Raw genomic sequence first — 57,671 nt, forward strand, 5'->3', positions numbered from 1 at the left:
CCTCGTATACCTCAGGATCGTCACTATTTAAATTATTAGAGCAGTTTCCCTTACCCGTTATGTTGCAAACAAAACAGGGAAATATGATAAAACAAAATCGTACTTGGCGCGAGCAAATAGGAGAATTGATTCCCCCCAATGATGTTAGTGATTGTCCTTTGTCAGAGCAGGAACTACAATGTTTTTCGAAGCAAGTCTTTTCCGTTGCCCAAACTCTTGCTTTCAACTGTCCCTCCCCTTGCTGTTTAGCAGATCATTCTTCTCCAACGACTTATCTTTCTTGTTCTCAACGGTTCCAATCTGTTCCTGAGAAACAAAAGTCTCAGAATTCCCTAACCGGTACCAATTCTTTATTGTCCTCTTCTAGATCATTAGTCAACCATAATCTAGGAAAAAAAAGAGTTTGGAAATTTATTAGTTGTCCTTTAACTATAAAAGATAGAGAAATTTCTTTAGTTTTAGCCACTGATGTCACAGAACAGCAAAGACTGTATCAAGAATTAGCGGCAAAAAATGCTGACCTAGTTCAGCTTAATCGCCTCAAAGATGAATTCCTTGCTTGTATTAGCCACGAGTTAAAGTCTCCCCTTACAGCAGTGGTGGGGCTGTCAAGTCTTTTAAGAGAACAAAAAGTCGGTAAACTCAATTCTCGTCAAGTTCACTATGCTCAGTCAATTTACCGCAGTGGGCGTCAATTAATGACCATAGTGAACGATTTACTAGATCTAACTCACTTAGAGACGGGACAGCTAAAGCTAACGTTTATTCCACTTAATATTCAAAGTGTATGTGAACGAGCTTACCATTTCATTGCTGAGAAATATCGGGAAAGAACCAATAATTCTATATCTTTTTCCCTGGAGATAGAACCAGGATTAAAATTTTTATTAGCTGATGAACTGCGTTTACATCAGATGTTGGTACATCTGTTGGATAATGCTATGAAATTCAGCAAATCTGGCGGAGCAGTTGGGATAAAAGTCGGTCATTGGGAAGATTGGGTTACGTTCAACGTTTGGGATACAGGTATTGGTATTCCTGAAGAGTCCCAACACTTGATCTTCCAAAAATTCCAACAATTAGAAAATCCGTTAACTCGTAAAATTGAGGGAACTGGATTAGGATTGGTACTAACTCAACGTTTAGCAAGAGCTCATGGAGGTGAGATTTCTTTTATTTCCAAGGCAGGACAGGGTAGTCAGTTTACATTGTTGTTACCCCTCAATGCTAAATCTCAAAATAATGAACATCATCAATCTTCTCCGACCCTTTATCCCTTAGTATTAATCGTAGAAGCTATTCCTCAATGCATCGAAAATTTAATGTATAAACTGAGTGAATTAGGCTATCGGACAGTAATCGCTCGAACTGGAACAGAAGCAGTGGAAAAAGCTAGACGGTTACGTCCCTATGCTGTTTTGCTAAATCCTATATTACCTTTACTATCGGGATGGGATGTATTGACGTTACTTAAATCTGATCCCCAAACTCGGAAGATTCGCGTCTTTATGACAACCACTGAGAATTGTCAGTCTTTAAAAGAACCACACCAAGCAGACGGCTTTTTATCGGTTCCCCTTGATTCATCAGTTTTAAAAAAAATTTTTAAGAAAGTTAATACTCTCAAAAATACTTCTGATCGTGTTTTAACCCTATTAACCCTTTGTCCTAACTGTCCCGATAGTAAGACTTACTCTGTTTTATGCGCCCCTCTGGATCGAGGTCTAACAGATTCATCCTCTCAATCCAATCATCGTATTCTCGAAGGCGATGATCTCGAACAAGCACAAATATTAACCAATGTTTGGCAAATAGATGTGGTGGTCATAGATGGCCGTTACCTTGATGATCCAACCGATTACGTGCAATCTCTTTCTGAACAACCCAGATTAGCTAAGTTACCCTTAGTAACCTTAGATTTGAAAACAACTGAGGCAGCCAATCGAATTAACAATTTATCTGTCTTCCCTTGTTTGATTCCTCATAATCAGCAAAATAGCAAACAATTATGGGAAGTTATTTACATTGCTGCCTCGAGTATGCTTTGATTCTAAACATTAAAATTTGATCACTGATAATATACGATAATAAGTTAAATTCTCTGATGTATTCTACTCCTAAGGACTCAATCAAATCTTTAGCTTTCGCATAGGGAACTACACACCGTAAATAGAGACGAACAGTTAAGTCTTAAAGGGATTCTGCAATGTCTTGGGGTGAGAGAAATGCGCTGAAGACTTAATAACCAAAATTGTGGTGAATTGGAGTACTTTCTCTTGTAGTAAATATACATCAAGCGCCAAGGTATTGTTATAACTTAATAAAAAGTCTGCACTTATTATTATTGCCAATAATCTAGCGCCCTAAATCATGCATTTCATTAATAGCAATAGCACATTTTTGGGTAACAGCCTCTAGTTCAGGGCGTTTGGTAGAGGTAGGGGGATCGATTATAGTTCCAATCCGGAGAGTAACAGGAACGGAAATGGGGATGCGCGCCCCTTTGGGTAGAATTTCATGAGTCCCCCATAAACAGACCGGAAGTAAAGGAAGTTGAGCTTTAGCAGCAATCATAGCCGCTCCCAATTTCGGTTTATGAATACGACCATCTATTGTACGAGTTCCTTCAAGGAAAATACCTGCAATCCATCCTTCTTTGAGGGCATTCAAGGCCGCTCGAATTGCTCCGCGATCACCTAAACTTCGTTTGACGGGATAGGCCCCATATAACTGAATTCCTTTTCTAAGGAAGGGAATATCAAATAACTCTTGTTTAGCCATAAACGCCACAGGACGACCAACTCCGCCGCCCAAAATAGGAGGATCAAAGTAACTAGCGTGGTTACTGACAATGATCAAAGGATTTTTTCGCGGAACATTTTCGATTCCATAGATTTTTCCTCGGAAATAAGTATAAAAAATCGGAGTAATAATAATTTCCTTAAATAAATAATAAAGAATTAGATTTGTAATAGTTTCTCGTTCACGAAATTCACTGTTAAGCATGGTGATTACTTATTTTCTCTTAATTTCTTTACTCTAATAAAACCACTCTATATTCTCATCAGTAAGTTCCTCATTAGATAAAGAGAGTGTAACATAACATCCAAATAATAGCTTAAATTCTTTATTTAGTAGAACTATTACTGCTTGAAGCTTGAGAGAGTATTTAAGAAAATTTGCTCGGTAAGCTACTTCGGTTTTTAGTTTAGTAATCACTTGTTATTATTTAGTTTACTGAATAGCAACTCCTTCGTTTTTTGAGCTGCACATAAGGATATTCAACTAAATACTTTTGCCATTTTAATTATGTCTTTTGAATGTCTGATTTAATATTTATAATCAATATTTATTGTTTTAAACTAATTTATACATTACTGATTTTTTGATAAGCTAATAATTGTAATGGCTTTGCAAAAGCATCTTTTTCTATTGAGCATGGCGAGAATAATAGTTTTTGAGAAAGAAAGTAACAAAGAATATTTTTTCTAGTTCATACTTATTTCCTTTATATTAACAACTTACTTTGCAATATCATAGATGGTAATTTTTTTATTATTAATTGTGAGCAAACTTAACTAAAACATAGTTTATAGCTAAGTACTTTATATAAAGTACTTAGCACTTCATTTTAAATAAAATTAAAAAGACAAAATTAACTATAGTAACTAATTTATACATATCTATTTTTCTAAAAATCAATATAATACAATCAAGTGAAGTATACACTTTTATAAAAAGCACTTGTAAAACTGTACTAATTTATGAATTTACTATCATTTGTCAAGTTCATTAACCGTACTTGTATTTCCTATTATTTGAGTGAAAATATTTATAAAGTACAGATTTATTAATAAAAAATATACAGTACAAGCTAGTACCTTTAAATTTTGTGCTAACGATAAATCTTTTGGATAGTAATTACATTAAAAATACTATCATGATGTTCCCAATCACTGTTGGTGTTCCTAATGACTGGAAAGTCTTGAATTAAAGAACTAATTATTAAGATTGTATTCTGAATTTTGAGAAAATGACTTAAGAAATTAATGAGTTATGATGGTATTAGTCTCTGTAAAAAAAATAATCTTGTTTGTATTTATATTAACTGTTATTTTTTGAGGTTGAGAATAATAGTCTAAATTTTTTATCATGGACCTACTGCGATCACTTCCAATTGGACTCTATCTCGAAAAACCGATTACTTGGTTACACCAACTCGATCCTAGAGTTAAGTTGGCTTGGTTAATGACGTTTCTGGCCTCTCCCATTTTAGCTAATCCTTTCTGGCAACTTGGAATCGTTGGAATTCTAATCTTATTGACCATAACCGTCGGGATTCCGTTAAGAGTGTGGCGACAACAGATGGGCTGGTTAATCATTCTTTCAATTCTTATACTTATAATCACAGCAATCGCCCCTGATGGTTTAGCAGTTAATGCCCAACCTCGACTCTTAGATAGCGATTTATCTCTGCCACAACCTACTAGTTATAACTATATTTTATTTGACAAAGGACGATTGATTACTCGTCGGTCTGTTGAGTTAGGAATTCGCATTAGTACTTTGATTTTCATTCTTATTTATAGCACTAACCTTTATCTTTTAACTACTGCTCCAGAAGAAATTACTGCTGGGTTAGAGGATTTATTAGAGCCTTTGCGTCGTTTTAAACTACCTATTACAGAAATCATGCTCACTTTAACTCTTTCGTTACGCTTTATTCCCCTCGTGTTGGAAGAGTTACAAAATTTAGCTAGATCAATCAGAACTAGGGCAATTAATTGGAAGAAATTAGGTATTAAGCGTAGTTTACAAGTCTGGCTAGTTGTAGTTGAGAAATTACTAGAAAACTTGCTACTACGAGCTGAAGAAATTGCTGTAGCAATGGAAATTAGGGGATTTACAAATCCTAATGAATATCGATCTCAATGGCATCAATTGCGTCTAATTCAATGGGATTGGGTTGCTTTAGCTATTTTGATTCCTTTTTGGTGGGCACGATTTGTTTTGGGAAAAATGTTTTGATATAAATAGAAGTTATAATACTCTAATTGAAGTATAGTTAATAGCTTGTATAAGCATAGCTAATTTACTATGCTATAAGTCCATAAAATTTAAAAAACTAAAGGACAAAGTTTTATATTTTTTTCTTTAGAATCTTAAATCATAACCTCATCAATAACCATTTATCCAAAAAGAATAAAAGTTGTTAACCTTTAAATTTATTAATACTTAAACTATCGATAAAATAATTGATTGAACAGCGAATAAATAAATATCCAACTAACCTTATTGCTTTTAAAATAATAATTCACCTAAATAAATTGGTTATAACAACAGACAAAATACATATTAGAACAGTAATAATAGATTTTTTTTGATACCTAAATATAACGCAGCAGTTTATTGAATAGAACAATTTTAGTATAGATAAAAATAATAAAATAACTAAAATATATTTAAATAAACTTCAGGCTAAAAATTTTACAATAAAATACATTTATCTAAGTAATAAGTAATATAAATACAAAGCAATTAATATTGTTATTATTTATTTGAGTTTAAAGTTAATTAACAGCATTATTTTTCTGCGATTTTCAACATTATAATTTATCTTACTCTCCTTATTAATCTAAATCGGTGTTAATTATTATGTTTACAGATATAGTGAAATATATACATAAATTCACCCCATTGTTAGTTCATACTTTTTAGGTAAATTTCAATAAAGAAAGTTAATGAAAAGGATCTCTCTTTTCTCATAGTTAATATTTCTTGTCCAGCAGGGTAAATTTATACTTGATTGATTTTAGTAAACCAGAAAGAAACACGTTTTCTCTTAAAGTAGATATTGCTTGCATTCAATATAATTGATTATGTAAAAAGTTACATACCTTAACTAATTAAGACTGAATATCTCCATACTGTATTTATTTAGGTAAATAAAATATAATTTAGATTAGAAACCTTGTACTAAAAAATGGAATACTTGATTTACTTTCAATAATATTCAGACAATCGAGTCTAATCTTACAGCTAAAGCTTTTCTAGCTTGTTCGCGATCATCGAAGTAAATTTTTTCTGTTCCCAAAATTTGATAATCTTCATGGCCTTTTCCTGCAATTAAAACCCCATCTCCCGATTTTGCTCGTTGAATAGCTTGATCAATGGCCTCAGCACGATCACTAATAACAATTAGATTTACTGGTTCAGAAATCCCTTCTAAAATATCAGCTAGAATTTTCTGAGGGTTCTCAGTTCGTGGGTTATCGGAAGTGATAATGCACACGTCTGCTAATTGGTTGGCAATTTGACCCATAAGGGGACGTTTAGTACGATCACGATCTCCACCACACCCGAAAACACAAATCATCTTACCTCGAATAAAAGGACGAGCAGCATTGAGTAAATTCTCTAAACTATCAGGGGTATGAGCATAATCTACAATAACGTTGATATCTTGTTTGTTACTAATTTTAACCCGTTCCATCCGCCCTGGAACTCCTGTAAATTCAGGTAACTTAGCAACGATTGTATATAAATCTAGCCTGAAATGTAAAACTGTTGCAATTGCTGCTAAAAGGTTAGACAGATTAAATTGTCCGACTAAAGGAGAGGTGAAGGGAACAGTTCCCTGCGGTGTATGTAAAACGCCTGACACTCCCACTTCTTCATAAGTGAGGTCACTTGTATAGAAGTCTGCTGTCTCATCACTAACGCTGTAACTCCATACCCGCCTAGAATCTAACTCCTCAATTAACCGTCTTCCATAAAGATCATCTAGGTTAATAATGGCCCGTTCTGTAAGGTATTCTGGGCTAAATAAAAGGCTTTTAGCTAGAAAATAGTGTTCCATATCTTTATGGAAATCCAGATGATCCTGGGTTAAATTTGTAAAAACTCCTACCTTAAATTGGCATGCTTTAACTCTTCCCTGAGCTAAAGCATGGGAACTCACTTCCATAACACAGTATTGATTTTGAGCTGCCACTGCTTCGGCTAGTCGTTCTTGCAATTCTGCGGCAAAAGGCGTGGTATGAACAGCAGTTTGTTCAACCCCTTGCCAACGAGTATATAGAGTTCCAAATAAGGCTGTAGGCTGCTGTTCTTGAGTCAGAAAAAATTCAATTAAGTGAGTGCTGGTAGTCTTTCCGTTAGTTCCGGTGATCCCAATCATATTTAATTGTTGACTAGGATAATTGTAAAATATATTTGCTACTTGGGCACAAACTGTCACCATATCCTCTGCTATAAGAATGCAAGTATCAGGGGTCGGGGGGAATTGGGCAGCTGCTTTAGGGCTAATAATAGCTGCGATCGCTCCTGCTTCTATGGCACTTTTCCAAAATTGTCCACCATCGACACGGGTTCCTGGCATTCCTATGAATAGATCCCCTGGTTGACAAGCATGAGAATTAGTACAAATACCTTTAATTTGGAGATCAAGGGACTTATTGGAAGAACTTTTTTCTATGATAGGAACTTTTGTCAATAAATCTCGTATTTTTACCATAAGAATTATTTAGAATAATGAATTGTCGTCATATTTAATGATATGTTATGAGTGATATTAGCAGAATTTTCTAAAAACTTTCCAGAGAAATATAAAGTTAATTACATTAATAGTGTATATCTTCTAAAGTAGCTAATGAATATATAAACAATTATTTCTTATACGTAAAATATTCTCGTGAAATCGAGGAATATTTTACGTATAAGAAACTAATAAGCTTGCCTCTACAGTACATTTTTTAATTACTGAATTATAGAAGTTGGTTTTAATTTTTATAACTTCTATTTAATTAAAAGTTGCATAGTTGTTCTTGTTTATCTATTATTTATAGACTTCATATTTTTGAATTGTACATTATGCTAATCATCTAATTTCCTATATTGTTTTGATTTTATTAAGACAATAACAGCTTCTATATTTTAAAACTAGTAAATCAATTAAATTGTTTATATACTCTTATGATCAAACCGACACAGAGACGTTGAACACAACGCCTCTAGATTTATTTTCCCTAAATTATTAAAATTGAAAGTTAACATCCTTTACTAGTTCAGGGAAAAAATATTAATTTTTTATTTGTCATGGTAATAGTCTTTAAAAGATTGATAATTAGATTCTGGATGATAAAGATGACACTGAGTTGTAATCTTTCGCATTAAAGACCAAGAAAAACGGTATTCAGAAAGATAAATTCCCCAATTTTCCTTTAAACTTTGATGGGCTTTGCGTAAATTATAACTAGGAATTCCGGTAGAAATATGATGAGGAATATGAACATTGATATCATGGCAGAGAACCTCTACCCAACGAGGGTAGTCACAATGAACTGTACCAGTTAACTGGGCTTGGGCTTCATTCCATTGGTCAGCTTTCTTAAAAGCAACATTCGGTACCGTATGATGTACTAGGGTAAAAGTACTCATCCAAAAGTGAAAAATCAACCAAGGTAATAACCAAAATTTAACAAATCCCCAAACGCCAAGGGTCATTAACAACAGAGGACCCCCAATAATTGCACTAAAAATTACAACTAGTACAGAAAACCGAACCTGTTTTCGTTCTTTTCCAGTAAAAGTTGTCCAATCAAAATGAATTTTAGCCCAATGAACAACAGATGCAAACCACCAAAATCGTCCTCTGAGTTGACGATATCCCCATTTAGCAAACGGGGAAAAACTTTCATAAAATTCTACAGTAATGGGATTCCAAGCATTGTCGACATTAAGTTTGTTGGTATGTTTATGATGATAATCATGGAGAATACGCCAACTATGGAAGGGGTAGATAATCGGCATAAAAGCTAAATGTCCTACCCAATCATTAACCCAAATACGATTAGAAAAGGAACGATGACCACAGTCGTGGCCAATAACAAATAGTCCAGTTAGAGCAGTTCCTGTGAATACCCATGGAATAGGCAGTAAATACCAAGGAGTGACTGTTAAAGCTCCCATTCCTAAGGCTACTATAAAAATATTTAGAATTACCTTAACCCATGCCTTACGAGGGTCTTTGATGAATACTTCCAAAGGAAGGGTATTGATAACATCCCGTAAACGCACTCCTGGGTCAAGTTGTGGTGGGGTTTTGTATTGAGTAGGACTAGTCAGTATTGTCATGAACGATGAATAATGTTGAAATAATGAATCCGGAGTAATTAAAAAGCTGAATTAACATAAAGAAACTAATTCATCCCAAATGGGGAAATAACATATGCCCCTCATGAATAAAAATCTTTTAGGTTGAGCCTTAATAGTTATATCACAATCCATGAGCCACCCTATCTTAGTTGACAAACAGTATAGTGTAATGGAATGGTAGATCTCTTGTGATTTCCTAACCCGTTATTTCAGTAAAAAACTGACACACTTTGCATGGAGACTCAATCAATTAGCGAACTGTTTCCTTTGTTCCATACAGCTAATCCAGAGACATTGGAGTGGTTTTTATCAGTTGTAGACCAAGAAGACTATCCCCCTGATATTAGAATTGTGGGGGAGGATGATTGGGGAAAAGCAGTTTACTTTATCGTTTCTGGTTGGGTTAAAGTCCGTTCCCATTACCAGGGTTCCGAAACAACTTTAGAGATTTTTAGTCGAGGAGATTTTTTTGGAGAAATGGAGGTTCTTGAGGAATCCCTTAAGTCAATTGAAATTATATCTTTATCTGAGTTGCAATTATTGAGTATTTCAGCTCAACGCTTTCTACAGATGTTGTTTAAAGACCCTCAATTACATCATCGAATGTTACAGCTAAAAATCCGGCGGGTTCGTCAGCTTTATCGCCGTCTTCAATTGCGTCAACAGTCTCCTAAAGTTAGGTTGGCTAAAACTTTAATTAAATTAGCAGAAACCTATGGTAAATCAACTGAGAAAGGTACAGAAATTTGTTATTTTCCTGAGCAAGATTTAGCAGATATTGCTGATGTTTCTCTAGAAGAATTACAGTCAGCAATAACCCAGTTACAAAGTCAAGGTTGTCTAGAAATTGACTTGATTGGTCATAATTTATATTTAAGTAATCTTAAACAAATTCATCATTTTTCTCAACAACTCTAAGCATGACTAAAATAACACTCGATAACTCAGATATTTCTGAAATCTCTCCAATCATTGCTTACACTGTAGCCATGCCTCAACCAAATTCTCATATTTTTGAGGTAAATCTACAGGTTAGTGAATGGCGAAAGCCTACTCTAGAACTAGTCATGCCAGTGTGGACTCCTGGCTCGTATTTAATACGAGAATATACTAGACATATTCAGTATTTTAATGCATATTCTAGTCAAGATAAAACAAGATTATTCAATCAAAAAGTTAGTAAAAATCATTGGATAATTGAAACAGGAAATACTAATGATATTACGATAGACTATCATGTTTATGCTAATGAGCTAACCGTTAGAACAAATCATTTAGATAAGACTCATGGTTATTTTAATGGAGCCGCCTTATTTTATTTTATTCCGGGGCTAGATAAACAATCTATTACTATACAAATAATCCCCCCAACTGCTCGGTGGAAAGTTAGCACAGCTTTACCTGGAATTGAGAGAAAAATTAATTTGTTTCAAGCAGGTGATTATGATACATTGGTGGACAGTCCATTTGAAATTGGAACTCAGGATGTTTATACTTTTGAAGTATTAGGAAAATCTCATCAATTAGTGATTTGGGGAACAGGCAATATTCAACCAGTTACTCTTATTGAAGATATAAAAAAGATTATCGAAGTAGAAGCAAAATTATATGAGGAACTTCCCTATGATCAATATTTATTTATCCTACATTTATCGGAAAGTAATTTGGGTGGATTAGAACACAAAAGTTCTTGCTCTCTAATTTATCCCCGTTTTGGTTTTCGAGATAAAGACAAATATAATCGTTTTATTCAGTTGGTAGCTCATGAATTTTTTCATCTATGGAATGTTAAACGTATCCGACCAAAAGCTCTAGAAACTTTTGATTATGATCAAGAAAATTACACTAAATCTCTCTGGTTTTTAGAAGGAACTACTAGCTATTATGACACGATAATGCCCTTAAGAGCAGGAATTTATAATATTGCTAATTTTCTTGACATTTTAAGTAAAGATATTACTCGATATTTGAATACACCAGGACGCAAGATTCATCCTTTAAGTGAATCAAGTTTCGATGCTTGGATTAAATTATATCGTAGTGATGCCCATAGTGATAATTTTCAGATTTCCTATTATTTAAAAGGTAAGTTAGTCTCATTACTTCTAGATTTGTTAATTCGAATACATCATGATAATCAGCGATCATTGGATAATGTCATGAGTCAGATGTGGCAAAAATTTGGGAAACAGGAAATTGGGTTTACCCCTCAACAACTACAAGAGACAATTGAATCAGTAGCTGAAATTCAGTTACAAGAATTCTTCACAGATTATCTTGATGCTACCGAAGATTTACCTTTTGATGATTATTTAAAACCATTTGGATTAAAGCTACAACCAATCTTAGATTCTGATATCATCCCTTTTATAGGGATACGAATTAAATCAGAAAATAGTAAAGAAATTATTAAGTTTGTTGAGGCTGGATCGCCAGCTGAGATAGGAGGAATTGATATAAATGATGAGTTATTGGCGATAAATGGGATCCGCGTTAATCCAGGCCAACTTAATGATCGTCTAAAAGACTACCACAGCAATGATACTATCTCAGTTACGGTCTTTCATCAAGATCAACTTAGAACTCTTCCCGTTACTCTAGCAGATCCTCAACCCAGTCGATATGAGGTGATTTATATCGATTATCCATCTAGTGAACAAAAGCAAAAACTGATGGATTGGCTGGGACAAGAATAAGAAGGTTATTTTTAATTTTAGAGGCTATACTTTGTATTTAAAATCTTCAATCAGCAAACTATAACTTAATCTCTAGAAAAAGGATTAGTTTGTGCCTATAATTAGGACATATCTTAAATAATAAAAATACATAGGGCATGAGACCCAATAACTCATAGAACCAGTGATGCATCAATTTCTTCCTATTGCTTACTTTCAAAATCAATTTATTCCCTTCAAAAGTGCGAATATCTCTATTGCTACCCATGGGCTACATTATGGGACAGCAGCTTTTGGAGGTATGCGGGGAATTCCTGATCCTGAAAATTCTTCACAAATTTTGTTATTTCGTTTAGATCGTCACTGTCAGCGTTTGAGTCGAAGTGCAGGATTCTTAAATTATGAATTACCAGCGCAAAAAATTGAACAGATTATTATTGACTTTGTAAGAAAAAATAAGCCATCAACTTCTTTTTATATTAGACCTTTAGTCTATACCTCAGGATTGGGAATTGCACCTAGACTTCATAATATTGAAAAAGATTTTTTTGTTTATGGCTTAGAAATGGGCGATTATTTATCCTCAGAAGGAATCAGTTGCCGTATTAGTTCTTGGTGTCGTCAGGAAGATCGTAGTTTTCCCTTACGGGGTAAAATTAGTGCGGCCTATATCACCTCAGCTTTAGCAAAGACAGAAGCAGTAGAATCAGGTTTTGATGAAGCTATTCTAATGAATTCTCAAGGTAAAGTTTGTGAAGCGACAGGAATGAATATTTTTTGCGTGAGAAATAGCAAATTAATTACTCCTGGGCTAGACCAAGATATATTAGAGGGAATCACCAGAGATAGTGTTTTACACATAGCCAAAATCTTAGGCATTGAGACTATTGAAAGGCCTGTTGATAAATCAGAATTGTTTATTGCTGATGAAGTATTTTTATGTGGAACTGCTGCGAAAATTATTCCTGTTAATCGAATTGAAACCTTTAATATGCCTGAAGAACGTCCAATTATGGAAAAACTACGAAATAAATTATTTGCTATTACAGAAAATAAAGATCCAGAATATAAACACTGGGTATATCCTGTTGCCATTTAAAGTTTCTTAAGTTATAGAATGAAATAATTTTACTTGAAATTCTCATTTGAAAATAAGTAAGGTTATGCTTAATAATTTCAGCTTTTTAAAACCTATATTAATGGGGAGTTCAGATAGTCATTTACGATTTATGGATATAAATAATTGCTAAAAATTGCTGAAACTGACTAGCAACATTTTACTTGATAAGTATCCTTTTATTACTACGGTTAACGGTCTACAGAAATTATTTTAGGTTCAACATTCTGCTCTGTGCAGTATTAATTAGCAACAGTTACTATCCAGGAAAATCCTTAATCTTGTAGCATTTGACTGAATATGTTGCTAATAACCATGACGTTTTTCAATATTGTTTAATTCATATATTTTTACTTAATCTCTTTATTTAACCGTCTTTTCCTATTTTTTGCTAAAAAAAGAATTTAAACTCTGGTTGCTAGAATCTTGACTCAAAGGAAGAAAAACAGTGAATACTTGTCCGTATTGTGATCTCTGACGCACAATCAATTTACCGCCTAAGATATTAAACATATTTTTCGTTACATCTAAATTAAGACTTAATCCTCCGGTATTGGGATGAAACATTAACAGCCCGCCTAAAGCTTTTAAAGGATTATGGGGGCAAGAAGATTCTGTACAAAATTGTAATTTCAGTTGGTGACCTGCGGTGGTAACTTTAACGCGAATATTTCCACCGTTAGAGAAGCTACGGGTAAACTTTTCTATCAATCCCATTAACACCTGATTAAGCATCTCCGGATCACTAACGACTTGAGGTAGTTTGCGAGGAATCAGTATATCGAGAATAACGTTACGTCGTTGAGCTTGTTTTTTCCAACGAGGAATACTCTCATTTAGGACATTTTCCAATGAAGTATAAACCAATTTAACTGGTCGCTGCTTTTTGGAAGTAATTTGAAGTTCAGCAGCCCTAAAAATTAGTTCCATCCGATTAATTTGTTCCGTACATTCTTGATCAATCCCTTCGAGCAATTTAGTCATTCGGGCAGTTAATCCTTCATTACGCAACAACAACCGTGTTATAGTGTGAATGGTAGCTAAAGGCGTGCGTATTTCATGGGTTAATGCCTGAAGTAAGGCTACATCTGGGGCATTATTGATAAGTTCTAATGAGGATTTTTCTTTGCTTCGAGGCTCCCAATGGATGGGGCGATGCTTTTCTGAATGTGCAGTAGATACTTCAGGCAAATGAAATAGTAATAATCGACTAAATAGTGTAACTAAGCGATAGTCAGGAGCAGAAGGGGAAAAATGTCTAACTAGAGCATCAAACTGAGGTAATAGGGGATGACCAGTAACAACTAACCGTGATCGTAAAGCCAACCACCCTTGATTGATAACCTCTGGGTCAAAAGAGAACTGAAAAGCAGGAAGTCCTTGAATATCTTCTCCCAACACTGCAAGTAATCCAAAACCGGAGGTCAATACTAAGCAAAATTGTTCAGTAATAAGAGGATCTTCCGGAAGCAGAGGAAGTTCTATCGCTGTTGTCACGGTGTGCGATTCACTTTTGCAAGCAGCCGGAAGCTGAGACCGTATTAAGGTCAACTTCCGCTCCGTTTGGGGGATAAATACCCCTGTTTCAAATTGACAATTGAGTGACTGATTACAAAGGACTGTAGTAGGAGCAGATAAAATTAACCCTTGACAAGTAACATCGTCTGCCATCGGTTTTTTTTCAACCTGGGACAGCAAAATTTCTTCTAAAGTAGCAATAGCTCCAAACCATTGCCCTTGGGCTTTCGACTTAGCTCGGTTTATTTTATCTGGGGTCTGATTGATACTTCTAGTAATTGCTGATGCAGCCGACGACAGACAAGTATCAACCGCCATGGTTTCGTAATGATTGATAATGTCACTTAATTTCATTGATAACCCATTAGACGAAACCATCAATCTCCCCACAGTACTAATATTAGTCTATCCTTATGCACCCATAATGGTAATTTTATTTGGGGTATAAATACAGTAGTAAAACCGAACTAATCAATCGTGATCTCCGACATATAAATAGAAAGCATTAATTTTTCTATAGTTTTAGTCTCTAATAAATAATTAGAGACTAAAACTATAAACTTATTAGTCCTAATTTTTAAAGTTAAAAAATAAAAAATCCATATTCAGAAGCTTAATTATATTAAGCTCTTGAGCAATTTTTTTATCAACTAAATACAAAATTTAGACATAATCTCGTAACATTTTTTTTAGTTCAATATTATGGAGCTCTTCTTGTCCAATCATCCCGCGAGCAAATTCTTCGATATAGACACTTCCATTCTCTACAACTGCCAACAATTCCTTGTACAGATCCAAAGCTTTTTTCTCATGGTTGAGACTTTCTGTCAGAATTGCATGCAAGTCATGCTCATTAGTTTCCTCTATGGAGGCAATTGATAAACTAGGATGGCCTTCTAGCCCAGTTAAAATCTCTCCTACTTGTTGAGCATGAAGAAGGGACTCAGTAGCCTGTTGTTGAAAAAACTGCACTATAGGAATGCGATGAGGTCCTGTGACCATTAAACTGTAGTGAGTGTAGCGGACAACTCCGGCTAGTTCGTACTCCATAATTGAGTTTAGAAGTTTATTGGTTTTTTCGCGATCAAGTTCTCGCATTTCAGTACCTATTACAAAGTAGAGTTCTATGCCAATAGAAACACCTTTAATAGTAGTCTGTCAAGATAAATTGAATTAGTTGTCAGGAGACGATCATTATTTACAAACTATCTTTTATTTATTAAGTAGATATTTAAAATTATTAAAGTTTAAATATCTACTTAATAAATATTTTTTATATTTGTTTTATCTCAAAATTTGTCTTTAGCTAGACTAGCAAGTCTGTTTCTAATTAATAAATATTCATCTGTACTAAAACAATAAAAGATTTCTATAATAATCTTTAATAATATTTAAAACTAAATATTATTAAAGATTGTACCAGTAGACTTATACCATTAAAATCAGTATTTAGTCAATTACCTTTTTGTTGTTTGCAAGTGTTAACAATATTTTTTTGTCTTTAGACAAATTTACTGATTTTACAATTATCATTATCATCGATAATTTTTATTCAAAATATTTACTACTCCATTTTTCAACAAAAATGCTGTGTATTATGCCTTGTGCCTTAAATCATATTATAAGTTTTATTGAATTTTAAAAATAATGCAATTGCCAAAATACATATATCTTACTTATTTTGCTTTTAAACTATATATGTGTCAAAGTAACATGAGTATATAATTTGTTTTAACCATTATCATTGTTTAATAACAATTATTATTTTTATATTTAAATATGTTAGCAGTTCATTAATTTGGTACAAATATTTTGTCTAATATAGTTCAAAAGAACTATATTAGTAATTCTATGTATTTTTTGACATATATTAGAGATACTTATTCTACTTTTTAATCTAATTAAAGATTACATACTACTGAGGATAATAATTTAATTGGTTACATATATGAATTAATTATTTTAATTTTTTATAAAACAAACTATAACTGAATTTACTATGGTTAACTATGCTTATGAAATAATATTTCATTTGTTGACAAAAAAGTTCAAACAGTTTTGTAAATTATTACAATTAAACTTATCATATGTTATTTCAGACTTTTTCAATGATTATTTTTAAAATCACATCATATTTTTATATTTAGTCAAGTAAAAATTATTTATATAAAATTACTTGTTAATCAATTTTACAATTCAACTACTTAAGTTAAATTTTTATCATAAGAAAGTGAACTAAATAAGTTCTGCTAATCAAGAATATAGAAACATAAAAATTACTTGTTTTGATTTATAATAAATTACGGCAACTGCAATCAATCTAAAAAACAATTAAAAATATGCAAAGATAATTCAACTACCTACTCATTGTGTTCAGTAAAACTTAAGTATTTAATTATTTAACCTATGACAATTTATCCCCAAGAAATTATCGACTTAGCCTTAAAATCCAACGTGTCAGAGGCAGAAGTTTATCAGTTAAGTTCCTCATCTTGTCCAGTCTTTTTTGAAGCCAACCGTCTTAAACAACTGCAGAGTGAACAGTCTAAAGGAACTGCGTTACGTTTATGGAAACAAGGACGTCCAGGATTAGCAGTAGCCTATGGTTCTATTGACCCTCACGAGTTGGTAGAAAAAGCAATCGCTCTGTCTCAACTAAATTCATCCGAAACTATGGAGTTGAGTAAGCCCCGTATCGCTATTTATCCCGACATTGGGCATTATATCTCGGTTGAAACCTTAATTTCAATAGGGAAAAACATGATTGCCCAACTTCAAGATACTTATCCTGACGTTATTTGTAACGGTGAATTTAGTTGTGAAAAACATACAACCTTATTAGTGAACTCCCAAGGACTCCATTGTCAATATCAAGAAACATCTATTAACTATGATTTGGGATTAGAATTAGTTAGGGGAGAAAATTTTTTAGGTATTTATGATGGGGAATTAACTCGAAATAAGCCTAGCCCAAATACAGTTATCAAATGGATTTTACAAAGGTTACAATGGGCTGATAAAAATGTAAGTCCCCCTACAGGAAAAATTCCCATTCTATTTACTCCTAATGCAGTTACTATGTTGTGGGAAACAGTGGCTGACGCAATCAATGGAAAGCGAGTTTTAGAAAACTCTTCTCCTTGGGGTGATAAATTAGGTGAAGTAATTATATCACCAAAAATTACTTTATTCCAAGATCTTCAGCGTGATCCTTATGCTTGTCCATTTGACGATGAAGGAACTCCTACTCAACCCTTATCCTTAATTGTCCAAGGACAATTAAAACAGTTTTACAGTGATCGTACTGTTGCCAGGGAATTAGATCAAAATAGTACAGGAAATGGGTTCCGACCGGGCTTGGAACATTATCCAACTCCTAGTTTAGGGAATATGATTATTAAGTCAGGCACTCATTCACTTGATGAACTAATTAGTCAGTTAGATAGTGCCCTAATTGTAGATCAAATGTTGGGAGATAGAGCAGATATCTCGGGAGAATTTTCTATTAATGTTGACCTAGGATATCGAATTGAAAAAGGGGAAATTACAGGTAGGGTGAAAGATACTATGGTAGCTGGAAATATCTATACTGCCCTCAAACGTGTGATAGGACTAGGAAATGATTCCCGATGGAATAGTTGTTATTATACTCCATCATTAGTGGTAGAAGGTTTATCAGTTATTGGTGAATAAATATAAATTTATAACTATATCAAAAATATAATATATACAAATTATCATCGTAAATAATTGTATATTAATAGTAGTAAGTGATTTCAAGTTTAAAACTTTGTCAATTAGACTAAATAAAATATGTAATGCTGTAGATATAAATAGAGTTGGTAAATTTTACATAAAAGTAAATACTGTGGATATACTATTGTTAATCAAACTTTGTATTTTTAATTTTTTACTTATATAATTTTTATCTTTTATTAGATTACTTTAAATCAGGAAAAACGTCTAGAATAGCTGGATGTACTACACGACTTCCTTTAATATTTAAGCCTTTTCCTAAAGCAACATCTTTGTCTAATATATATAAACCATGATCAGCTATTCTCATCACATATGGTAATGTGCTATGGTTGAGAGCCTGAGTAGCTGTCCAAGGAACTGCTCCAGGCATATTAGGAACCCCACAATGGATGACTCCTTCTTCTACATATGTTGGAGCAGTATGGGATGTAGTTCGTAAAGTCTCGATACAGCCACCCTGATCTACCGCCACATCAATAATGACTGAGCCTGGGTTCATTTTGTTGACTAATTCTCGTGAAACTAATATAGGAGCACGTTTTCCTGAAATTAACACTGCTCCAATTAATAAATCAGCTTGTGGGACAATTGACTCAATATTAGATGCATTGCTATGAAGTAATTCAACTCGTGATCCAAACAAACTTTCTAGGTAGAATAATCGGTCAACATTAATATCAATAATTTGTACTTGTGCGCCCATTCCTACAGCAATTTTAGCTGCTTCAGTTCCGACAACACCACCGCCCAGGATGGTTACACGACCTGAACGTACTCCAGGAATTCCCCCTAGCAGAACTCCTTGTCCTCCTTGTTGTTTTTCTAGATATCTTGCGCCAAATTGCACCGCTAACCGCCCCGCAATAATACTCATAGGTGTTAATAAAGGAAGCTTTCCATCGGGTAATTCTACAGTCTCATAGGCAATTGCGGTGATTCCTGAATCTATCAATGCCTCAGTTAAATAGCGATCAGCTGCCAAGTGAAGATAAGTAAACAATAATTGGGGTTTGTTTAGATAAGGATATTCTTCAATTAGAGGTTCTTTAACTTTGACAACTAACTCTCTGTCCCAAGCATTGATTGCAGTAGGGACAATACTTGCTCCTGCTTTTTGATAGTCTATATCAGAGAATCCTGCACCCATCCCCGCATTAGTCTCGACAAAGATAAGATGACCACGATCACGTAGGACCCTAACACTGCTAGGACTCAACCCCACACGAAATTCTTGGTCTTTAATTTCTTTAGGAACGCCTATCTCCATTATCGTCCTCACTTTAATGAATGTTACTTATCATAATGTAACGAGGATTTAAGTTGATGGGGTTATCCATAAAAGTAATTATCACTAATGTTAAATGCTTTAAAAATAGCAAATAGATAAATATCATTACAAACAATCTTTAAAATAGTTAAAAGATTGACAATTAGTTAATAATTTAATATATACAAATAGCCATCTTGTTTATTTAAATTTGTAGCTTTAATAAAAAATAAGCAAATATTAAATACTCTTTTGTTGATTTATATATTTTTATCGAAAGTATGTATATTTTTGTACTTTTTAAGTAGATTACTTATTTTTTGTTGACAATATAATTTTTATATATTTACTATTTTCAAAATTGTTTAGCTCATGATATATATTTAAAAATAAGTATTTTTTTTATTTAATTTATATGGTTTGTGTTACGATTATTGATGTTATTTTTATCTAAATTTTTCTCTGTATGAAGTTCAATTACAAAAAAATAGCAGTTTTATTAGCCATATTTACAATAAATAGTCCTCGTCAAATATTAGCCCAAAATCCACCTGCTGAAACATATCAGCCTGGTTATTGGCAACCTGTAGGTAGATTTGATATTAGGCGTTCGGTGGAAGTTGTCTTAATCAACACAACGGAGATTCCTATGGAATATGATATCACTGATCTGAAATCAACTAATCCTCAGTCCCTTAAGCCTAAAGAAACGGGGAGTTTAAAAAACTTTGGTGATTCTGCTTATATTGTTATTTATCCGATCATTTCTGTTGATCCCGATAGCCCCTTAACTCTTCGATTTAATGTACAAGTAGAAGAAGATAATAAAATTATCGTTTTTATTGAGACAGATATAATAAATAAAAAAAATCCAAATTTTTTAGGGCATAGAGCTATCAATTTACAAAGTAATGGAGGAATATATTTATATTAAATTTTATTATTATATTTTTGAATAAAAAATCTAAAATATAATAATAAAATTTTCAGATATTTTTACAATAATGTTCTCATGTTAAGGTCTAAAATAGATAATTTAATCCGGTTATATAAATCTATTTATAATATTCTGCAAACAGATAACTAATTTTATCTATATATAAGTAGTTGAGTAGTTTTCAATTAGATGTTAATCACATTACAAATATTATTTAGTCTATAAAATGGAAATCAATCAAATAGTACTTATATATAAAAATTATTCTTTGTAAAAAATACTATGTTTTTATTAAAAATTAAGTGTTTTTTCTATTGATGTATTACGACTTCAACTAAAAGTATCTTATCAAAAGATAAGTAACTAATTTTTATGGTATAGTCAATGTCAATTTACATAATCATTTATTAATTTTACAGCCTATAATTTTACGCAAAGTTATTAATAAATGGCAACTAATATAATCGTGTTGGTTACTATTTTTCTTGCCATCTATCTAGAATGTCTACGAGCAATATTTCTTTCAGACAAACTTCACTAACTACGGCTAGAGGTAGAGCAAGAAAAAATCCTATAATACCAAAAATAATTGTAAAAAATAGTTGTGACAATAAAATAAATGCCGGCGGTAAAGATGTTTTTTTTCGTTTGATTAATGGATTTAAAATATAAATTTGTATTTCTTTTATTAAAAAATATAAAATAATAACGACAATCGATTTATATGAACTTTCTATAAGAGCAATTGCCATAGGAGGAATAATGCTTAAAACAAGACCTATATTGGGAATAAAAGCAAGAATCCCTGCTAACATTGCCTGAGAGAGTGCTAAAGGAACTCTTAATGCTAATAACCCAATAAAACTAAATAAAGCCATCACTAGCATATCAAATAAAACACAAATCAACCACTCTTGTAGTGCGGCATCACACTTACATAAAATCTTATCAATTTTTTGCCTATAAAATAATGGAAATAATCGAATAAACCCTTGACGATAAGGTAGAGGATTAGCCAACAACATCAAAGTCAATGCTAACAATAAAAGTAAACTCAAAGGAATAGTAAGAGTATTGTAAAATACGGATAAACCCTGTCCAGCAATTTGATTAACTAAGGGTTGTAATTGTTGAGTTAGTTCTTGTATATTAGGGAACTCAGGAATCCATTCTGAGTCTAATGTAGAAACAAGTTTTTTAAAACTTAAAATTAACTGTTTAATGCCTTGAGTAACTAACTGAATTAATTCTGGGAATTGGTTAGTGAAAGGAGGAATAATAATGCAAAAAAAACCCACCATTGCAGTTAATAATATTCCCGTAGAAATTAAGACTCCATAACTACGTTTAATACCTCTTTTTTGAAACCATTTAACTAAATGATTTAACCCGTTAGCAATTACAACAGCTGCAAAAAACAACGATACTAGTTGTCTAATATGCCATAAAATATAGAGAGTAATAGCTATAATTGTAAACCCCAGCCATTGGGAAAAATTCATCTGATTAAATCCTTTTTAATATAAAAACTAATAGATGGGAGATTTCTCAGTCTCCAGGTTAGGAAAAAAACTGTTAATAGAAAAAGAATGATGATTTCTATAATTACGTTAAATGTGGTGAGGGTAAGCGTCACCAGTTCTCTTTCATACTTGATTATAATTAAAAAGACAGTTGAAAATTCTAATACTTTTATTATAAAATAAATTTTATGGTTAACCATGTCTATAGTTTTGTCTATACTTAGTTAAATTCTACTAGAACAAAATATTAATTACTTTCTACCTAAATTAGATAAAACTTTTTCCAAGATATAAAAAACGTGATATTTTTTATTGCAACATCTAAGTTTAAGTTTAATAACTCACTATAAATATAGTCAAGCTCTAAATAGACAATATCATTAAAAAACTTGATATTTAAAATATAAAATGTTAACAAAATATCTTAGTTCTTTAAATAAAATTATACTAATTCTAAAAATTATTAATAGCTTTAAACTGACAATACAATATAGAATTAAATAATGTCTTTGTAAAAAAATAATTAAAATAAACTTATATTTTCTAAATGAATACAACTAAAGTATCATGATATATGGTGGGAGAATCAAATTGTTTTTAACAATAAAATATTGCTTAAGGAATAGTATAAATTTTAATCAACTATTGATGTATATGAAACTTAAAGTTTACCACCATCACTAATAAGAATACCTAGTTTGAGGGTACTAAATATCATCTTTAGTATCACACAATACAAAAATAGTTTTTTAAGAAATTGAAAATAAAAAGGTCAGAAATCTAGTCTAGATTCTACAATGGGATGTTAAATCTTGTCACAAGTTAGCTCCAATCACTTCTGACTGCTGTCTAGGAATGGAGAATAGGGGAGTCGAACCCCTGGCCTCTGCGGTGCGATCGCAGCACTCTACCAACTGAGCTAATTCCCCATAAGGTTTTATAACCAGTTATCATAACATTGAATGCTTGTATTTGTTATATTTTGTAATTTAATGCTAACAATTCTTAATTTTTATGTTGCTTTTCAGCTTTGGAAAGTCTATCGTATTCTTATTAAGACTACTAGAATTTCAACAAAGATTAAACAACAGATCAACTATATTTTTAAGCAGGTACCTGTAATGATTATGGATAGACAACTCCAAATCTATCAAGTCAGAAAACAATACCAAGAACTTACTTGGAAATTCAAAAAAGTACAACAAAGTTTACAGTTAATTAATCTAGGATTTTATATTTGGAAACGTTATCTTCGAACATTAAATCTTTGAATACTAAAAAACAAGATGTCTCTATTTCTATCTTATTTAGTCAGGCTTTTTTATTTTGGATCTTAGCATTTATTTGAAGATATAAATATGGCAATAAATATATTTACTACAAAAAAATAAACCTAACATCTATTATTGTGGCTGATAACTATTTTTAACATAATGTGTAAATTATACGCACTAAAAACTTATGTTTTAATATTTTAAATGCTTATAAATAATATTGTTTTTGCTGAATCAATTTACACTAAATAAGTATAAATGGTGGGTAATAATTACCCACCATTTATACTTATTTAGAAATCACAAAATTAACTAATTTTCCTGGAACAATAATGACTTTTTTTACTTCTTTTTCTCCTAAATGATATTGAGCTATTTCTGACTTATAAGCCAGTTTTTCTAACTCATCTTTAGTTGCAGTTGCCGATACTTGAATAGTTCCCTTTGTTTTACCCATGACTTGGATAACGAGAGTAATTTCATCCACAATTAAAGCATTAGTATCAAGCTTCGGCCAATTTGTTGAATGAATAGAGTTCTTGTAACCTAAATTGTGCCATAATTCCTCAGCAATATGGGGAGCAAACGGTGCGAGTAAAATCAACAAAGTTTCTATACCTTCTTGATACACTTCAGAATCTAAACATTTGATTTCATTAAGTGTATTACTTAATTTCATTAGTTCTGATACGGCAGTATTAAATTGATAGTCTCCTTTTAAATCTTCAGATATCTCTTTAATTGCCGTATGAATTGCTCGTCGTAATTTTTTTTCAACCTTGGTTAGGTTATTAGTTTTTTTGATAGTTTTAGATTTATTATTTACATAATTACTAACTAACCGCCAAACTCGATTTAAAAATCGAAATTGTCCTTCGACATCCGCATCATCCCATTCTAGATCTTTTTCTGGAGGTGCTTTAAATAGAATAAACATTCTTGCTGTATCTATTCCATATTTTGCAATTACTTTTTCTGGATCGACTCCATTATATTTAGACTTTGACATCTTCTCATAAAAGACTTCTAGTTTATCTCCCGTATTAGGGTCTTTCGGATCTTCAGAATTTACTTGATCTGAAGGAATATATTTACCTGTGTTTGGGTTTTTGTAAGTTATGGCTTGTACCATTCCTTGTGTTAAAAGACAGTTAAAAGGTTCATCTACATTAATCAACCCTCTATCCCGTAAGAACTTAGTAAAAAAACGAGAGTATAAGAGATGTAAAATAGCGTGTTCAATACCTCCTACATATTGATCAATAGCCATCCAATCATTAGCTTTTTTAACGTTAAAAACTTCCTCTTTATTGTTTGCATCAGTGTAGCGTAAATAATACCAAGAAGAGTCAATAAAAGTATCCATGGTGTCGGTTTCCCGTTTCGCCGGTTTCCCACAACTGGGACAGGTAACATTCATCCAATCTTCTGATTTTGTCAACGGAGATGCACCTCGCCCCGTAAATTTAATATTTTCCGGTAATTTTACTGGTAGATCTTGCTCAGGAACTGCAACTATGCCACAACTTGGACAATGAATAATAGGAATAGGACACCCCCAATAACGCTGACGAGAAATCAACCAATCCCTTAGGCGATACTGTATTCTTGCTTTACCATAGCCTTCTTTTTCTGCATATTTGACAATTGCTGTTTTGGCTTCTATAGATTGCATTTTATCAAATTTACCTGAATTAACCATAATGCCAGATCCGGTATATGCTTCTGTTAGGGTGAGATCCATATTTTCTGAATTATCAGGAACAATAACAATTTTGATAGGTAACTTTTTCTGAGTTGCAAATTCAAAGTCACGAGTATCATGTGCGGGAACTCCCATTACAGCACCTGTACCATACCCATAGAGGACATAATCTGCAATTAAAATAGGTATTTCTTGACCATTAAAAGGGTTTATAGCAATTCCTCCTGTTAAAACCCCTCGTTTTGGTTTATCCTCTGCAGTTCGTTCTATTTCGGTTTCATTAGCGACTGTCTTGATAAACAAATCTACTGCTATTTTCTGTTCTTTTGTGGTTACCTTAAGCGTTAAGGGATGTTCCGGGGCCAAGACCACATAACTTGTCCCATATACGGTATCGGGACGAGTGGTAAAAACAGCTATCTTTTCTTGACTTCCTTTAACAGGAAATTCTAAATATGCACCTACAGACTTGCCAATCCAGTTTTCTTGCATTGATTTAACGCGATCAGGCCACCCAGGAAGTTTATCAAGATCGTTTAATAATTGTTCCGCATAATTAGTGATTTTAAAGAACCACTGACGCAATTGTCTCCGTTCTACCTTAGCACCTGATCGCCAGGAATAACCGTCACTATCCACCTGTTCATTTGCCAATACAGTTTGATCAATTGGGTCCCAATTAACTGCCGCTTCTTTCTGATAAGCTAATCCTGCCTGATAAAATTCTAAAAATAGCCATTGTGTCCATTTATAATACTCAGGAGAACAAGTAATAAGCTCTAGATCCCAGTCAATAGATATTCCTAAAGTTTGTAGTTGTTGCTTCATTTGGGCAATGTTCTTATATGTCCATTCTGCAGGGGGAATACCACGATCAATAGCCGCATTTTCGGCTGGAAGCCCAAACGCATCCCACCCCATTGGGTGTAATACACGATATCCTTGCAATCGTTTTAGGCGAGCGATCACATCAGTTATGACATAGTTGCGAACATGTCCCATATGTAAGTTGCCTGAAGGATATGGAAACATAGATAAAGCATAAAATTTGGGTTTATCGCTGTTATCTGGAGTTTTATTTAACTTCTGTTTAACCCATTCCTGTTGCCATTTTTGTTCAATTGCTGTTGCTTTGTATTGAGACTCCACAAATATTTCTCCACCGTTAACATTTGTTCATGATCAATTATCCATGATTGTTGGAGAAAGTTAGAAGTACTTAATCTAGAAGTTTTCATTAATTATTGTCGGGATAGAATAAGCAATCAAAAATCCATATCATTCTGGATTATTATTTATCCATCTAATAAAATTACTTTTATAAAACAAGATATAATTTTATTTTATAAAAGTAAACTATTGAATAAATTGATATTCATGATAGCTGACTTTTCACCATTTTTTTCTATCTTTACACCTACTTGTTTAAACTCATGATCGTACAGAGAGAAGTCTCTAACTTTAATATGGAAATTCAAAAATAATCTCATAATTATTTTAGTTTAGAATTAAAAGACTTTTATTTAAACAGTGAATAAATGCTATCTAATTCAAGCCTTAAAACTAAAAATAAATCGATAGTATATTGAATGTATGTAATTTGAAAGCAAATTATTGATCAACATTATTAGTTATAACAAATTAATAGGCATCATAAAGAATAACTCTACAACCATTATAAGTTAATATTCCTATTCTTTATATTTTTATATATATTCGTAAAAATAAGGATGTTTGGCTTTAGTTATCTATACTAATTTTAAACTTATTAAATAAAACTTATACTCATAAACACTAAGTGTCTCTAAACATATCTTTTTGTAATTGTGTTTTTGTAAGCATCAACAGTTGATAATCTTTGACTTTACTTGTTAAACTCAGCTATGTTTTTATAACTTCTTATTATTATTGGCAATATCATTGTTTACTGAAATATACAGTATCATATCTTAGATTATCCTTGTACAATTATATTAGAATGTGGTACAGTGAGGAATTGTTTCAAATTTACCTTAAGCTCATGCCTAAACTAAAAACCCGCAAAGCTGCTGCTAAGCGCTTTCGCCTGACTGGAAGTGGTAAAAAGATTTTTCGTCGAAAAGCTTTTAAAAATCACCTTTTACAACATAAAAGCTCAGAGCGTAAGTACCGTCGCTTATCCCAACTTTCTTTAGTTAGCGAACAGGATGAAGCAAATGTACGTCTAATGCTCCCTTATTTTTAAAGAGGGTAGAGAAAGACCTGATTACTAAAATCTAACTCAAACGACAACTGTTTAGAAAACATTAAGTAGAGAGTCATTCATGACAAGGGTAAAACGGGGCAATGTTGCTCGTAAACGTCGTAAGAAAATTCTTAAATTAGCTAAAGGGTTTAGGGGATCTCACTCTAAACTATTCCGCAGTGCGAATCAACAGGTAATGAAGGCATTACGGAATGCTTATCGTGATCGCCGGAAACGGAAACGTGATTTTCGTCGTCTGTGGATCACTCGGATTAATGCTGCAGCGCGGATGCATGGAGTAAGTTATAGTAAACTCACTGGACAACTCAAAAAAGCTAATATTGAACTTAATCGTAAAATGTTAGCGCAGTTGGCTGTTACAGATCCCCAAGCTTTTGAAAAAGTAGTCGAAACGGCCAACACAGCCAAATGATTAAACTAGAGTCAACAGCGAAGAATTCAGTTAATTGAAGAAACTTCGCTGCAGCTCATCGATAAATTTAGTCTGGTTAGGGATTAAAAGTAAAATTTTAGAGGTTAATAATAAAGGCAGTATGTAAGATAACGATGAGTTTATCCCCAAAGATTATTGTTCTTGATGATGACCCCACAGGTTCTCAGACTGTACACAGTTGTTTGTTACTGATGCATTGGGATATCGATACTCTACGCTTGGGTTTAACTGACAAGATACCTATTTTTTTTGTTCTCACAAATACGAGAGCATTAATGCCAGAGGATGCCACTGCTCTTACACAAGAAGTTTGTCGTAATCTAAGGTCGGCTATTAGAACAGAAGGGATTAAAGATTTCCTAGTAGTTAGTCGGTCTGATTCTACATTACGGGGACATTACCCCATTGAGACTGATGTCATTGCCCAAGAATTGGGGGGATTTGATGCTCATTTTCTTATCCCTGCCTTTTTTGAAGAAGGAAGAGTGACTCGTGATAGCACTCATTATTTGTATGCACATGGCATTGCTACTCCTGTACATGAAACGGAATTTGCGAAAGATTCTGTTTTTAGCTATTGTCACAGTTATCTTCCTGATTATGTGGAAGAAAAAACTCATGGACGTATTAAAGCAACAGAAGTAAAACAATTTTTACTCCCAAATATTCGGCAAGGAAGTGTAGAGCAATTGATGAAATTAAAGGGAAATCAATGTGCAGTTGTTGATGGAGAAAATCAACAAGATTTAGATAAGTTTACACAAGATTTATTGACTGCAGTAGCATCAGGTAAACGATTTTTACTTCGTGGTGCAGCCAGTATCATAACATCTTTGGCACAATTAGAATCCCAACCGAATATCCCTGAAGAAATGGCTAAGTATAAACCTACAATCAACCCTGGGGTTGTTTTGGTAGGCTCTCATGTTGAAAAAACTACTCGGCAGCTCAAGCAATTACTCAAAGAAGAAGATGTAGCAGGCATTGAAATAGATATTGAACAGTTGCGAGATAAACCTAATCAACGGGAGAGTTTGTTGACTCAAACCTTAGATAAGGTCAAGGCAATTTACCAAGAAAACAAAACCCCAGTGATATATACCAGTCGAGAAGAATTAACTTTTGAAAGAGCACAAAGACGTCTAGCTTTTGGGGTCGAGGTATCTAACCTATTAGCGGAAGTGGTGCAAGGGTTGCCCCACGATATAGGATTTTTAATTAGTAAAGGGGGAATTACTTCTGACAATATACTTCGTAATGGACTAAACTTACGCTCAGTCCGCTTGTTAGGTCAAATTTTAGTAGGATGTTCAATAGTAAGAACATCAGTAGATCACCCGACCTTTCCAAATTTACCAGTAGTTTTATTTCCTGGTAATGTAGGAGATGATCAAGGGTTGGTCAAGGTATATCGTCGTCTAAATTAAGCTTCAGAATTGTCTGAGTATATCAACAGTTTGAAGGCTTAAAAGGACTTAAGTTCAAGCTTTAGATTTTAATTTTTAGTTTAAGAATCACAACAAACTATTTAGATAAATCTGAGTGTTCTAAGACTACTATCACTCTAATTTAAGTTCGTTGTCTGTGAGAATCAAATGCTGACGATGAATCTGCACTAATTGTAACTCCTGCTGAGAAATCTGCTCCAACATATAAATTACTTGTTCAGGTTTTAATATTGTCCCATCATTACGACAACTACCTAAATGTCTCAATATAACATAATTATCAATATCATAAGATTCTAGGGATAAATCAAATAAATATTCTCCTAAATTTACTGTGTTTTTCTTTCCAGATTTTGTAGTCTTTTCCCAACTAATATTTGGACAATTCTTAACTTCATCTATCCAATATTTCCATTGTTCTAATGGAAACAATTTAAGAGTTTTCACTGTTATTAAATAAGCAGCTTGATCTAATAACTGAGTAGCTGATAATGATTTAACTGGAATTTCTTCAACTTTATAAATGGGGATATTTGACGGAAGTTGTTTTGATAAAACTTGGACAATTTCTTCAAGTCTCATACTTTTAGTCAATTCAAAATCAACAATTTCTCCACCGCTTGTAATTCCTAAACTCAAAGCATTTGCAATTGAAATTCTGGGTCCAGGATGATACCCTCCTGTATAAGAAATTGGTAATGCCCCACGACGGACTACCCTATCAAATAGTCTTACTAAATCTAAATGACTGACTAAAGCCATTTCACCAACTTTGCCAAACTGAACTCGTATGCGTTGTGCCCTATTTTTGTTAGGTTCAAACTTTCCCTGAAACTCAGGAATTAGTGGAGGCTCTATTACTATATTATGACCAAAGTCTGGCCCACATACGCCACAATTAGAACAACTATTAAAGGCACAATCAGAAACGGTTGCTGCGTCTAAAGCCCGTTTTAAGTCTTCTTTGAGCCAAGTTTTATTAATTCCCATGTCAAGATGATCCCAAGGTAAAACTACGTCATAATTATCTACTGTTTCAAAAATATTCCATTCTCCATTCTTAACCTGACGGTATTTCCAGGTTAACTTCGCTTCGTCGATGGCTTGTTCCCAAGCAGCATGGGCTTTATCTGCATTTTCCCACCAAGAATCCATTCCTGCTCCTAATTCCCAAGCGCGACGCACTACAGAAGCTAAACGACGATCACCACGTCCAATAAAGTCCTCCATAGCCGATATCCGAATATCAGTGTAATTGACTTTAACCCCCCGAACTTTGCGAAATGCTTCTCTTAACAATTCCTGTTTACGACGAAATTCACTAGTAGATACCGAATGCCATTGAAAAGGAGTATGTGGCTTGGGAATAAAGTTGGAAATTGTTAAGGTGAATTGAAGTGATCGCTTGCCCTTGGGATTACATTCTCGTTTTAACCAATGCACAGTTTCTACAATACCAAGTACGTCAAGGTCTGTTTCTCCTGGTAAGCCAATCATAAAATAGAGTTTTATTTTGTCCCATCCTTGCTCAACGGCGGTTTTGATGCCTTTGAGTAATTCTTTGTCGGTTAATCCTTTGTTAATTACATTCCGTAGCCTTTGAGTTCCTGCTTCGGGGGCAAAAGTTAACCCTGATTGACGAGTTCCTCCAATAATGTTGGCAATATTTTCGTCAAAGCGATCAACCCGTTGACTTGGCAGGGACAAGGAAATATTTTCCTCTTTGAGGCGATTTTTGATTTCTAACCCTACTGACGGAAGAGAAAGATAGTCAGAACAACTTAACGAAAGTAAGGAAAATTCATTGTGTCCCGTCTGACGAATCCCTTTTTCAAGGATATTAACGATTTGTTCAGGTTCTACATCTCGTGCTGGACGGGTTAACATTCCTGGTTGACAGAAACGACAGCCACGGGTACACCCTCGACGTACTTCTAATACTAGGCGGTCATGTATAGTTTCTACAAAGGGAACTAACCCAATTGAATAAGCAGGAATAGGGGCTGCCACTCTTCGTAAGATTCGTTTTGGCACATCAGGGCAGTTGGGGTAAACTAAACTGTCTTCTGCAACATTATAAAAACGGGGGACGTAGACCCCTGGAACTTGAGCTAAATCTAAAAGTAAGTCTTTTCTACTTAAGTTATTGGCTTTCCCTTCTTCGATCACTAAGCCAATTTCCGGGAGTAACTCTTCTCCATCTCCTAAAGCAATAAAATCGAAGAAGTCGGCAAATGGTTCAGGATTAGAGGTTGCAGTTTGCCCTCCTGCAAAAACTAAAGGATAATTCTCCTGGTTGCGTTCTTGCCAAGTTAAAGGAATTTGGGCTAGATTAAGCATTTCTAGAACATTAGTTATTCCCAGTTCATAGCTAAGGCTAAAGCCTAAAATATCAAATTCAGTAAGAGAACGACGAGACTCTAGGGCAAATAAGGGAATGTTGCTATCCCGAAGTTTATTGGCTAAATCTGGGGCAGGAAGATAAGCTCGGTCACATAGTTGTCTTGGTTGAGCGTTTAGGATGTTATAAAGAATAATATGTCCTAAATTAGAAGCTCCAAGTTCGTAAACTTCTGGGTAAGTGAGAACCCAATACACATTAGCCTTATCCCAGGGTTTATGTTTAGCTCCCAACTCATTGCCTAGGTAACGGGCAGGTCTGTTGATATCAGGGGTGATTAGTGTTTCTATCGCAACTGTCATAATAAAACCTCCGGTACTCAGACTTCAGAATAAAATCCTGTCGTTTTTCTAATATATACCGGAAGTTTTGGGAAGTGATATGTAAGTTTAGGCTGCTGTAAGTTTAGGCTGCTATAACTTTGGGCATTAATAATTCAAACTGATGACGATTCTCAAAAATTTCTAATGCCTTATCTAATTGGGTTAGTTCAAAAATTATACGTACTGAGGGGTCTAAAGAGCACATACTGAATCGCTTGCCTAAACTTTCAGCTAAAGAATAGACATACACTAATGCCATTAATCCTGCACTGTCAAGAAACCCCACACTGTGCATATCGATCAAAAAGGTAGAATGTTTGGAAGAAGTTATCGTTTGAGTTAGTTCCTGTTGAAAATTAGCTGCATTGGCAGCTGTGATGTAGCCAATAGGCTCAATGATGGCTAGTTCGTGACCAATAAAATTACTCCTCATCATTGCCATGTATCCTCTGTTTAAAGCAGTTTACGTGATTAATGTGTACTCAAATTATAACCAGTTATTTTGACAAAAAAGTTGATCGAAATTAGTTTTATGGCTACGACTTAACCTTAGACAGTTAGCTGGAAGTGATATATGATGTCATGATTCAGTTATTCTCTCTCAACAAGAAAATTCATTTCCTGAACATTATAAATTTTTACCGGATCCTCATTATCTTCAGTTATTTTCTAGCCAACAGAGACTTTTCCATTTATTTTAAGTTAAATATATAATCAGAGATTATTAACCAGTACATAGTTGATATTTTATAAATAAAAAATTAAAAATTCTATTAATTCTTAATCAAATGCAGAATAGTGAAACTGATCGACAATCTCAGTACAAACTTGAAATAATACACTATTTTTAGTATTACTATTTTGTAATTTTATATCTTATTTGTCGTTATTAAGAGATAATGATTTTCAAAATATTCGATATCTAAACCTAAAAAATAATAATATTAAATTATTTATTAGAAGTCTAAACTTAGTTAAATGAATGTTATATAAAGTTTTTTCGCCAGCTATTATGGGCAAAAAATAATACATTTTATTTGATTTATTAGTACTTATTTCTTTTGATAGTTAATCTATTATTTTAATTGATTTTATTGGGAGTCAAACTACAATGCATATCAGTTGTGACAGAATATTCATCTGAATAGTAATTTTCAATAGGTGGGGTTAACCTACCAAGTAAATAACAAGATCCTGGTTGTTGTTATTTACTTGATGATGTTTTACTAATTCACTAACTGCGGATTTAGTATATTGTTGCAATTCAGAGTAATGGGAAAAAGAGTTTTCTTAATTATAGTCATAGTCTAACTTAGTTAAATTGAAAGTTACATTGGCAATCGTGTCAGTTCCGTTATCGAAACTAAGTCTAATATCTTATTTGGTAAAATTCAAGACAGTTCTTAGTGATCATCATATAAAAAAAGGTCTTGATAGTTTGACCAGATTTGTAAGATAAGACCTACACCTCAAGAAGATATAACGCATAATAGACTTTAATTTTTCGGTTGTTTTAGATAAGAATTTAAATAAATGTATTTTCTCGCATTTCAAAACAACAATCATTTACAATTTCTTTCCTAAGCATGATATTATCTTTTAAATAAAGTCCGATAAGTAATAAGTTCTGTTATTTGAGCCAAAATTTAAAGCATAATAGCCAATTATTCAAAGTAAGTTAAGTAGAATTTTTTTTTAAGAAACGAAAATAATAATCAATCATCGATTAATTATTATTCTGATAAAATTCTTGATACCATTTGACAAATTGTCGAATACCTTGGGTAATTGTAGTTGTTGGTTTGAACCCAATCTCGTTAACTAATTCATCTACGTCAGCATAGGTAGATAAGACATCTCCAGGTTGCATAGGTAAGAAATTCTTGATTGCTTTCATCTTTAAAGCTATTTCAATTTCTTTAATAAATTCTTTTAATTCTACTGGGTTATTATTTCCAAGATTATGAATTTTATAAGGCGGTTGATTAAGACTATTTAATGGAGACTTAGGAATAATTCTTACTATGGCTTCAACAACATCATCTATATAAGTAAAATCACGCCTCATCATACCATAATTATAAACATCAATAGGTTTTTTTTCTGTGATAGCTTGAACAAATTTAAAATATGCCATATCCGGTCTTCCCCAAGGACCATACACCGTAAAAAAGCGTAATCCAGTAATAGGAATCTGATATAAATGGCTATAGGCATGAGCCATTAACTCATTTGCTTTTTTAGTAGCTGCATATAGAGAAACTGGCCTGTCTACATTATCTTTAACAGAAAAAGGAACCTTTTTATTAGAACCATAAACTGAACTAGAGGAAGCAAAAACTAAGTGATTAATATAAGTGTGACGACAGCCTTCTAAAATATTAGCAAATCCAACCAAGTTACTATCAATATAGATTTCGGGATTTTCTAGAGAATAACGAACTCCAGCCTGAGCAGCTAGATGAATAACGTGGTCAAAGACACATTCTTTAAAAAGTTCCATGACTGAAGATCGATGGCCAATATCTAAAAGATTAAACTTAAAGTTTTTTTGAGGTAATAATTGGTCTAGGCGAGCTTGTTTAAGAGAAATATCATAATAATCATTTAGATTATCTACTCCATATATTTCGTATCCTTCTATCAACAATCTTTTTGCTAAATGGTATCCAATAAAGCCAGCTACACCTGTAATTAAAATTTGCATTTTTATTTATTAAAAATCTTAATTAAAAATTAATGAGTCAATAAATTAGAAAACTAATGAATTTTTATCTAAGGAGTGGAACATAGATTTTTATCAGTCGACTATAGTTTGTATTTTTCATATATTTGATATTAAACTCTGTTTTGGGCGCAAAACACAATGGAATGTGTTTTGCTAGATGTTCAAATAACTCTTCCATTTTAGCTGCTAAATCAAGTGAATTGTTAAAAATAAAAGAGTTTATTTGTACTATACTCAACTAATTTAGTAGTTGCCTCAGCATGAGAGGCAACAAGAAAAGCCTTTTCGAGAAAGATCACCATATTGCTACTTAACTAAAGGTTTTATAGCATTTAGAAAACAACATTAAGGAAACAGCTTTGTGTCGACAACTAAGCCATTGTTTTATAGGAAATTTTTTAAACAGACTCTATTGCTCGGCTAAACTAAAAAACATATCTAATAAATTTTAGGATAATATTATAATTAGAACACTCTAAGATTCCTAAAAAATATCGAACCTTTTTTACAAAAAGCAGACTCTACTAAAGAATAGATGCTCTTCAGTTATTTAACAGGCTAATTTGTGAAATACAGATACAATTAGGTAAATTGATTCAAACGATTATATTTATATATGTTTCGATTTTTTAAAATAGTTAAAATAAATAAATTTACTTGTTTAATACAGAGATATATCTACTAGAATTACAAAAACTAAGATAACAACGTAAGATTATTAATTTATAACTAAGACAGGTATTTTTTGACAAAAATAATAATGTTCTTCTAGTATAACTATTGAAGCCATTAGGCTAGGCGTAAATAGAAAAGTTGATTTAGTTAAGGTTAAGACTCATAGTTGCGGATATATTCCCCAAAATAATCGTAGTTATAGTCATCTAAGCAAAGGATTTCCGAGAAATGGCGATTTTGACTAGTTTAATAATCTCAGTAGGATGTTGAGCTATTTTAACTTTGGCTTTTTTGAAACGATCTATTATGGACTCTCCGGGAGAAATTTGTATTATTGATGGAGAGAGTTGAGCGGACACAATTGTCTCGGCATCCAATAAAGTACGTTCTATTGGTGTATGAAGCCCAGTAATATAAGCAATCACAGGTTTTTCAACAGCTGACGCAATATATTCAACTGCACATAGTTCAGCATGGCTATTTCCTTGCCCTAAGAGGACAATTACTTGAGTCGAGCTGTCTGCTTCAAGCATCTGTAACCAATATTCAAACTTTGAGCCAATAATACAATCTTGACCTAAACTGACAACAAGAGATTGACCTAACTTAGCTCGGGTTAATTCTCCGGCTACCTCATCAACTAGGCGATCGCAACGACTAACAATTCCCACAGATCCCGGAGTATAAAAAGAATGTTCACAGATTCCTAGCCAAAACTGATCAGGGATAACTAATCCCTGACTTCCTGAACCCAATATAAAAGTTTGGTTAACTTGTGCTTTATGGAGAAGATCAATCATATCTAGGGGAGGCACTCCCCCAGACACAATCACCAATTGTCTAATTCCTGAGTCCATTGCTTCTAGAGCTGCATCTAGGACTTTATAAGGAGGTGTAAAAATAATACTAATATCGATGTTTTTAAACTCACCGACCGCTTTTTCTACTAAGTTAAAGATTGGAATTTCATCTATTTTTTGACTGTCATTATTTGTACTAATTCCAGCTACAATATTCATCCCAAAAGCTTTCATTTGTTTTCCGTAGATACTTCCCAAAGGGGTTGTAATTCCTTGAATAAGGATTTTACTATCAGCTTGCCATTTCATAATTCAATATAGTTGCTATGTAATTGGATTGGATTGCAATCTTAGTTAAGTTAAATCAGAAGATAATCTGAAATCTTATTAACTTTGACCTGTACTAGAGAACAGGTTTTTATTTTTGGGTAATCTTAGCTAAAGAAGCCGTTGTAGTGATCGCTTTTTCTAAATTCTCAGTCAAATTAATGTCTAATTCAGAAAGACTTTCCTTAATTGATTCACAATCGCCCCCGAGTAAACGAAGTACTAAAGATGGTGGTTGCGTAATTTGGGACAGACGGTTCTGGGATAAACTATCCCGTCGATGCTCAAAGGAGTTAGTTCTCGTAGATTTTGAGAAAAGTTCTTCACGGAAGTTTGTCTCACGTTTCAGGTAAGATTGAAAATAATCAGTGATTCCTTCTGCAATTATTTTAGAAGTCTCAAGACTACCTAAAATGATGATTAACAGAATCTTGATATGGGTTAATTCAATAGCTTGTTCTAAGGCAATAGTCAGCTGTTCAACAAGAGAGTTCAATTCTTCCTGTTCGTTGAGCGTCCAAGCACAGGCTGGATTACCTCCTTCATCGGCCAACATCTCCCAGCTAGTTATAGTCAGTCCCCAGCTATTGCTAATGATGCCAATATTACCTTTTTGCGAGATAGATTTAATTGTACAAAGTTGGGGAAGAGTTAAAGGTTTGGAGATAACAGGTTCGAATACTATTCGTGAAGTATCTGGCTTAGATAATGTGAGTAATTCTACTAGATCTTGATGGCGAGACAAAGCTGCATCATTAACTGTGATTTTTCCATCAAGGGCCATAACTTCTCCAGTTGGACCTACTGCCAAAGGATTAATTTCAATTGAATCTAAATCTTTTTCCCAAAAAATCTGGTACATTTTTTCACAAATTGAACTCACTGTCTGAATTAGTTTTCCTTGAAGTCCCATTTTTACAGCTAAACGACGAGCATAAAAGGGTGAAAAGTCGCTATCAATCACCACTTTTTCCATATGTTTGAGGAGATTTTCCACATCAATCCCTCCTTTGGGTGAACCAAGTAAAACTGGACGTTGAAGTTTATAATCAAGTAGAACCGAAAGAAAAAATTCAAATTTTGTCTCATAGCGAGCTTCTGCCAAAATAACCTCTGGATATTCTCCTGAAATCGCAAGACTGAAAATAGCTTGGGCAGCTACTATCGCATCAATTGTATTTTCCACAAAACGAATACCCCCGGCTTTGCCACGTCCTCCAGAATGAACTTGTGATTTTAATACGACAGGATAAGGGATATGAAGGTGTTTAATCTCACCAAGATTAACAATAGGTTGAGATGGCAAAATGGGAATGCCCACTTGATGAAAAAGTTTTTTAGCTTGATATTCGAGTAAATTCATAACACTCCTAAATCTTGGAAGTCTAGTTTGGGAAAAATAGGGAAATATGTCACTTAGTATCCTACATTCTCCAATCCATGATTTGTAATCAAATACTAAAGAAAAGAATAAAAAGTAAAATCATATAAATGATTTATAAATATTTTCTAGTTTCAAGTTTTTTATTAGAAACAAAATAAAAAACTTGAATATTTTATGAGTAAATACTTGTTTTAGATTATCTATCTTTTTTAAATAATTAGTCTAATAGCTTAATTATTGTGTATTTTTATCGTACCTTAACATTAATAGTTACTGATATTCTTGGTTTCAAAGAAATTTTACAATCATTGGTTATTAGAAATTGTTGCTCTAGTTTAGTTAAAGTAGTAGAATAAAAAAAGCAATAAATTTCATTATATTCTAGAATATTTGAAATAACAGAAACTACCTGGCACTGAATGTTGCTTGATATTTTAGTCAAAGACAGATTAATTAAAATGTCTGCTTTTTATAAAAAACAATCTCAATAACCTCGTTAAGTAATATTAACTTTACATAATAGAAAATAGTTCTTGAATTGAAATTTATATTTTATAGAGTATCGAAGAACACAACATTTTAATTTGGAATAAACTTCTGCCATGTTATCTGCAATTAGTTGGAGTAGTTTGCATTATGGCTAATGAACATAACTAACCTGCTTGAATCATGGTATACCGTTATAATTTAATAAGTTTTTTTGACAAACTATGTATCTTGTACTTAAGTCAAGACAGATTAAACGACTTATTGGAACATACTCAAAGTGCTAGGTTTAGAGATGATGTAAAAGTCTTCTACTGTAAACTTGCGCGACTTGTCGGAACGGTTAACAAAGCTCATTTAACTAATATAGTCGATTCAACCTGTTCGAGGTTTTGCAAAAATTATGAAGTTTACAAAATTGCTACACCAATTGGGTAGTTACCTGATATCATTCTTGCTCGGTACACTTCTGTGCTTTAGTGGTTTCCACTGTCTCCCTTCTTATGCTGAATCTTTTGCAGAAACATCCCTGAATAACCAGGAAAATGCTCCTAATTCCTTCAACTTAGCTAAAGTCCTCGTTGCTGAAGATCGCGATAGCTTTGTCTCTACGGCTGTAGCCCGTACCGGTCCGGCAGTAGTTCGCATTGATACGGAGACAGTTATCAGTCGAAATATTGATCCTTTTTTTCGTGATTTTTTTGGGGAACAATTCCGCCCTCCTATTCCTCAGGAACGAAAAATTGCAGGACAAGGTTCAGGATTTATTATTGACAGAAATGGGATTATTTTAACTAATGCTCATGTGGTCGATAAGGCTGATAAAGTAACTGTTACTCTTAAAGATGGACGTACTTTTAACGGACAAGTACGGGGAACTGATGAAGTTACTGATTTAGCCGTGGTGAAAATATCTCCCCAAGAGGCTAAATTACCAGTTGCTTCCTTAGGAGACTCATCTAATCTCAAAGTAGGAGATTGGGCTATTGCTGTAGGAAACCCAGTCGGATTAGATAATACTGTCACATTGGGAATTATTAGTACAATTGGACGTCCAGCCGCTAAGGCAGGAATTCCCGATAAACGTCTCGATTTTATTCAAACTGATGCGGCAATTAATCCTGGTAATTCTGGAGGACCACTTTTAAATTCCCGAGGGGAAGTGATTGGTATCAACACTGCTATTCGCGCCGACGCAATGGGAATCGGTTTTGCTATTCCCATCAATAAGGCCAAAGCTTTGCAAAATACTTTAGTCAGTGGAAAAAAAGTTCCTCACCCTTATATCGGGGTACAAATGGTTAATATCACTCCCGAATTAGCTAAAGAAAATAACAGTAATTTTAACTCACCTATTTACATTCCTGAAGTTGAAGGGGTTTTAGTAATACATGTAGTCCCTGATACTCCTGCGGCTAAAGCTGGACTGCGTCGAGGGGATGTTATTGTAGGAGTTGACGACAAACCAGTAACCGACGGTAGTGAACTACAATCCATTGTAGATAGTTCAGGTCTCAATGCTTATTTAAAGTTTCGACTTTATCGTAGTAATCGTATTATTAATATAACGGTAAAAACTGCCCAATTACGAGGAACACCATAAATAACCTGGTGTGGTAGTTGATATACCACACCTCAACAATTAATTTAGGCAGTTATGAATTATCTGCGGTTTAACAACTATCGCTGGCTTTGGTAAAGAAAAACTACATTTTTCAACTCCGATAGTATATAACCTAAAAAATTATGCTTTAAAAGTAGAAATTATAATTTTCAGGGCAATGATTTAAGTGAGTACCAATTGATGATAAATATAAACCAATGATCTTATTGCTAAGATTTCAAAGAATTATTTGTATTTAAAAATTTAGATGTAGTGTCTATAGAAACTCGATATTTCTTACTGTTTATTGTTTATAACAAAGCTTAACTATAGTTGCAAAAAGGATTAAATAACAACCATGACTTCCACTCTTTTTATTAAAGAATTTATGTCCATTAGAGTATTTAACTCTAGTAGTTTAGCCATGATAATATCAGTTGGGATTCATGTGTTATCTTTAGGTCTACTCTTGCCTAATTTAACTAACTTAAATTCTTTACAAAAGTCAGCTTCTGATCGACGGGACGTCGAAATACTCGAATTAACAACCGCTGAAATGGCACGTTTGCCAGAGCAATTATCGTTGTTAAGCACCCCTGATTTTTCTAAGAGTTCTCTCAATGATATACCCGTCTCAGACTCCTCTTCTTTAACTCCTTCTCTACCTTCCTTGCCTAATACTTTGCAAGCTCCCCCTACTTTACCCTCGTTACCAGCTCTTCCATCTCTAAGTCCTACACACTCTTCTTTTCCTAGACCACTTACTAGACCACAACAAGCATTACCAGTTGCACCTCCTCTAGATCTGCGCCCAAGACCACCGGTCCCCTCCCAGTCTAATTCTGAGCTAGACAACTCTAAATATTCAACCTCGCAATTTCCACCTATTTCCAAAAGACCTGATTTCGGTCCATCGAAAGCTCCAGTTCCCATTGATCAACTAATAAATCAAGGTAGGGACAACACATCTACCAACACACCTACCAACACACCTACCAACACAACTACCAACACACCTACCAACACACCTACCAACACACCTACCAACACACCTACCAACACACCTACCAACACAACTACCAACACAACTACCAACACACCTACCAACACACCTACCAACACACCTACTTCACAAAATGCTATTATTGATAATTCTACTACTTCCCAAACAGTCATCAGCGCAGAGCAAGCTCGAAAAGATAGACTGATTAGCAATTTAGTACGAGAAACAATCGAAGGGTCTAATAATCTTCGTTACGATAAAAACAATACAACGAATGAAGATGCAAGACGCAATGATGCTCAGTGGATGGCTAAAATAGGAAATCCTGTTACTAAAAAAGAGAATTGGCAAACTTTAAAGGGAGAATACCCCAAAGCAGCTTGTTCAAGACATTTAGAAGGTACAGCAATTTATGGTATTACTGTCAACCCCGAGGGAGATGTTGACAAAACTCCCTATTTAATTAAAAGTTCAGGTTATGGAGTCTTGAATCAACAAGCTTTTAATCAAATTGAGTCTACTAAATTTAGCACAGACGGGCAACTTCAACATTACCGAGTCAAGATATCTTTTAATTTTGATCCTAAAATTTGCCCTGCCATTACTCAAAACTCAGAGAACCAAGAGGAATTACTCAAAAATCCGGATATTTCGGATGAATCATCAAAATCTACTTCTAGCCAAAAAACTAAACCGACTACTGGTAGAACTTTTCACAGGGATATTCCTCCTCTCCCCCCAAGTACTAAAAAATAGAAAAACTTAATTAATTTGAATAACTTTTAGCAGAATCTGTTCAACGATATTTTGATAAACCATTGAGAATTTTAAAGATTATTTAGCAAGTTTTACGTAAAATTTCTAGTCGAGAAAGACTTGACAAGAATATTAAATTCGGAGTAACATAGTGAGCGGTGTATGAGGGGCTATAACTCAGTTGGTAGAGTGTCACAATGGCATTGTGAAAGTCAGCGGTTCGAGTCCGCTTAGCTCCATTACAAAGTATAAAAGTAATAAAAATAGATGTGGACCTTGTCGTCTATCTTTGCAGTCTGTTCTTATTGATGACCGAAAGTTTCTCAATTTAAAAAGTTATGTGACTTAAGTTTGTTTTTGAATAAACTTAATGATTGATGCTTTTTCTAATAAGCCTAGTACGATACCATTTTCTTGAATAACAGTTAGTATTTGATGTGGATTATTTTCTAAAATTTTTACCACCTCTAGCAAAGACTTATTGGACTCAATTATGATTATACTATCATTTATCGGTTGCATGATTTCTGAGACTTTCAACTTAGTCCATTGGGAAGTAGAAACCTTATTTAAAGTGTTAATCTCAATAATTCCTGAGAGATTTCCTCTTTCATTAGTCGTTAAATAACAATTCCATTTTCTCTTGCCAATTATATAGTTATTAACAAATTCTCTTAAATTTAAACTATCAGGAACTATAGGGCTATTAGTAATTACTGCATCTTGAGCTGTATAACTACCTAAAATTTCCTGAAACTTAGCAGATTGACCAGAAAATACTGCATTTTGTAAGAGAAAAAAACCAATTAATAATGTCCATAAATTTCCAATAGGACTAATTCCTAAAATTGCTAATACCCCGATAGTAACAGCTGACCAACCGACAATTTGTCCAACGAGGCTAGCAAAAATGATTCCTTTATTTGGATTTCCAGTAATTTTCCACACCAATGCCTTGAGAATATTGCCACCATCTAAAGGTAAACCAGGGATTAAGTTAAATAATCCTAAAATTAAGTTGATTGAGGTGAGTAGGGAAAGAATTGCTGTAATTGGTGTGTTAAAGGAGAAGTTAACCAGAATTATGCTTAATAAAGCAAAAATTGCTAAACTGACAGCGGGACCAGCAACTGCTACTAGAAATGCTTTTAAAGGGGTATCAGATTCTTTTTCTAAACTAGCTAATCCCCCAAATAAAAATAAAGTAATAGACTTGACATTAATTCCCTGGGAAAGAGCAACCAAACTGTGCCCCAGTTCATGAACGACTACAGAAAAAAATAACAGCAAGGCAGCAAGAAAACCTAAAATCCAAGGAACAATTCCCACTAATTGGGGAAATAATGCCAACTGTCTTCCATAATTGACGGCAACTAACCCCAGAACTAGGAACCAAGAAGGATTAACATAAAAAGGTATCCCGAACAAATTGCCAACCCTTATATTATTATTCATGGGTCGAACCTCCTATTTTATTTGTGAAATCTCTTTCAACGACTTCACTGTTGCCTAATCCTATTGTAACGAGACGTAAAATTACTGAGACTTAACAATAACAGTAAAATCCACCTCTTTAAGTTCGGTTATCTACCGCAATTATGAATTATGCCTTATGAATCAACAGTAAAGTATGGTTTATCGATACAATAACGGTCTGTTCTCTACAGAAATAAAGAACAACATCTACAATATAAACTCGGACTAATTTATGACAACTCTAGCTCAGCGAGATATTCTAGGGATTGCTGATCTCAGTGCTACAGAACTTAAGAATATTCTAGAATTGGCAGTACATCTTAAGCAGGGGAAAAGGTTATCTGTCTCTCAAAAAGTATTAGGACTTTTATTTTATAAAGCCTCTACCCGTACTCGTGTTTCTTTTAGCGTGGCGATGTATCAGTTGGGAGGACAAGTGATAGATCTTAATCCCAGTCTTACCCAAGTGGGTAGAGGAGAATCTCTTGTAGATACCGCTAGGGTTTTAGGTCGCTATTTAGATATTTTAGCAGTTCGTACATATAAACAAGAAGACTTAGAGACTTTTGCTAATCATGCAGAGATTCCTATTATTAATGCCTTGACTGATTTAGAACATCCCTGTCAAATTTTAGCTGACTTATTAACAATTAAAGAAAATTTAAACTCCCTATCTGATATTACAGTTACTTATCTTGGAGATGGAAATAACGTTGCCCATTCCTTAATTTTGGGAGGAGCATTAATGGGAATGAAAATTCGTATTGCTACTCCTAATGGCTATCAACCAAATATTCAGATTGTCGAAAAGGCTAAAGAATTAGCAGTAGACGGATTTGAGATTATGATAACCAATGATCCCATTAAAGCGGCTAAAGACGCTCAAGTACTTTACACTGATGTTTGGACGAGCATGGGACAGGAAAATTTAGCAACTTCAAGAATTCCTTTATTTGAACCCTATCAAGTCAATGAAACTCTACTGAATTATGCTGATAAAGAGGTTATTGTTTTACACTGTTTACCTGCTCATCGAGGAGAAGAAATTACCGATACAGTTATTGAAGGAAAACATTCACGAGTATGGGAACAGGCAGAAAACAGAATGCATGCCCAAAAAGCATTAATAGTAAGTTTATTAGGAGTTAACAATTGATGGAGAGAACTTTGCGTTTATACATAAATGAGCTAATTATAGACAAAACTTAAGAAGTTATTGGAAAATTTATAAACGGATTGTATGGTATAATTCCACCTAGAATGACTATAGAGTTTAAAAGATAAATTTAGTTAACAAATATCAATAAGTTTCTAAAATTAGCTCTTATAAGATTATGTAAAAGTTAAAAAGTTCACTTGAAGTTGTTATTCTTATTGTAATTGCCTATAAAATTCTTAGCGAAATAGTAATTGGTAAACAGCAAAAATAAAAAGTATGAGGTAGTTTGAATGAATATCTCTAATTGATTTAAACTTAAACTAAACTTTATAAATAGTAAAATACAGATAGATATTTTGCAAAAAGTTGCTATATAAAAAAATTATTTAAGTACAACTAGGATGTATCTGATAAAAAATTTTGCCACAAGTAGCCTTTGACATTAATTTTTTATTTTTATTTAAGTTCCATATAATTCTACAACCCTCAGTTACTTTATCGATAAAGTAACCTGGTTACTGAATACTATTATTACCATCTGAATATCATAGATTCTAGTTCCACTATTTACTTTGCTGTTTTTTAGGAAAACAAGATGATACTGTGTACTTGCTTAAGTTATTCTAAAAATGTACTCAAGAGAATAGGGATGCAAAAATGTGTGTAATAGGATGTAAAACCCACTGTCACACTTTCTGCTAAGAAGGGTTAGCTTAAACTTATTGCTTGAAAAAATAAACACAATCTTGATTTTTACCATTGCCTATTGCCAGATCCTAAATTTACTCTCATGAGGGAGAGTAAAAGAATAAATAGATAAATTTAAATAAATATTAAAAAACAAATTATTTTATACTTATATATTTAGTTAGTTTAGATGATAATCTACGTTACAATTTTTCATGAAAATATTGTTCATTTATTTTAGATTAACAATATTATTCCCAAATATTATCTCAGCAATTATATTAGCTTTTACTTAATGCTATTTTTCTTATGTTATAAGTTAACAATTTACTATAAATTAAGCAAGATATAAATATTTTTTTCAAAAGTGCTATGCTTGTTTATTTAAAATTTTTATTTTTGTATACTTTTCGAGTGTAAATATTTTTACTATTTTAAGTTATTATTGCTTAGGATTAAATAAAATCTGACTCTTACTTTTTTTATTAGCTGTTAGCCACTATTAACTTTTAAAATTCTATCAAAACATTTTTTTAAACATTCTATATGTATATTTACAAACTTTTTATTTCTCTGTCACCTCTCTGGCAATTCTGGCAATCATAAAACAATCATTTGTCTTAAGTAATTAATCTAAAAATAGTTTTTATTATTTCACTGACTACTATATTTACTACTTTACAAATATTTTTAGTTTTTCATTATCTCGCAAACATTTTTCCCATTCGATCTTAATTGATAAACAGGTTGTCAGTCAAATATAATTCTCTATCTAAGTATTTTTTATCCTAAATTTGTTATAAGTTATGGCATTTATTGTTTTGTGTTAGCCAAACTGGCTATCACACAACAATAATAAAAAAAGAGGGCAAAAGCCCCCGCTCTCAAAATATCAGTAGGCCAAAGTCTCTAAAGTTTCTCGAAGATAGCAGCGTACTTGTTGGTCGAGAGGAGAGGAATTCTGCTCTGTACTTTGGCGAGACTGCCATTGCTTAAAACCAGAACAATCAGCAATCGCCTGTTTCAAATGCTCCCAAATTTCGTGATCTTGATTAAACTTATGATTGGGGGAGAGAGTTGAGCTCAACATAAGAAATTCATCAAATGACTAACATTATTTTTCTTTAAGCATAACTCAGGCAATTCAGAAGATTCTGATAACTTGGAAACAAATTTTAAAAAATCATGAATTTTTTAAAAAAGTTTATTTAGAAGAGGAAGAACATTCAACTTTGATCGGGAGAATTTTTTGCACACAAAAGCCAAAAACAGTAAAATCTTGAATGATTTTTTCAGTTGTATAAGGTTCAATAATTAACCATTGTTGTTGAGGAGTTAGGAGAATATCAATGACTGCGATGGGGATTTGAACAAACAAATTACTTAATAAAAAACCTATCGCCGAAATAAATAACCCTAGTATTCGCCATTGAGGTAGTGTAGCAACTGTTATTACTCCTAAGGGGGCGAGTAAATACAATTCCCATAGAATACCCAACATGGCAAATGCTACAATCACTGTCAAAATTCGGACGTTTCGAGTTTTTAACAACTTCAAAATCTTACGTTGTTCAACAGTCAAACTATCAGAAGAAAGAAAGATCAGCAAGATACTGAAAATATTAAAAGGTTTAGTCCACTGCATCAAAAAAATGGGGGCTATTCCAAATAATCCAACGATGAATAGTTCTAGCCAAAATATAGGTAATGGCTCTCCTATTGCTAGTCCTAACCAAACTAATTGTAAACTTAAAGGAACAACAGCAATTCCGGCTAAATGAATCCATAAAAAAGGTTCTGAACGAAAATTATTCATCACACAAAAAATATAATCAGGACAAATCAAGCCCATAATTACTGATAGAACAGCCATTATGGGCTCTTTACTATTTTACTTTCCCGCTAATGTGCGACGTCTCATTACCATTTCATAAGCTTCAATGATATCCCCCACTTGCCAGTCACTGAACTTGTCGATTCCGATGCCACATTCATAACCGGCATTAACTTCACGAGCAAGTTCTTTAACCCGTTTTAGGGAATCGAGATTTCCTTGATAGACTACATTGTCGCCGCGCCGTACTCTGACAAAGCGGTTTCGTACTACCTTGCCAGACTGAACATAACAACCAGCTACTGCTCCTCGTCCCAGAGGAAAAACAGCCCGAACTTGAGCTTGTCCGAGGGTAGATTCCACTTCTTCAGGTTCAAGTAACCCTTCCATGGCCCCTTGAATATCATCAAGTAGTTTGTAGATAATATCGTACTCTCGAATATCTACCCCTTCATGATCGGCTGCTGCTCTAGAGCCACTAGCTAGGGTAGTATTAAACCCAATCACAACTGCACCACTTGCGGCCGCCAAATCTACATCGGTTTCGGTAATTTCCCCGGGGGCAGCCAGAAGAATTCGAATTTGAACTTCATCTTGAGGTAACTGTTCTAAAGAGCCAAGAATTGCCTCAACAGACCCTTGGACATCAGCTTTAATAATAAGATTGAGTTCTTTCAATTCTCCTTCTTGAGCTTGAGCAGAAAGGGTACTGAGAGTAACACGACGAGAAGATGCGGCTTGTTGTAGACGGGTTTGACGTTGGTTAGCTGCTCCTTGTTCAGCTACGGTGCGAGCTTCTTTTTCACTGGCATAGACATCAAATTCATCTCCCGCTGAGGGAACATTATTAAGCCCGAGAACCTCAACTGCAAATGAGGGAGAAGCGGCCTCTACTTTGGCTCCACGATCATCAATCATGGCACGAATTTTACCGAAGACTGAGCCAGCAACAATAGCATCTCCTACCCGTAAAGTTCCATTTTGAATAAGGAGAGTGGCCACTGGACCCCTAGCACGGTCAAGGTTGGCCTCGATGACCGTCCCCTTAGCGAGGCGATTGGGGTTAGCTACCAATTCTTCTACTTCTGAAACCAGAATAATCATCTCTAAAAGATCATCAAGATTTTCCCCTTTGAGGGCACTGACAGGAACCATAATAGTCTCCCCTCCCCATTCTTCAGAGAGTAAACCTAATTCTGCTAATTCTTGTTTGATACGATCTGGATTAGCTTCAGGTTTATCAACTTTATTTATAGCCACTAATAAGGGAACTTTGGCTGCTTGAGCGTGACTAATAGCTTCTCTTGTTTGAGGTTGAACCCCATCATCGGCAGCTACTACTAAGATTGCAATATCTGTCACCTTAGCTCCGCGCGCCCGCATGGCGGTAAAGGCTTCGTGACCAGGGGTATCTAAAAAAACAATCTGTTCTGACTTTCCATTATGTTTAATATCTACATGGTATGCCCCGATGTGTTGGGTAATTCCTCCAGCTTCTCCTTGAGCGACTTTGGTTTGGCGGATGGAGTCAAGTAAAGTAGTTTTTCCGTGATCAACATGTCCCATAATAGTTACCACTGGGGGACGACGCTGAAGGTTTTCTAAGTCGTACTCATCAAGTATCTCCTTATCCTTAGTTGCTGCAGCTTTTACCTCAGGGATTTCCACTGCCACCCCTAATTCTTTTGTGACCAATTGGGCCGTTTCAATATCTAGCATTTGGGTAATATTGACTGCAATTCCCTTAGAAAAAAGATTTTTAATAATTTCAGTTTCAGGAATTTGTAGCCTATTAGCGAGTTCTCTGACCGTCAAATTACTATCGAGAATGATAATTTCAGGACGTTGAATAACTTCCTGACGTTCACGGCGTTCTGTTTTCTGACGAGTTGTTGATCCCCCTCCCGTGTCGGGTTTGGGCATCGGTTTTTTAGGCTTACTAACAGCAGTGGGTTTTGTCTGAGATTGAGGTTTAGGAGGACGAGCTGTGGAGAGACTTACAGTTAAAGGAATAGGGTTGAGCTCAGTTGTTGACTCGAAGTCCTCATCTTCTTCGTCCAGACGTTTATTCCGACGTTTAGCTTTGGCCGCTCCTTTGTTCTTTACCTTAGCTTCGCGTTCTTCCTCCTCTTCTTCCCATTTCTTCTGTTTTGAAAGACGCACTGACGTGGGGCGTTTTAAAGTGGGTTTTGGTTTTGAATCCGTTTCAATAGCATCATCATCAACCACATCTGAATTATCAATTTCTTCAGACGGGGATTTTATCGATGGAGCAATCAATTCAAGAGCTTTCTCTTTTAGTGTCCTCGTAACTTGCGGTCGCTGGAGATCCGGTTTAGCTTTAATTTTAGCTATTTTTTTATTAGGAATCAGAGTTTCAGAGGATTCTGTTTGCTGAGTTGGGACGGTAATTAATGAGAGTTTTTTCTGTGGCTCAACTCTGCCTGTTAGTTCAGGTTTAGAAGTGGGTTTCAAATCCGGCTTTTCAGAAGGAGATTTCTTGGATAATTGAACTGGAGGTTTAGATAATTGAGGGGGGTTGAGAAGAGTAGGGGCAGGTTCAGATTTTTGGTTCTCTTGAACTAGAGAAGTTATAAGTTCTTCGGATAGTTTAGGTTTCTCAGTAGATTTTAGCTTTTCGCCAAGTGTAATAACTGTTTCCTCCTTATTTAATGCTTTTTGAGGTGATTCTTTGGAGAGTACTGAGGGGTGAGAAAGTTGTGGCTTAGCAGGTGGCCGAGGGGGAGCCACTAAAGTGGGAGAAGAATCCTGAGATTGTTTTGGGGCTTTGGTAGAGGAACTCTTACGGATTTGCCTATGATGAACAGCTAAAATTTGTTGTTTATTTTTTCCTTTGGGAGATTCTTTTTCTATTAGGTCAGTTGTCTGGCTAGCAACGTACTTACTCGCCATGGCTTTGATCCGTTCAGCTTGGGATTCACTAATCGTGCTACTGTGGCTCTTAACAGGAATGTTAAGCTGGGTGCAAATTTCTAAGATATCTTTATTTTCTAGGTTTAACTCTTTCGATAGATCGTAAATTCTAACTTTTTGTGCGTTGTTCATCCACTATTCCCTTGACTAGGTTTGTGTTGGTTTAAAGACTTGGACCCTTGACTTTTAAGCAACGGGCAAGTTCTGCTTTTGATCAGTTCCATCTGACTGCAATCATGATGACTTGAAAAATGATCCTACTCCTATGCTAACGACCAAAGACATCGAGACGCATCCCTAATAACTTAAAATATTAGGAATTGGGAGGTTTAGTTGATATAGACTCGGCGTTATTTAGTCTATGCCAACGATTCCACAGGGTTCGGTAAATGTTATCAGGTATATTAGTCCTAAGCACTTTGCCCAAACGGTTCTTTTTACTGGCGTTGTACAAGCAACTTTCATGAGGACAGATATAAGCAGATCTTCCCATTCCCTTATCTAATTGTACCTGTCGAGATGAATGAACTCGAACAATGCGCCAAAATGTCTGTTTCGGTGCTATCTTTCGACAACTAATACAACGTCGATAATTGGGCTGCATAACTAATACAATAATTATTTACTTTTCTAAGATTCAATATTTAAATACAAGATCAGTTCCGCCATCGTCATTTTCGTTATTTAAAAGCTCTAACTTATCAGAAGATGGCTGTTCTTTGTTAATTTCCATCTGATAGGTGGCTGTATCTTTGATGTCTATTTTCCACCCAGTTAAACGGGCAGCTAAACGGACATTTTGACCCTCTTTACCAATAGCCAAACTTAATTGGTCTTCAGCAACTAAGACTAGAGCATGGCGTTCATCAGGGTTAATTAAAACCACCTGATCTACTCGAGCTGGACTGAGAGCATTGGCAATATACGTGGCAGGATCGGGAGACCAACGAATCACATCAATCTTTTCCCCGCGTAGTTCGTTGACAACTGCTTGAATTCGAGAGCCTCTAGCTCCAATGCAAGCTCCTACAGGATCTACATCTCGTTCTAGGGTATCTACCGCAATTTTAGTTCTTGGTCCGACATAGCGAGAAGGAGGATTGGCTTCACGGGAAACAGCCACAATCCGCACGATTTCTTCGTCTATTTCAGGGACTTCCACAGTAAATAGATCTACAACTAAGCCGGCTGCTGAACGCGAAACGATTAATTGGGGTCCACGATGAGAACCTTCTCGAACTTTTTTAAGGATGACCTTAAAACTAGAATTAGCGCGATAATTGTCGTTAGGTAACTGTTCTCGTTTTGGTAAAACCGCTTCCACTTCGGGTTGACTAAAAGTACTTTGAACGGCAACTATCGCATCCTGGCGTTCAAAACGTAAGGATCTTGCATTCAAAACTGTTCCTTCAAGATCATTGAATTCTTCTTGGATAAGTTTACGCTGTTGATCTCGTAATTTTTGTAAAAGGACTTGTTTGGTTTGAATAGCCGCCATGCGCCCGAAATCTTTTTGATTGGGGGTCACATCTAGAACTACTTCATCTCCCAATTGGGCTTCCGAGGCAACTTCTTGGACTTCTTTCAGAGAAATATAATGGTCTGTGTTTTCAACTATCTCCATAATTCTCTTAGTAGAGAGGACACGAAACCCTTCTTCTTCAATATCAAGTTCTATTTCAAAGTTGTCAAAATACTCGTCATGGAATTGCTGACGATCTAGACTTTGAGAACGACGATAACGCTCATATCCTTTGAGTAAGGCTTCTCGCAAGGCTTCTTGAACGGCAGATTTTGGAAGGTTGTGCTGTTGGCTGATTTCATCAATCATTGTAGCCAGACCGGGTAAGCTAATAAGGGACATGGTCATGGACCTCCTTGACTTAAAGATATAGGGTTTGGTTAGGGATGGTCATCAAGTTTAATTATGGCAATCAAGTTCCGAGGAATTATGATTGCCCGTCCTTTCCTATTTAGATGAACGCTCTCCTTGTCTCGTTTTTGTAGTTTGCCTCGCCATTCTTTTTGATTTAGGTACGGGGCATGAGTTATGACAACAACAGCAAATCCTTTGAATGAGATAAAATCACGATCACTAGTTAGATGTCGAGAAACCCCTGGACTAGAAATTTCTAGGACATAGGAACCAGAAATGACCTGGTACTCATCAAGAGTAGTTTCTAAGGCTCGACTTACCTCTTCACAATCATTTAAACTGGTGTTTCCTTGTGAGTTACGAATATCTATACGCAACACGGGTGGTCGCTTATTGGTTTGGAAAACAATACCAACGACTTCTAGTCCGAGATTTTTGGCTATAGAGTTAGCTATTTCGGTAATTTGTGAGATTACAGAGTTATTCATTGCGACTTAGACACTAAAAAAAGCGGGTTGTAGCCCACTTCCTTTGAACGTCAGTAATTGGGAAGGGTTGTAAAAGGTACCATAATTACCTGTCCTGATCTACATAGTTTAGCAAACTTTTAGTCCCTTTTTTTCTAGTCTGGAATTAGGTATATTTTGAAATATTTGAAAAGTTTATATTTACTGCTAGTGAGTTTAGCTTCTAGGAAATACTAATTTATTTTAAAATTTATTCAATATCTTCAAACAAAAGTTGTCTAAATATGACTAATCTCAAGTTTTTTGCTGACTATTACAAAATTGATGTCTATATTAATCTTATACTTTTTCAGTATACATCGTCTCTTATCAGGTATAATATTGAACTTCATCATTTTAATTAAAAACAAATATATTAGTTGATCTTAATCATAGATACTTGATTTACTTATTTTAGTTTCTTTTGTCTTAATAGAAGCTAATTTATTAAATGATGTCTGTTATACCAACTTAATTTTATATTGTTTATAGCAAGGTTAAATATTTATTTAAAACGCTCTCTACTTTACTTTTTAAATAAATATGGTTAGTTTATTATTGCGATTTAATTTTACTCATAAAAAATACTATTTCTGTTGTTTTTGGAAATACGATTATTTTTTAAATAGTATTTAATTTAAAATCAATAAGCATAAAAATATCCAGTATTATTTATAGGATAGCAATATTACTATTAAAATTATTCACAATTTTTATGTATTATTTGATCAGTAAAATTAGGTTTGCTATTTATCGCTTAATATATTGCTAACGTAAAAATTATTTATTTGTCTTTTTTATTGGTTAGGCTTGTTAAAATTATTCTCTTTAGTTGTTTTAAAAAAGTATTGTATGTGTACAGTTTATAATTTTGAACAGATATGTAATGTTTTTAAGCATAATCTATAAATATCCCAATAAAAGTATCAAAGCTAGTTAGTCTTACTTTATTTGATCAAAAATCATAAGTCATTTTAAGCTAAATTAATTTAATTGTTTAATTTGTTTTTTGATTTTTTAGATAAATCATTACATATGTATACTTCTATTATATTTTATATAGTGTTCAAAATACTATAACTTTAAAAGTTATAGTATTTTGTTTATCTTAGAGAGCAGATATTCTTCGGTAACTTATAATAGTAGTGTTATTATTACTTTCAGCTACTAACATTTTTATGCAAGATAAAAATATCTATAATAGAAAAAAATATGAATACAAAGCAGGTGGTAGTCTCTCTTTTGGGCATCCAACTTATGGAGAACGTACAGCAGATAAGGACCTATTAGAGGCGTTAAGAGCCGGGAAATTTTGTTATGTTTTTAACAGTCGTCAGATGGGAAAATCTAGTCTTAGAGTTCATATAATGCATCAACTTCAAGCAGAGGGGATGACTTGTGCTTCGGTAGATATCACCAGTTTAGGAAGTGATATTAGTCAGCAACAATGGTACAGTGGAATCATAACTCAATTATTTTTAGGATTTAATTTAGCTAAACAAGTCAATTTAAAGACTTGGCTAAAAGAAAAAAAAGATTTATCGGGAGTTCAAAAATTTGTTCTTTTCTTGGAAGAAGTGCTTTTAGTCTATTGTCCGGCAGGTAAAAAATATATTTTTATTGATGAAATCGATAAAGTTATCAGCCTTGACTTTTCTCTTGATGATTTTTTTACTTTAATTAGATTTTGTTACAATCAACGAGCAGAAAATCAAAAATTTAATGAGATTGTTTTTGCATTGTTTGGAGTGGCTACTCCTTCAGATTTGATACGTGATAAAACTCAAACACCGTTTAACATTGGACAACCTATTGAACTAACAGGATTTACCTTAGAAGAAGTTAACCCATTAATTCCTGGATTAAGTCCTATTACAGATTCTCCAAAAAAAGTTTTAAAAGCAATATTAAGTTGGACAGGAGGACAACCCTTTTTGACACAAAAACTATGTCAATTACTTTTAAAAAAAGTAAATATTATCGATTCTGGAAAAGAAGATGAAGTTATCGCCAGTATTGTACAGCAATTTATTATAACAAATTGGGAATTTCAAGATGAGCCAGTTCACTTAAAAACAATCCGTGATCGTATTCTTGTTAATGAAAAACAAACCGGTAAGCTGTTAGGATTATATCAAAAAATTTTAAATAATAACTCAATTGAAGCCAATGATAGTCCGGAACAAACGGAACTACGCTTATCTGGATTAGTAGTTAAGTGTAATAATAAACTTATTATTTATAATAAAATTTATCAAGAAGTTTTTAATTCAAAATGGGTCAGCAAAGAACTAGAAAAAATTCGTCCTTATTCAGAGACGATTACCGCTTGGATTAACTCGCACTATCAAGATAATTCTCGTTTATTGCGTGGACAAGCTCTCAAAGATGCTTTGAAGTGGGCAATGGATAAAAACCTTAGTAATATTGATTATCAATTTTTAACGGCAAGTCAGAATTTAGATAAACAGGAGGCAGAAACTAACTTGGTAGCTGAAAAAAAAGCTAATGAGATTCTAACACAAGCAAATAAAAAAGCTCAAAGAATGATACGTTTTGGAGTTGCTATTTTATTTTTTTCTTTAGTAGGAGCAATCATTTTCTTTGCCCAAGCAAGATTAGCAATTCAAAAACAAAAGGAAGCTCAACAAGGAACTCAATTAGAACAAACAGGGAATAGTGCATGGAGACGATTTAAATTCGAACAAATTGAGGGATTATTATCAGCAATGGAAGGTGTACAGCAATTAAGAACTATTGTAAAAGATAAACGAATACTACAAGATTATCCCGCTACTAGTCCAATTTTAGCCCTGGAACAGATTCTTGATCAAATTCATGAAAAAAATAAATTAATTGGTCATCAAGATGCCGTCAATAGTGTTAGTTTTAACCCCAATGGACAATTAATAGCTACCTCATCGAGTGATGGAACTATCCGTTTTTGGGACTGGCAAGGCCGAGAGCAATTGGTCATAAATAATCATCAAGGAAATATATATCGTGTAGCCTTTAGTCCTGATGGTCAAAATATAGCCACTGCCTCTCAAGATGACACGGCAAAAATTTGGACTTTACAGGGAGAGAAATTGGCAACCTTGAAAGGTCATAAGTCATCAGTTTATAGTGTTAGCTTTAGTCCTAACGGAAAACGTTTAGTGACAACTTCCAGAGATTATACAGCCAGAGTTTGGGATCTCCAAGGACGACAACTAGCAATTTTAAAAGGTCATCAAAAATCTATTGACCACGGAATATTTGACCCAAAAGGACAACGTATTGCCACCGCGTCACGGGATGGAACTGTTAGATTATGGGATAATCAGGGGAATCTTTTAAAGACGCTGAAAGACGATGTGAACTCTTTCTACAGCGTTAATTTTAGTCCTGACGGACAACGACTAGCTGCCTCGGCAAAGGATGGAACTGTCAGAATTTGGGATAATCAAGGAAAATTGATTTTAACCTTAAAAGGACATCAGGAATTAGTTAAAAATGTAACTTATAGTAAAGATGGCAAATGGATAGTGACAGGTTCAAGTGATGGGACCGCTAGGGTATGGGACAGCCAAGGGGAAGAAACGATGGTTTTTCATGGACACCAAGACCCCATTTACGATATTGCCATCAGCGATGATAGTCAAAGGTTGGCTACTGCGTCCAGTGATGGAACAGTAAAGCTTTGGTCTATGACTTCCCCTATGACTAATAGTTTTAAAACTATTGAGAATTATGTTACAGCCGTTAGTTTTTCTTCTGATAGTCAGCTATTAGCGATTGCGGCTGAAAATGGACATGTTTATCTTTGGAATTTATACGGTAAACAGGTACGAAAATTTCAAGCCCATAATAGTGGTATTAATAGTATAAAGTTTAGCCAAGATGGTCGTACACTAGTGACTGCCGACAACAATGGTCGTGTTAAATTATGGAACTTACAAGGCAAACTGCTGAGCGAATTATTTGATAATTCGCTCAGGGTTTATAGTGTTACTTTAAGTCCTGACAGTCAATTATTAGCAATAGCTACTCGTTCAGGAGAAATTTGGTTGTGGAATGTTAAAGGTACATCTCCAAAGTTAATTAGTAAATTCACTGCTCATAATGAAACTATCCATCACATTAGTTTTAGTCCAAATGCTCAAATATTAGGCACTGCGTCTGGAGATAAAACAGCTAAATTATGGGATTTACAAGGGAATTTACAACAGTTATTCTTGGGGCATCAAGATCAAATAAATTGGCTAAATTTTAGTCCAAATGGTCAATATTTATTGACTGCTTCTAAGGATAGCACTGCTAAATTGTGGAAGACAGATGGCAATCTATTAAAAACATTTAAAAGTGATCTTTTCCCCATTTCCAGCGCAAGTTTTAGTCCTGATACTAATTATTTAGCGACTGCTTCGAGCGATGGAACTATCAGGTTATGGGATATTAAAGGGAACCTTCATGCCAGAATAAAAAGCTATCAGCAGCCTATAGGGGGACTTACATTTAGTCATAACAGTCAACAAATCATAACAGTTGCGAGGAATGGTATTGTAAAAGTATGGCCAGTACAAAAAGAATTTATTCGTTTAGAAAATCTGCTAACTCAAGGATGTAAATGGTTAGAAGATTATTTTGTTACCCGTGCTAAAGAAAAAGTTAAGCTAAAAATATGTAAATAATTTATAACCTATTTTTTAAAGTATAGATTAAAGGTTTAAAATTTTAACAAAAATAAACAATAACTTAAAATCATATATATTCTATATGGCTATCTCTTAATTTTCTTATCTTTATTAAGATACATAAATGTTTTGATATATAATTCCTAAAACAATTGGAACTGTCTCAAAACTTGGGGTTAAGACAGAATAAATGATGAATTAGATTAGTTGTTTTTGATTTAAAATACAAGGTAATAAGTACATACCATATTTCTAATTTGTTATATTTATTTTTTACAATATGATTGATCACCATTTTAGAAAATAGCATTGAGTATATTACGCTGTAACAGAAACTATTTAAATTGATTCAGCTAAAAATTATTTAAAAATAAGAATTGATTGTTTTACGTTAATTAATACTTAAGTAAAAAATATTTACATTGCTTGTACAAAATCTATTTCCTAAACTAAACAAGACAATAATATACTTAGAGAACTATTTATTGTCACAATAAATCTAACTAATCAGAGATTATTAATTATATATAAGTGAAGTGGAATTATCTTTAAAGAATATAAAAATTATAAATATTAGAGATATTGATTCTCAATAGTTGAGCTTTATTTATTAAGCTAGTTTTATTTTTATTAAGATCAAATTATTTAACAATTTTTCATTTTCTATATCATTGAGAATTAAATTTTAAATTATCTACGACTATTAACTTTTTTATATGTCTGAAGACAATTATATAGTAGGTAACAAATAAAGTACTCAAACTTGGTAGTATTTCTGAATTTCATTCTGATATGTAAAAGTATGGGATACTGAACTGTCTAGAGGTCCAATTCTTAGGAAAAAAATTATGACAAATATAATAAAACCTCATGGTGATCAATTGATTAATTGTATCTTAAGCGGAGTTGAAGAACAAATTGCTCGCGAAAACGCCTATTCCCTACCTAAATTAACACTTTCCAAACGGAATCTCGCGGAT

General features: G+C 33.8%; 36 protein-coding genes and 2 tRNA genes (2 of these 38 cut by a window edge). 17 read left to right on the forward strand and 21 right to left on the reverse strand.

From position 1 onward, the window contains the following. Positions 1-2,048 carry the 3' portion of a hybrid sensor histidine kinase/response regulator gene (locus tag OXU93_RS03400; protein ID WP_267384476.1) on the forward strand. The gene continues 478 nt to the left of window position 1, outside the view, so only the last 2,048 of its 2,526 coding nucleotides appear in the window; the start codon falls outside the window, past its left edge; it ends in the stop codon at positions 2,046-2,048. Between the two features lie 307 nt (positions 2,049-2,355). Here the strand turns inward: OXU93_RS03400 and OXU93_RS03405 are convergent, their stop codons facing one another. Further along, positions 2,356-3,006, reverse strand: a complete 651-nt coding sequence (locus OXU93_RS03405) for a lysophospholipid acyltransferase family protein (protein WP_267384477.1) — start codon at positions 3,004-3,006, stop codon at positions 2,356-2,358. A 1,146-nt stretch (positions 3,007-4,152) separates the two neighbouring features. Between OXU93_RS03405 and OXU93_RS03410 the strand changes: the two genes are divergently transcribed. Further along, positions 4,153-5,028, forward strand: coding sequence for an energy-coupling factor transporter transmembrane component T family protein (locus tag OXU93_RS03410; protein WP_267384478.1), 876 nt, complete (start codon positions 4,153-4,155; stop codon positions 5,026-5,028). Positions 5,029-6,013: 985 nt separating this feature from the next. Here OXU93_RS03410 and OXU93_RS03415 read toward each other — a convergent pair. Continuing rightward, positions 6,014-7,516 carry a UDP-N-acetylmuramoyl-L-alanyl-D-glutamate--2,6-diaminopimelate ligase gene (locus OXU93_RS03415; protein ID WP_267384479.1) on the reverse strand — a complete coding sequence of 501 codons (1,503 nt, stop codon included), beginning with the start codon at positions 7,514-7,516 and terminating at the stop codon, positions 6,014-6,016. A 572-nt stretch (positions 7,517-8,088) separates the two neighbouring features. Next, positions 8,089-9,135 (reverse strand): fatty acid desaturase, encoded by a 1,047-nt coding sequence (locus tag OXU93_RS03420; protein WP_267384481.1) that lies wholly within the window; start codon positions 9,133-9,135, stop codon positions 8,089-8,091. Positions 9,136-9,390: 255 nt separating this feature from the next. On the opposite strand from OXU93_RS03420, the gene OXU93_RS03425 reads away from it, so the two are divergent. From OXU93_RS03425 to OXU93_RS03435, 3 genes are all read left to right on the forward strand, one after another. Further along, a complete protein-coding gene (locus OXU93_RS03425; protein WP_267384483.1) occupies positions 9,391-10,074 on the forward strand; it encodes a Crp/Fnr family transcriptional regulator in 684 nt (227 codons plus the stop codon). Positions 10,075-10,076: 2 nt separating this feature from the next. Then, on the forward strand, positions 10,077-11,852 hold the full coding sequence (locus tag OXU93_RS03430) for a M61 family metallopeptidase (RefSeq protein ID WP_267384484.1): 1,776 nt from the start codon (positions 10,077-10,079) through the stop codon (positions 11,850-11,852). A gap of 166 nt (positions 11,853-12,018) precedes the next feature. Beyond that, a complete protein-coding gene (locus OXU93_RS03435) occupies positions 12,019-12,930 on the forward strand; it encodes a branched-chain amino acid transaminase (protein WP_267384772.1) in 912 nt (303 codons plus the stop codon). 399 nt (positions 12,931-13,329) lie between these two features. Here the strand turns inward: OXU93_RS03435 and OXU93_RS03440 are convergent, their stop codons facing one another. Both OXU93_RS03440 and OXU93_RS03445 read right to left on the reverse strand, forming a co-directional pair. After that, on the reverse strand, positions 13,330-14,844 hold the full coding sequence (locus tag OXU93_RS03440) for a sensor histidine kinase (protein WP_267384485.1): 1,515 nt from the start codon (positions 14,842-14,844) through the stop codon (positions 13,330-13,332). A 285-nt stretch (positions 14,845-15,129) separates the two neighbouring features. Continuing rightward, positions 15,130-15,564 carry a ferritin-like domain-containing protein gene (locus OXU93_RS03445; RefSeq protein WP_267384486.1) on the reverse strand — a complete coding sequence of 145 codons (435 nt, stop codon included), beginning with the start codon at positions 15,562-15,564 and terminating at the stop codon, positions 15,130-15,132. Positions 15,565-16,872: 1,308 nt separating this feature from the next. On the opposite strand from OXU93_RS03445, the gene OXU93_RS03450 reads away from it, so the two are divergent. Continuing rightward, the gene (locus tag OXU93_RS03450; protein ID WP_267384487.1) at positions 16,873-18,159 is read left to right on the forward strand and encodes a TldD/PmbA family protein; all 1,287 of its coding nucleotides are present in this window, start codon (positions 16,873-16,875) and stop codon (positions 18,157-18,159) included. A 247-nt stretch (positions 18,160-18,406) separates the two neighbouring features. Here OXU93_RS03450 and ald read toward each other — a convergent pair whose 3' ends face one another. Then, the gene (gene ald, locus OXU93_RS03455) at positions 18,407-19,492 is read right to left on the reverse strand and encodes an alanine dehydrogenase (RefSeq protein ID WP_267384488.1); all 1,086 of its coding nucleotides are present in this window, start codon (positions 19,490-19,492) and stop codon (positions 18,407-18,409) included. A 466-nt stretch (positions 19,493-19,958) separates the two neighbouring features. Between ald and OXU93_RS03460 the strand changes: the two genes are divergently transcribed. Further along, complete coding sequence (locus OXU93_RS03460; RefSeq protein ID WP_267384490.1) at positions 19,959-20,426, forward strand: hypothetical protein; 468 nt, start codon at positions 19,959-19,961, stop codon at positions 20,424-20,426. 479 nt (positions 20,427-20,905) lie between these two features. On the opposite strand, the gene OXU93_RS03465 is transcribed toward OXU93_RS03460, so the two are convergent. Together OXU93_RS03465 and OXU93_RS03470 are read right to left on the reverse strand one after the other, a co-directional pair. After that, positions 20,906-21,931, reverse strand: a complete 1,026-nt coding sequence (locus OXU93_RS03465; RefSeq protein WP_267384491.1) for an AI-2E family transporter — start codon at positions 21,929-21,931, stop codon at positions 20,906-20,908. Positions 21,932-22,808: 877 nt separating this feature from the next. After that, a tRNA-Ala gene (locus tag OXU93_RS03470) sits at positions 22,809-22,881 on the reverse strand. A 198-nt stretch (positions 22,882-23,079) separates the two neighbouring features. Between OXU93_RS03470 and OXU93_RS03475 the strand changes: the two genes are divergently transcribed. Next, positions 23,080-23,223 (forward strand): hypothetical protein, encoded by a 144-nt coding sequence (locus OXU93_RS03475; protein WP_267384492.1) that lies wholly within the window; start codon positions 23,080-23,082, stop codon positions 23,221-23,223. Between the two features lie 292 nt (positions 23,224-23,515). Here the strand turns inward: OXU93_RS03475 and leuS are convergent, their stop codons facing one another. Beyond that, entirely contained in the window at positions 23,516-26,080 is a 2,565-nt protein-coding gene (gene leuS / locus OXU93_RS03480) for a leucine--tRNA ligase (protein ID WP_267384493.1), read from the reverse strand. An 871-nt stretch (positions 26,081-26,951) separates the two neighbouring features. Between leuS and rpmI the strand changes: the two genes are divergently transcribed. The 3 genes from rpmI (at position 26,952) to OXU93_RS03495 (ending at position 29,036) form a co-directional block, all read left to right on the forward strand. Then, positions 26,952-27,155, forward strand: a complete 204-nt coding sequence (gene rpmI / locus OXU93_RS03485; RefSeq protein WP_267384494.1) for a 50S ribosomal protein L35 — start codon at positions 26,952-26,954, stop codon at positions 27,153-27,155. Positions 27,156-27,234: 79 nt separating this feature from the next. Continuing rightward, complete coding sequence (gene rplT / locus OXU93_RS03490) at positions 27,235-27,588, forward strand: 50S ribosomal protein L20 (RefSeq protein WP_267384495.1); 354 nt, start codon at positions 27,235-27,237, stop codon at positions 27,586-27,588. A 134-nt stretch (positions 27,589-27,722) separates the two neighbouring features. Further along, positions 27,723-29,036 (forward strand): four-carbon acid sugar kinase family protein, encoded by a 1,314-nt coding sequence (locus tag OXU93_RS03495; protein WP_267384496.1) that lies wholly within the window; start codon positions 27,723-27,725, stop codon positions 29,034-29,036. Positions 29,037-29,168: 132 nt separating this feature from the next. Here the strand turns inward: OXU93_RS03495 and OXU93_RS03500 are convergent, their stop codons facing one another. From OXU93_RS03500 to OXU93_RS03520, 5 genes are all read right to left on the reverse strand, one after another. After that, entirely contained in the window at positions 29,169-31,760 is a 2,592-nt protein-coding gene (locus OXU93_RS03500) for a TIGR03960 family B12-binding radical SAM protein (RefSeq protein ID WP_267384497.1), read from the reverse strand. Positions 31,761-31,863: 103 nt separating this feature from the next. Next, positions 31,864-32,217: an STAS domain-containing protein gene (locus tag OXU93_RS03505; RefSeq protein WP_416378784.1), complete on the reverse strand. Its 354-nt coding sequence runs from the start codon at positions 32,215-32,217 to the stop codon at positions 31,864-31,866. A gap of 1,290 nt (positions 32,218-33,507) precedes the next feature. Beyond that, positions 33,508-34,488, reverse strand: a complete 981-nt coding sequence (locus OXU93_RS03510) for an NAD-dependent epimerase (protein ID WP_267384498.1) — start codon at positions 34,486-34,488, stop codon at positions 33,508-33,510. 902 nt (positions 34,489-35,390) lie between these two features. Further along, entirely contained in the window at positions 35,391-36,293 is a 903-nt protein-coding gene (locus OXU93_RS03515; RefSeq protein WP_267384499.1) for a succinate--CoA ligase subunit alpha, read from the reverse strand. A 109-nt stretch (positions 36,294-36,402) separates the two neighbouring features. Beyond that, entirely contained in the window at positions 36,403-37,674 is a 1,272-nt protein-coding gene (locus tag OXU93_RS03520) for an ATP-grasp domain-containing protein (RefSeq protein ID WP_267384500.1), read from the reverse strand. A gap of 910 nt (positions 37,675-38,584) precedes the next feature. Here OXU93_RS03520 and OXU93_RS03525 point away from each other — a divergent pair. The 3 genes from OXU93_RS03525 (at position 38,585) to OXU93_RS03535 (ending at position 41,782) form a co-directional block, all read left to right on the forward strand. Then, on the forward strand, positions 38,585-39,784 hold the full coding sequence (locus OXU93_RS03525; protein ID WP_267384502.1) for an HhoA/HhoB/HtrA family serine endopeptidase: 1,200 nt from the start codon (positions 38,585-38,587) through the stop codon (positions 39,782-39,784). Positions 39,785-40,142: 358 nt separating this feature from the next. Beyond that, the gene (locus OXU93_RS03530) at positions 40,143-41,543 is read left to right on the forward strand and encodes a TonB family protein (RefSeq protein ID WP_267384504.1); all 1,401 of its coding nucleotides are present in this window, start codon (positions 40,143-40,145) and stop codon (positions 41,541-41,543) included. A gap of 166 nt (positions 41,544-41,709) precedes the next feature. Then, a tRNA-Ala gene (locus OXU93_RS03535) sits at positions 41,710-41,782 on the forward strand. A 106-nt stretch (positions 41,783-41,888) separates the two neighbouring features. Here OXU93_RS03535 and OXU93_RS03540 read toward each other — a convergent pair. Continuing rightward, the gene (locus OXU93_RS03540) at positions 41,889-42,998 is read right to left on the reverse strand and encodes a site-2 protease family protein (protein ID WP_267384506.1); all 1,110 of its coding nucleotides are present in this window, start codon (positions 42,996-42,998) and stop codon (positions 41,889-41,891) included. A gap of 253 nt (positions 42,999-43,251) precedes the next feature. Here OXU93_RS03540 and argF point away from each other — a divergent pair, with 253 nt between their 5' ends. Further along, positions 43,252-44,175: an ornithine carbamoyltransferase gene (argF, locus tag OXU93_RS03545; protein ID WP_267384508.1), complete on the forward strand. Its 924-nt coding sequence runs from the start codon at positions 43,252-43,254 to the stop codon at positions 44,173-44,175. A gap of 1,582 nt (positions 44,176-45,757) precedes the next feature. On the opposite strand, the gene OXU93_RS03550 is transcribed toward argF, so the two are convergent. From OXU93_RS03550 to rimP, 6 genes are all read right to left on the reverse strand, one after another. Further along, positions 45,758-45,955, reverse strand: coding sequence for a hypothetical protein (locus OXU93_RS03550; RefSeq protein WP_267384509.1), 198 nt, complete (start codon positions 45,953-45,955; stop codon positions 45,758-45,760). Between the two features lie 114 nt (positions 45,956-46,069). Then, complete coding sequence (locus tag OXU93_RS03555; RefSeq protein WP_267384775.1) at positions 46,070-46,681, reverse strand: low-complexity tail membrane protein; 612 nt, start codon at positions 46,679-46,681, stop codon at positions 46,070-46,072. A gap of 75 nt (positions 46,682-46,756) precedes the next feature. Continuing rightward, positions 46,757-49,765 carry a translation initiation factor IF-2 gene (gene infB, locus OXU93_RS03560; RefSeq protein ID WP_267384511.1) on the reverse strand — a complete coding sequence of 1,003 codons (3,009 nt, stop codon included), beginning with the start codon at positions 49,763-49,765 and terminating at the stop codon, positions 46,757-46,759. 181 nt (positions 49,766-49,946) lie between these two features. Beyond that, positions 49,947-50,237, reverse strand: a complete 291-nt coding sequence (locus OXU93_RS03565; protein ID WP_267384513.1) for a YlxR family protein — start codon at positions 50,235-50,237, stop codon at positions 49,947-49,949. 33 nt (positions 50,238-50,270) lie between these two features. Further along, complete coding sequence (gene nusA / locus OXU93_RS03570; RefSeq protein WP_267384776.1) at positions 50,271-51,497, reverse strand: transcription termination factor NusA; 1,227 nt, start codon at positions 51,495-51,497, stop codon at positions 50,271-50,273. A gap of 38 nt (positions 51,498-51,535) precedes the next feature. Further along, the gene (gene rimP, locus OXU93_RS03575; RefSeq protein ID WP_267384514.1) at positions 51,536-51,997 is read right to left on the reverse strand and encodes a ribosome maturation factor RimP; all 462 of its coding nucleotides are present in this window, start codon (positions 51,995-51,997) and stop codon (positions 51,536-51,538) included. Positions 51,998-53,193: 1,196 nt separating this feature from the next. On the opposite strand from rimP, the gene OXU93_RS03580 reads away from it, so the two are divergent. Further along, positions 53,194-56,688 (forward strand): AAA-like domain-containing protein, encoded by a 3,495-nt coding sequence (locus OXU93_RS03580; protein ID WP_267384515.1) that lies wholly within the window; start codon positions 53,194-53,196, stop codon positions 56,686-56,688. A gap of 851 nt (positions 56,689-57,539) precedes the next feature. Then, positions 57,540-57,671 carry the 5' end (the start) of a sulfate adenylyltransferase gene (sat, locus tag OXU93_RS03585; protein ID WP_267384516.1) on the forward strand. 1,047 nt of this gene lie beyond the right edge of the window, so the window shows 132 of its 1,179 coding nt (coding positions 1-132); its start codon is at positions 57,540-57,542; its stop codon lies off the right edge, out of view.

The sequence above is a fragment of the Cyanobacterium sp. uoEpiScrs1 genome, assembly GCF_947331815.1.
Lineage (GTDB): Bacteria > Cyanobacteriota > Cyanobacteriia > Cyanobacteriales > Microcystaceae > Rippkaea.

What these genes read in the sequence shown, in the direction of transcription:
- OXU93_RS03580 (WP_267384515.1), top strand. Translation starts at nt 53,194, where the DNA reads ATGCAAGATAAAAATATCTATAATAGAAAAAAATATGAATACAAAGCA.
- rpmI (WP_267384494.1), top strand. Translation starts at nt 26,952, where the DNA reads ATGCCTAAACTAAAAACCCGCAAAGCTGCTGCTAAGCGCTTTCGCCTG.
- OXU93_RS03425 (WP_267384483.1), top strand. Translation starts at nt 9,391, where the DNA reads ATGGAGACTCAATCAATTAGCGAACTGTTTCCTTTGTTCCATACAGCT.
- OXU93_RS03440 (WP_267384485.1), bottom strand. Translation starts at nt 14,844, where the DNA reads ATGGTTTCGTCTAATGGGTTATCAATGAAATTAAGTGACATTATCAAT.
- argF (WP_267384508.1), top strand. Translation starts at nt 43,252, where the DNA reads ATGACAACTCTAGCTCAGCGAGATATTCTAGGGATTGCTGATCTCAGT.
- OXU93_RS03565 (WP_267384513.1), bottom strand. Translation starts at nt 50,237, where the DNA reads ATGCAGCCCAATTATCGACGTTGTATTAGTTGTCGAAAGATAGCACCG.
- OXU93_RS03525 (WP_267384502.1), top strand. Translation starts at nt 38,585, where the DNA reads ATGAAGTTTACAAAATTGCTACACCAATTGGGTAGTTACCTGATATCA.
- OXU93_RS03460 (WP_267384490.1), top strand. Translation starts at nt 19,959, where the DNA reads ATGAAGTTCAATTACAAAAAAATAGCAGTTTTATTAGCCATATTTACA.
- OXU93_RS03510 (WP_267384498.1), bottom strand. Translation starts at nt 34,488, where the DNA reads ATGCAAATTTTAATTACAGGTGTAGCTGGCTTTATTGGATACCATTTA.
- infB (WP_267384511.1), bottom strand. Translation starts at nt 49,765, where the DNA reads ATGAACAACGCACAAAAAGTTAGAATTTACGATCTATCGAAAGAGTTA.
- OXU93_RS03475 (WP_267384492.1), top strand. Translation starts at nt 23,080, where the DNA reads ATGGATAGACAACTCCAAATCTATCAAGTCAGAAAACAATACCAAGAA.
- OXU93_RS03505 (WP_416378784.1), bottom strand. Translation starts at nt 32,217, where the DNA reads ATGATGAGGAGTAATTTTATTGGTCACGAACTAGCCATCATTGAGCCT.
- OXU93_RS03450 (WP_267384487.1), top strand. Translation starts at nt 16,873, where the DNA reads ATGACAATTTATCCCCAAGAAATTATCGACTTAGCCTTAAAATCCAAC.
- nusA (WP_267384776.1), bottom strand. Translation starts at nt 51,497, where the DNA reads ATGTCCCTTATTAGCTTACCCGGTCTGGCTACAATGATTGATGAAATC.
- OXU93_RS03550 (WP_267384509.1), bottom strand. Translation starts at nt 45,955, where the DNA reads ATGTTGAGCTCAACTCTCTCCCCCAATCATAAGTTTAATCAAGATCAC.
- OXU93_RS03495 (WP_267384496.1), top strand. Translation starts at nt 27,723, where the DNA reads ATGAGTTTATCCCCAAAGATTATTGTTCTTGATGATGACCCCACAGGT.
- OXU93_RS03405 (WP_267384477.1), bottom strand. Translation starts at nt 3,006, where the DNA reads ATGCTTAACAGTGAATTTCGTGAACGAGAAACTATTACAAATCTAATT.
- OXU93_RS03445 (WP_267384486.1), bottom strand. Translation starts at nt 15,564, where the DNA reads ATGCGAGAACTTGATCGCGAAAAAACCAATAAACTTCTAAACTCAATT.
- OXU93_RS03465 (WP_267384491.1), bottom strand. Translation starts at nt 21,931, where the DNA reads ATGAATTTTTCCCAATGGCTGGGGTTTACAATTATAGCTATTACTCTC.
- OXU93_RS03430 (WP_267384484.1), top strand. Translation starts at nt 10,077, where the DNA reads ATGACTAAAATAACACTCGATAACTCAGATATTTCTGAAATCTCTCCA.
- rplT (WP_267384495.1), top strand. Translation starts at nt 27,235, where the DNA reads ATGACAAGGGTAAAACGGGGCAATGTTGCTCGTAAACGTCGTAAGAAA.
- OXU93_RS03515 (WP_267384499.1), bottom strand. Translation starts at nt 36,293, where the DNA reads ATGAAATGGCAAGCTGATAGTAAAATCCTTATTCAAGGAATTACAACC.
- OXU93_RS03420 (WP_267384481.1), bottom strand. Translation starts at nt 9,135, where the DNA reads ATGACAATACTGACTAGTCCTACTCAATACAAAACCCCACCACAACTT.
- OXU93_RS03500 (WP_267384497.1), bottom strand. Translation starts at nt 31,760, where the DNA reads ATGACAGTTGCGATAGAAACACTAATCACCCCTGATATCAACAGACCT.
- OXU93_RS03415 (WP_267384479.1), bottom strand. Translation starts at nt 7,516, where the DNA reads ATGGTAAAAATACGAGATTTATTGACAAAAGTTCCTATCATAGAAAAA.
- OXU93_RS03435 (WP_267384772.1), top strand. Translation starts at nt 12,019, where the DNA reads ATGCATCAATTTCTTCCTATTGCTTACTTTCAAAATCAATTTATTCCC.
- ald (WP_267384488.1), bottom strand. Translation starts at nt 19,492, where the DNA reads ATGGAGATAGGCGTTCCTAAAGAAATTAAAGACCAAGAATTTCGTGTG.
- OXU93_RS03520 (WP_267384500.1), bottom strand. Translation starts at nt 37,674, where the DNA reads ATGAATTTACTCGAATATCAAGCTAAAAAACTTTTTCATCAAGTGGGC.
- rimP (WP_267384514.1), bottom strand. Translation starts at nt 51,997, where the DNA reads ATGAATAACTCTGTAATCTCACAAATTACCGAAATAGCTAACTCTATA.
- OXU93_RS03530 (WP_267384504.1), top strand. Translation starts at nt 40,143, where the DNA reads ATGACTTCCACTCTTTTTATTAAAGAATTTATGTCCATTAGAGTATTT.
- OXU93_RS03410 (WP_267384478.1), top strand. Translation starts at nt 4,153, where the DNA reads ATGGACCTACTGCGATCACTTCCAATTGGACTCTATCTCGAAAAACCG.
- OXU93_RS03555 (WP_267384775.1), bottom strand. Translation starts at nt 46,681, where the DNA reads ATGAATAATTTTCGTTCAGAACCTTTTTTATGGATTCATTTAGCCGGA.
- OXU93_RS03540 (WP_267384506.1), bottom strand. Translation starts at nt 42,998, where the DNA reads ATGAATAATAATATAAGGGTTGGCAATTTGTTCGGGATACCTTTTTAT.